The organism is Paenibacillus catalpae (assembly GCF_900112695.1).
GTDB lineage: Bacteria > Bacillota > Bacilli > Paenibacillales > Paenibacillaceae > Pristimantibacillus > Pristimantibacillus catalpae.
Map to the genome: position 1 here is coordinate 1,441,785 of NZ_FOMT01000001.1, position 57,133 is coordinate 1,498,917.

The 57,133-nt window shown below is 46.7% G+C and carries 61 protein-coding genes and 2 pseudogenes (2 of these 63 only partly in view); 10 read left to right on the top strand and 53 right to left on the bottom strand.

Annotated elements, in window-relative coordinates; translation table 11 throughout:
* The 5 genes from BM200_RS06100 to BM200_RS06120 all read right to left on the bottom strand — a co-directional run.
* A protein-coding gene (locus BM200_RS06100; RefSeq protein WP_091182611.1) for a hypothetical protein crosses the window boundary here: on the bottom strand, positions 1 to 472 show its 5' portion. The gene continues 149 nt to the left of window position 1, outside the view; only the first 472 of its 621 coding nucleotides appear in the window; it begins with the start codon at positions 470 to 472; its stop codon lies off the left edge, out of view.
* 65 nt (positions 473 to 537) lie between these two features.
* On the bottom strand, positions 538 to 1,827 hold the full coding sequence (murA, locus tag BM200_RS06105) for a UDP-N-acetylglucosamine 1-carboxyvinyltransferase (protein WP_091182613.1): 1,290 nt from the start codon (positions 1,825 to 1,827) through the stop codon (positions 538 to 540).
* A 21-nt stretch (positions 1,828 to 1,848) separates the two neighbouring features.
* Positions 1,849 to 2,547: an FHA domain-containing protein gene (locus BM200_RS06110; protein ID WP_091182614.1), complete on the bottom strand. Its 699-nt coding sequence runs from the start codon at positions 2,545 to 2,547 to the stop codon at positions 1,849 to 1,851.
* A 170-nt stretch (positions 2,548 to 2,717) separates the two neighbouring features.
* Positions 2,718 to 3,212: a hypothetical protein gene (locus tag BM200_RS06115; protein WP_091182616.1), complete on the bottom strand. Its 495-nt coding sequence runs from the start codon at positions 3,210 to 3,212 to the stop codon at positions 2,718 to 2,720.
* 1 nt (position 3,213) lies between these two features.
* Entirely contained in the window at positions 3,214 to 3,588 is a 375-nt protein-coding gene (locus BM200_RS06120) for a winged helix-turn-helix transcriptional regulator (RefSeq protein ID WP_091182617.1), read from the bottom strand.
* A 167-nt stretch (positions 3,589 to 3,755) separates the two neighbouring features.
* Between BM200_RS06120 and BM200_RS06125 the strand changes: the two genes are divergently transcribed.
* The gene (locus BM200_RS06125; protein WP_091182619.1) at positions 3,756 to 4,298 is read left to right on the top strand and encodes an NAD(P)H-dependent oxidoreductase; all 543 of its coding nucleotides are present in this window, start codon (positions 3,756 to 3,758) and stop codon (positions 4,296 to 4,298) included.
* A gap of 62 nt (positions 4,299 to 4,360) precedes the next feature.
* Here BM200_RS06125 and BM200_RS06130 read toward each other — a convergent pair whose 3' ends face one another.
* Positions 4,361 to 5,080: an RNA polymerase sigma factor gene (locus BM200_RS06130; RefSeq protein ID WP_091182620.1), complete on the bottom strand. Its 720-nt coding sequence runs from the start codon at positions 5,078 to 5,080 to the stop codon at positions 4,361 to 4,363.
* Between the two features lie 164 nt (positions 5,081 to 5,244).
* Between BM200_RS06130 and clpP the strand changes: the two genes are divergently transcribed.
* Complete coding sequence (gene clpP, locus BM200_RS06135) at positions 5,245 to 5,829, top strand: ATP-dependent Clp endopeptidase proteolytic subunit ClpP (protein ID WP_091182622.1); 585 nt, start codon at positions 5,245 to 5,247, stop codon at positions 5,827 to 5,829.
* A 56-nt stretch (positions 5,830 to 5,885) separates the two neighbouring features.
* On the opposite strand, the gene BM200_RS06140 is transcribed toward clpP, so the two are convergent.
* The 8 genes from BM200_RS06140 to BM200_RS06170 form a co-directional block, all read right to left on the bottom strand.
* Complete coding sequence (locus BM200_RS06140) at positions 5,886 to 6,254, bottom strand: YrdB family protein (RefSeq protein ID WP_245772909.1); 369 nt, start codon at positions 6,252 to 6,254, stop codon at positions 5,886 to 5,888.
* Between the two features lie 10 nt (positions 6,255 to 6,264).
* On the bottom strand, positions 6,265 to 6,831 hold the full coding sequence (locus tag BM200_RS06145; RefSeq protein WP_091182626.1) for an SMI1/KNR4 family protein: 567 nt from the start codon (positions 6,829 to 6,831) through the stop codon (positions 6,265 to 6,267).
* 32 nt (positions 6,832 to 6,863) lie between these two features.
* The gene (locus tag BM200_RS29900) at positions 6,864 to 7,037 is read right to left on the bottom strand and encodes a hypothetical protein (protein ID WP_175532681.1); all 174 of its coding nucleotides are present in this window, start codon (positions 7,035 to 7,037) and stop codon (positions 6,864 to 6,866) included.
* Positions 7,038 to 7,453: 416 nt separating this feature from the next.
* The gene (locus BM200_RS06150; protein ID WP_091182628.1) at positions 7,454 to 8,104 is read right to left on the bottom strand and encodes a response regulator transcription factor; all 651 of its coding nucleotides are present in this window, start codon (positions 8,102 to 8,104) and stop codon (positions 7,454 to 7,456) included.
* Positions 8,105 to 8,230: 126 nt separating this feature from the next.
* Positions 8,231 to 9,211, bottom strand: coding sequence for an aldo/keto reductase (locus BM200_RS06155; RefSeq protein WP_091182630.1), 981 nt, complete (start codon positions 9,209 to 9,211; stop codon positions 8,231 to 8,233).
* A 128-nt stretch (positions 9,212 to 9,339) separates the two neighbouring features.
* Entirely contained in the window at positions 9,340 to 10,377 is a 1,038-nt protein-coding gene (locus BM200_RS06160; RefSeq protein ID WP_091182632.1) for a hypothetical protein, read from the bottom strand.
* 42 nt (positions 10,378 to 10,419) lie between these two features.
* Complete coding sequence (locus BM200_RS06165; protein ID WP_175532752.1) at positions 10,420 to 11,781, bottom strand: sensor histidine kinase; 1,362 nt, start codon at positions 11,779 to 11,781, stop codon at positions 10,420 to 10,422.
* Complete coding sequence (locus BM200_RS06170; RefSeq protein ID WP_091182637.1) at positions 11,774 to 12,466, bottom strand: response regulator transcription factor; 693 nt, start codon at positions 12,464 to 12,466, stop codon at positions 11,774 to 11,776. The genes BM200_RS06165 and BM200_RS06170 overlap by 8 nt, the downstream gene beginning before the upstream one ends.
* Before the next feature lie 190 nt (positions 12,467 to 12,656).
* Between BM200_RS06170 and spoVB the strand changes: the two genes are divergently transcribed.
* The gene (spoVB, locus tag BM200_RS06175; RefSeq protein WP_091182640.1) at positions 12,657 to 14,204 is read left to right on the top strand and encodes a stage V sporulation protein B; all 1,548 of its coding nucleotides are present in this window, start codon (positions 12,657 to 12,659) and stop codon (positions 14,202 to 14,204) included.
* Between the two features lie 67 nt (positions 14,205 to 14,271).
* Here spoVB and BM200_RS06180 read toward each other — a convergent pair whose 3' ends face one another.
* The 14 genes from BM200_RS06180 to BM200_RS06245 all read right to left on the bottom strand — a co-directional run bounded on the left by BM200_RS06180 (position 14,272) and on the right by BM200_RS06245 (position 31,349).
* Positions 14,272 to 15,489, bottom strand: coding sequence for an MFS transporter (locus tag BM200_RS06180; protein WP_091183548.1), 1,218 nt, complete (start codon positions 15,487 to 15,489; stop codon positions 14,272 to 14,274).
* Positions 15,490 to 15,530: 41 nt separating this feature from the next.
* Positions 15,531 to 16,559, bottom strand: coding sequence for an ROK family protein (locus tag BM200_RS06185; RefSeq protein ID WP_091182643.1), 1,029 nt, complete (start codon positions 16,557 to 16,559; stop codon positions 15,531 to 15,533).
* 129 nt (positions 16,560 to 16,688) lie between these two features.
* Positions 16,689 to 17,666: an aromatic ring-hydroxylating dioxygenase subunit alpha gene (locus tag BM200_RS06190; protein ID WP_091182646.1), complete on the bottom strand. Its 978-nt coding sequence runs from the start codon at positions 17,664 to 17,666 to the stop codon at positions 16,689 to 16,691.
* A gap of 27 nt (positions 17,667 to 17,693) precedes the next feature.
* Complete coding sequence (locus BM200_RS06195) at positions 17,694 to 18,806, bottom strand: BMP family ABC transporter substrate-binding protein (protein ID WP_091182649.1); 1,113 nt, start codon at positions 18,804 to 18,806, stop codon at positions 17,694 to 17,696.
* 244 nt (positions 18,807 to 19,050) lie between these two features.
* Positions 19,051 to 19,512, bottom strand: a complete 462-nt coding sequence (locus BM200_RS06200; RefSeq protein ID WP_091182652.1) for a DinB family protein — start codon at positions 19,510 to 19,512, stop codon at positions 19,051 to 19,053.
* 146 nt (positions 19,513 to 19,658) lie between these two features.
* The gene (locus BM200_RS06205) at positions 19,659 to 20,882 is read right to left on the bottom strand and encodes a VWA domain-containing protein (protein ID WP_091182654.1); all 1,224 of its coding nucleotides are present in this window, start codon (positions 20,880 to 20,882) and stop codon (positions 19,659 to 19,661) included.
* Between the two features lie 3 nt (positions 20,883 to 20,885).
* Positions 20,886 to 23,219 carry a DUF5682 family protein gene (locus tag BM200_RS06210; protein WP_245772910.1) on the bottom strand — a complete coding sequence of 778 codons (2,334 nt, stop codon included), beginning with the start codon at positions 23,217 to 23,219 and terminating at the stop codon, positions 20,886 to 20,888.
* On the bottom strand, positions 23,177 to 24,268 hold the full coding sequence (locus tag BM200_RS06215; protein ID WP_091182660.1) for an ATP-binding protein: 1,092 nt from the start codon (positions 24,266 to 24,268) through the stop codon (positions 23,177 to 23,179). Before BM200_RS06215 ends, BM200_RS06210 begins: the two co-directional genes overlap by 43 nt.
* A complete protein-coding gene (locus BM200_RS06220) occupies positions 24,244 to 26,058 on the bottom strand; it encodes a HEAT repeat domain-containing protein (protein WP_091182662.1) in 1,815 nt (604 codons plus the stop codon). The genes BM200_RS06215 and BM200_RS06220 overlap by 25 nt, the downstream gene beginning before the upstream one ends.
* A 12-nt stretch (positions 26,059 to 26,070) precedes the next feature.
* The gene (locus BM200_RS06225) at positions 26,071 to 27,513 is read right to left on the bottom strand and encodes an SWIM zinc finger family protein (RefSeq protein ID WP_091182664.1); all 1,443 of its coding nucleotides are present in this window, start codon (positions 27,511 to 27,513) and stop codon (positions 26,071 to 26,073) included.
* A 176-nt stretch (positions 27,514 to 27,689) separates the two neighbouring features.
* A complete protein-coding gene (locus BM200_RS06230; RefSeq protein WP_091182666.1) occupies positions 27,690 to 28,733 on the bottom strand; it encodes a phosphodiester glycosidase family protein in 1,044 nt (347 codons plus the stop codon).
* A gap of 257 nt (positions 28,734 to 28,990) precedes the next feature.
* Positions 28,991 to 29,626 (bottom strand): hypothetical protein, encoded by a 636-nt coding sequence (locus BM200_RS06235; protein ID WP_091182668.1) that lies wholly within the window; start codon positions 29,624 to 29,626, stop codon positions 28,991 to 28,993.
* Between the two features lie 56 nt (positions 29,627 to 29,682).
* The gene (locus BM200_RS06240) at positions 29,683 to 30,408 is read right to left on the bottom strand and encodes a hypothetical protein (protein WP_091182671.1); all 726 of its coding nucleotides are present in this window, start codon (positions 30,406 to 30,408) and stop codon (positions 29,683 to 29,685) included.
* Positions 30,409 to 30,491: 83 nt separating this feature from the next.
* Entirely contained in the window at positions 30,492 to 31,349 is an 858-nt protein-coding gene (locus tag BM200_RS06245; protein WP_175532754.1) for a helix-turn-helix transcriptional regulator, read from the bottom strand.
* A 155-nt stretch (positions 31,350 to 31,504) separates the two neighbouring features.
* Here BM200_RS06245 and BM200_RS06250 point away from each other — a divergent pair, with 155 nt between their 5' ends.
* Positions 31,505 to 33,223: a glycoside hydrolase family 2 protein gene (locus tag BM200_RS06250; protein WP_091182676.1), complete on the top strand. Its 1,719-nt coding sequence runs from the start codon at positions 31,505 to 31,507 to the stop codon at positions 33,221 to 33,223.
* A 138-nt stretch (positions 33,224 to 33,361) separates the two neighbouring features.
* On the opposite strand, the gene BM200_RS06255 is transcribed toward BM200_RS06250, so the two are convergent.
* The 5 genes from BM200_RS06255 to BM200_RS06280 form a co-directional block, all read right to left on the bottom strand.
* Entirely contained in the window at positions 33,362 to 33,868 is a 507-nt protein-coding gene (locus BM200_RS06255; RefSeq protein ID WP_091182678.1) for an AAA family ATPase, read from the bottom strand.
* Between the two features lie 361 nt (positions 33,869 to 34,229).
* Positions 34,230 to 34,730 (bottom strand): SRPBCC family protein, encoded by a 501-nt coding sequence (locus tag BM200_RS06265; RefSeq protein ID WP_091182683.1) that lies wholly within the window; start codon positions 34,728 to 34,730, stop codon positions 34,230 to 34,232.
* 171 nt (positions 34,731 to 34,901) lie between these two features.
* Complete coding sequence (locus BM200_RS06270; protein ID WP_091182686.1) at positions 34,902 to 35,237, bottom strand: DUF1801 domain-containing protein; 336 nt, start codon at positions 35,235 to 35,237, stop codon at positions 34,902 to 34,904.
* 103 nt (positions 35,238 to 35,340) lie between these two features.
* Complete coding sequence (locus BM200_RS06275) at positions 35,341 to 36,201, bottom strand: GNAT family N-acetyltransferase (protein WP_245772911.1); 861 nt, start codon at positions 36,199 to 36,201, stop codon at positions 35,341 to 35,343.
* Positions 36,202 to 36,455: 254 nt separating this feature from the next.
* On the bottom strand, positions 36,456 to 37,565 hold the full coding sequence (locus BM200_RS06280; RefSeq protein WP_091182690.1) for an NADH:flavin oxidoreductase: 1,110 nt from the start codon (positions 37,563 to 37,565) through the stop codon (positions 36,456 to 36,458).
* A gap of 190 nt (positions 37,566 to 37,755) precedes the next feature.
* Between BM200_RS06280 and BM200_RS06285 the strand changes: the two genes are divergently transcribed.
* A complete protein-coding gene (locus BM200_RS06285; protein WP_091182693.1) occupies positions 37,756 to 38,646 on the top strand; it encodes a YihY/virulence factor BrkB family protein in 891 nt (296 codons plus the stop codon).
* 111 nt (positions 38,647 to 38,757) lie between these two features.
* Here BM200_RS06285 and BM200_RS06290 read toward each other — a convergent pair whose 3' ends face one another.
* The 4 genes from BM200_RS06290 to BM200_RS06305 all read right to left on the bottom strand — a co-directional run bounded on the left by BM200_RS06290 (position 38,758) and on the right by BM200_RS06305 (position 42,359).
* Positions 38,758 to 39,495, bottom strand: a complete 738-nt coding sequence (locus tag BM200_RS06290; RefSeq protein WP_245772912.1) for a DUF421 domain-containing protein — start codon at positions 39,493 to 39,495, stop codon at positions 38,758 to 38,760.
* 467 nt (positions 39,496 to 39,962) lie between these two features.
* Positions 39,963 to 40,442 carry an anthrone oxygenase family protein gene (locus tag BM200_RS06295; protein ID WP_091182697.1) on the bottom strand — a complete coding sequence of 160 codons (480 nt, stop codon included), beginning with the start codon at positions 40,440 to 40,442 and terminating at the stop codon, positions 39,963 to 39,965.
* Between the two features lie 256 nt (positions 40,443 to 40,698).
* Entirely contained in the window at positions 40,699 to 41,166 is a 468-nt protein-coding gene (locus BM200_RS06300; RefSeq protein ID WP_091182700.1) for a hypothetical protein, read from the bottom strand.
* 410 nt (positions 41,167 to 41,576) lie between these two features.
* On the bottom strand, positions 41,577 to 42,359 hold the full coding sequence (locus BM200_RS06305) for a GNAT family N-acetyltransferase (RefSeq protein WP_091182701.1): 783 nt from the start codon (positions 42,357 to 42,359) through the stop codon (positions 41,577 to 41,579).
* Positions 42,360 to 42,809: 450 nt separating this feature from the next.
* Between BM200_RS06305 and BM200_RS06310 the strand changes: the two genes are divergently transcribed.
* Positions 42,810 to 43,388: a TetR/AcrR family transcriptional regulator gene (locus BM200_RS06310; protein WP_091182704.1), complete on the top strand. Its 579-nt coding sequence runs from the start codon at positions 42,810 to 42,812 to the stop codon at positions 43,386 to 43,388.
* Positions 43,389 to 43,563: 175 nt separating this feature from the next.
* Here BM200_RS06310 and BM200_RS06315 read toward each other — a convergent pair whose 3' ends face one another.
* Complete coding sequence (locus tag BM200_RS06315; RefSeq protein ID WP_091182705.1) at positions 43,564 to 44,343, bottom strand: GNAT family N-acetyltransferase; 780 nt, start codon at positions 44,341 to 44,343, stop codon at positions 43,564 to 43,566.
* 273 nt (positions 44,344 to 44,616) lie between these two features.
* A complete protein-coding gene (locus tag BM200_RS06320; protein ID WP_091182707.1) occupies positions 44,617 to 45,156 on the bottom strand; it encodes an NADPH-dependent FMN reductase in 540 nt (179 codons plus the stop codon).
* Positions 45,157 to 45,243: 87 nt separating this feature from the next.
* Between BM200_RS06320 and BM200_RS06325 the strand changes: the two genes are divergently transcribed.
* Positions 45,244 to 45,414, top strand: a complete 171-nt coding sequence (locus BM200_RS06325) for a hypothetical protein (RefSeq protein ID WP_175532755.1) — start codon at positions 45,244 to 45,246, stop codon at positions 45,412 to 45,414.
* 337 nt (positions 45,415 to 45,751) lie between these two features.
* On the opposite strand, the gene BM200_RS30585 is transcribed toward BM200_RS06325, so the two are convergent.
* The 11 genes and pseudogenes from BM200_RS30585 to BM200_RS06385 form a co-directional block, all read right to left on the bottom strand.
* Positions 45,752 to 45,949: a small, acid-soluble spore protein, alpha/beta type gene (locus BM200_RS30585; RefSeq protein ID WP_281248343.1), complete on the bottom strand. Its 198-nt coding sequence runs from the start codon at positions 45,947 to 45,949 to the stop codon at positions 45,752 to 45,754.
* An 8-nt stretch (positions 45,950 to 45,957) separates the two neighbouring features.
* On the bottom strand, positions 45,958 to 46,491 hold the full coding sequence (locus tag BM200_RS06335; protein ID WP_091182713.1) for a hypothetical protein: 534 nt from the start codon (positions 46,489 to 46,491) through the stop codon (positions 45,958 to 45,960).
* Between the two features lie 30 nt (positions 46,492 to 46,521).
* Positions 46,522 to 46,809: a hypothetical protein gene (locus tag BM200_RS06340; protein ID WP_091182716.1), complete on the bottom strand. Its 288-nt coding sequence runs from the start codon at positions 46,807 to 46,809 to the stop codon at positions 46,522 to 46,524.
* A 158-nt stretch (positions 46,810 to 46,967) separates the two neighbouring features.
* Entirely contained in the window at positions 46,968 to 47,102 is a 135-nt protein-coding gene (locus tag BM200_RS30785) for a DUF5071 domain-containing protein (protein WP_091182718.1), read from the bottom strand.
* Positions 47,103 to 47,204: 102 nt separating this feature from the next.
* Positions 47,205 to 47,756, bottom strand: coding sequence for a hypothetical protein (locus BM200_RS06350; RefSeq protein ID WP_091182719.1), 552 nt, complete (start codon positions 47,754 to 47,756; stop codon positions 47,205 to 47,207).
* A gap of 542 nt (positions 47,757 to 48,298) precedes the next feature.
* Positions 48,299 to 48,844: a hypothetical protein gene (locus BM200_RS06355; RefSeq protein WP_091182722.1), complete on the bottom strand. Its 546-nt coding sequence runs from the start codon at positions 48,842 to 48,844 to the stop codon at positions 48,299 to 48,301.
* A gap of 231 nt (positions 48,845 to 49,075) precedes the next feature.
* The gene (locus tag BM200_RS06360; protein ID WP_091182724.1) at positions 49,076 to 49,396 is read right to left on the bottom strand and encodes a hypothetical protein; all 321 of its coding nucleotides are present in this window, start codon (positions 49,394 to 49,396) and stop codon (positions 49,076 to 49,078) included.
* A gap of 360 nt (positions 49,397 to 49,756) precedes the next feature.
* Positions 49,757 to 50,638: an RCC1 domain-containing protein gene (locus BM200_RS06370; protein WP_091182729.1), complete on the bottom strand. Its 882-nt coding sequence runs from the start codon at positions 50,636 to 50,638 to the stop codon at positions 49,757 to 49,759.
* Positions 50,639 to 50,815: 177 nt separating this feature from the next.
* Positions 50,816 to 51,112, bottom strand: a complete 297-nt coding sequence (locus BM200_RS06375) for an SgrR family transcriptional regulator (RefSeq protein ID WP_245772913.1) — start codon at positions 51,110 to 51,112, stop codon at positions 50,816 to 50,818.
* Positions 51,113 to 51,496: 384 nt separating this feature from the next.
* On the bottom strand, positions 51,497 to 51,922 hold the full coding sequence (locus BM200_RS06380) for an SRPBCC family protein (RefSeq protein WP_091182732.1): 426 nt from the start codon (positions 51,920 to 51,922) through the stop codon (positions 51,497 to 51,499).
* A gap of 66 nt (positions 51,923 to 51,988) precedes the next feature.
* Positions 51,989 to 52,948, bottom strand: a pseudogene (locus tag BM200_RS06385) (sigma-70 family RNA polymerase sigma factor); the annotation flags it as partial.
* Between the two features lie 547 nt (positions 52,949 to 53,495).
* Between BM200_RS06385 and BM200_RS06390 the strand changes: the two are divergent.
* Positions 53,496 to 54,416, top strand: a complete 921-nt coding sequence (locus BM200_RS06390; RefSeq protein WP_245772914.1) for a CapA family protein — start codon at positions 53,496 to 53,498, stop codon at positions 54,414 to 54,416.
* Positions 54,417 to 54,491: 75 nt separating this feature from the next.
* Positions 54,492 to 54,673: pseudogene (locus BM200_RS30790) on the top strand (IS110 family RNA-guided transposase); the annotation flags it as partial.
* 362 nt (positions 54,674 to 55,035) lie between these two features.
* Here the strand turns inward: BM200_RS30790 and BM200_RS06395 are convergent.
* Genes BM200_RS06395 through BM200_RS06405 form a run of 3 tightly spaced genes read right to left on the bottom strand, consistent with a single transcriptional unit; the run spans position 55,036 to position 56,421 of the window.
* Positions 55,036 to 55,470 (bottom strand): WD40/YVTN/BNR-like repeat-containing protein, encoded by a 435-nt coding sequence (locus tag BM200_RS06395; RefSeq protein WP_139230756.1) that lies wholly within the window; start codon positions 55,468 to 55,470, stop codon positions 55,036 to 55,038.
* Between the two features lie 31 nt (positions 55,471 to 55,501).
* Positions 55,502 to 55,909 carry a nuclear transport factor 2 family protein gene (locus BM200_RS06400; protein WP_091182741.1) on the bottom strand — a complete coding sequence of 136 codons (408 nt, stop codon included), beginning with the start codon at positions 55,907 to 55,909 and terminating at the stop codon, positions 55,502 to 55,504.
* A 44-nt stretch (positions 55,910 to 55,953) separates the two neighbouring features.
* A complete protein-coding gene (locus BM200_RS06405) occupies positions 55,954 to 56,421 on the bottom strand; it encodes a DinB family protein (RefSeq protein ID WP_091182743.1) in 468 nt (155 codons plus the stop codon).
* 219 nt (positions 56,422 to 56,640) lie between these two features.
* Between BM200_RS06405 and BM200_RS06410 the strand changes: the two genes are divergently transcribed.
* On the top strand, positions 56,641 to 57,133 hold the 5' portion of the coding sequence (locus tag BM200_RS06410; RefSeq protein WP_091182745.1) for a LysR family transcriptional regulator. The gene runs 410 nt beyond the window's last position; the window shows 493 of its 903 coding nt (coding positions 1–493); the start codon lies at positions 56,641 to 56,643; the stop codon falls past the right edge of the window.

Sequence of the window (57,133 nt, forward strand, 5' to 3'; positions counted from 1 at the left end):
TAGCAATGCCAGGCAAATATTCCGTGTATAACCCATCAATCTTTACGTTATCAATGGCCGGTATCTCCTCTAACGGAGATACCGGATAATAGGTTAACAGCTTTTTGTTTAACCTTCTAAAGTCACGATATCCTTTGTCTATAGCGTTTTGTTTTTCATTTTCAGGAAGCGACTTCACTAACTTCAGATACATCGTTTCGTACCATATTTGATCCGCAACAAGATGACTGAGATACCCGACATAAAAGGAATCTGTAAAATGCTCCTTGTACTTCTGTATAAAGAGTTCATAATCCGTCCGTTTCTTGCCTTGACTATTTACTTGCACAAAATGAGTAACTGATTTGGGGGCATATACGGGATGGGTTAAATCTGGAGCAAGGCCTCCCAGATGGATTCTGGTTTCTTTAGAAGAATAAATAAGTTTGTTAATCTCCGTCGTCATGCAGTAGTGCATCATTCGTGAACCCATCGATATCGCCTCCTAAAAAAGCCTCTAACTTCAATCAGTTAGAGGCTTCCTGCCTTGTAAGCTATTTAACTCAGGATCCTATCCTCAACCATCCCATTACTTGACCGTTCTTGGATAGAGACTTTAGCTCCAATCGCGCGGAAGCTGCCAATAACATCTTCATAGCCGCGCTCAATGTGCTCAACGCCCGTAATAAACGTGCTTCCTTCTGCCGCGAGTCCTGCGAGCAGCAGACAAGTGCCGGCCCGCACATCCGTTGCGTGAGCCCAGCCGCCTTGCAGCGGAAATCCCCCACGGATAAAGGCACTTTCCTTGCGCAGCTCGATCTCGGCTCCAAGCCGGCGCAGCTGCGGCACGTGAGCGAAGCGCATTGGGTAGACGCGTTCTGTTACGATGCTCTTGCCTTTGGCCTGGAGCAGAAGCGCCGTCATCGGCTGCTGCAGATCGGTAGCAAAGCCCGGATACATGCCCGTTCGTATCCGTGTTGCTCTTAATAAGCCCGAACTGTAAGCCGTAATATGATTCTCGCCGCATTCGACTTCTATCCCGACCTCCTCCAGCTTCGCTAGGCAAGACCCCAGATGCTCAGGAATCACATCCTCGACGGTAACTTGTCCCCCATTCATGCCAGCAGCCATCAGGAAAGCTCCTGCAATCAACCGGTCTGGTATGACCGTATGTGATCCTCCGTTCAAATACGAGACACCGTCAATACGGATTCGATCAGTGCCCGCCCCATATATCTTCGCGCCTAACTGGTTCAGAAAAGCTGCCGTATCCACGACCTCCGGATCGACCGCTGCGTTATGCAGAATGGTTCTCCCTTTGGCACGTGAAGCAGCAAGGATCGCATTAATGGTTGCACCGGATGTAATTGTATCGAAGTAAATGTCCGTGCCTTTAAGCTCGGTACCCTCTACCACATAATAATCCTTGAAGATTTGAACCTTGGCACCAAGCGCTTGAAACACTTTAATATGCTGGTCGATCGGCCTGGACACGAAATCATCGCCCCCCGGAAATCCAATCGTAACTCGTCCGAATTTGGCTAGCAAAGCTCCTGCAAAATAATACGATGCCCGGTAGCTCGAAGATTTCCCCGGATCGATCATAGCGCTATGAATCCAACGCGGATCAAGGGTAACCTGACCGCCATCCTGCTTCAATTCCATTCCGATATCCTGGCTTATTCCCGCAATCATCCGTATATCATCGATACGCGGGATACCCTCCAGAGTTACGATATCGTCCGCCAGACATGCAGCGGCAAGCAGCGCCAGGGTACTATTCTTTGCACCAGGTATATGTACTTTTCCGTTAAGTGGTCCTGAATACTCCGCTTGTATATATTTCATGAAGGGATTCTCCTACTTTCGTCAGGAAGATACAATTTCCGATTCGAGTACGTAGCCGCTGCCGCGCACCGCGCTAATCAGGAAGGTGTCTTTGCCGTATTTTTTACGCACCCGGTAGATCAAAGCGTTTAATTCATCGAGTGTAACATCCGGAATGCCTTCTTCCCCGGCCAATCGTTCAGGCCATACCGTAGTTTTGATGTCTTCAAGCGTTACAAGCCGGTTCGCATTCTCGTGAAGCAGACGAATCAGCAGATATTCTTTCTCCGACATCGGAATTCGCTGTCCCTCCACGACGCATTCCCTCTTCTCCCAATGAATCGTAAGAGGCAGTCCAGGGATCTCCAGCTGTCTGGTGATGCTGAGCGGTTCGAGCTCGAGCGTTTGATCAGCGAACATATATGAGAAGTGCAGGACACTCATTCCGTTAGCCAGTTTGATGATGTCAAAATTGCTCAGCGGATAAGGGCGGTGCGGCTTCACCCGTTCGCCGTTGAGCTCTGTTCCGTGGCGGCTTCCCTTATCGTACAGCACCGCTTTATCTTGCTCTTTGCGGATAACGACATGCTGCCGTGAAATAAACGGGTTGGTGAAGGCGATATCCGGAGTCAACTGATTGGATAACCGGCCGATCGCCGTCTCACCTTCATTCAAATTCACGATCGTCCCCCCTTTATAGGGCTCGCCGCGAATGATGTATAGGCATGCAAAGTTTTCCACTTAAGTTCCTCCGTGTTCGATGACAGGCTGCCATCGGTATAGACTCCATTAGATATCGTAACTCAAACCGGCCATGATTAAAACCTCCATGCACTGACGCCCCGCTTATTTTTCAGTAACGCCGAGCCAGTCAGTTAGCAAAAAAGAGCCGCAATATGCGACTCTAACCGTTACAACCATGTCATAAAATCCCGATTGACCATCTTTATCTTGTTTGCTGCCGCCCAACCTTTAATATCCGCAATCCCCTGATCTCCATTCTCTAAAAATCTGAAGCACAGCTTTACGGGTACTACCATCTTCCCTATAGGCTTGATACCGATAACGGGTCTGAAATACCCCATATTTATGATGACCTTGATTTCTTTGGCTAGAATGGTACGACCGTTTATCTGGATTTCATCTGGAAGAATAGATAATTCTGTTGGTTTATTTAAAGCTCTAATTATAGATATTATTAATATAATCAGATAAGTAAAGAACACAACGATGTTACCGGAGAGTATAATGATATCCCCCTTATCATGCCATGAAATATCACTCCATGCATGAATGACCATATAACACCAAAGTAAACTAAGGATAGATAAAGCTGCTATATTTTTTATCCTCGAAGGATGTTTCACGGAATGTATTATGCTTAATGCTGTTTCCTTCCGCTGCATATTAAGTTATCCCCTTCTTCTGCTCCACTATTCCTTGCGAATCCTTCATGAAAGCAAGATGTTTAAAGCCCCACCCGCACATGTCTGACAGAACGGAACCAAGAGTTTCGCCATGCTCAGATAACTGGTATTCCACTTTTGGCGGAATCTCCTGATAAACCTTACGGACGATAAGTCCATCCCTCTCCATCTCACGAAGCTGGCTCGTCAGCATCCCTTGCGTCACATTCGGAAGCATCCGTCTTAGCTCTCCGAACCGTTTGGTCCCTTCATATAGAAGAATAAACAATATTAGCGGCTTCCACTTTCCGCCAATGACTTGAAGGGTTGCGATTATTCCTTCTGTGGAAGCAGGCTTGCGGCTGTTCTGGTCCATGTGCTCCTCCATTTCCGCAAAGCGATAAGATGGTTTTTATTATAACAGAGCTTCAATTAACAGCAACATAGTACGGTAAACCGTACTTAGTACGGAAAAAGAGCGTACTTTTCAGATTCGGCTTGGTGCTCAATAATGGGGGTATCCCATTTGAAAGGATGATTCTCATGAAAATTCTGGTCATCACGGCACATCCCGAGTTAAACCGCTCCCGTGCAAATAAAACCTTCTTGCATAGCTTAAGTCAGTATGGAGAAGACATTCGAATTCATGATCTTTATCAATTGTATCCGAATTGGACGATTGATGCGGAGAAGGAACAGAAGCTGCTGCTTCAGCATGATCGGATTGTGCTGCAGTTCCCCTTCTACTGGTACAGCAGCCCGCCGCTTTTGAAAAAATGGCTCGATGAAGTGATGACGCCTGGTTGGGCTTATGGTCCCGGAGGTAATCATTTGATCGGAAAAGAATTTCTTGTCGCCACGACAACAGGCGGTACGGAGAACGCTTATCGCTCCGGAGGGGATGACCAGTTCACCATAAGTGAGTTCCTCCGACCATTCGAAAGGACCATTACCAAATGTAACGGCACTTACCTGCCTGCTTTTGTAAGTTATTCGGTTAAGACGGCGACAGATGAAGCGCTTGCGCAGGAAGCCGCTCGTTATGTGGAGCATATCCGAACTCCCCTGCCTGTGCTTGTTCATTAATAGAAGGTTATATGCAAAAGATAAAAAAGCCGCAGCTATGCGGCTTTTCTAACACCTTATTATTAAGCGGCGATCCCCATCGATGGAGTTGATTTGCCCCGGCGAATGGAAGTGCTGGCAGCGCGCAGCCTTCTGCTTTGAAGCACTGCGATTGCCGGCGCTGGTTCCAGTTCACCGTGCTGCACAAGCGTCAGCATCGCTTCAATGTCCCCGCTGTCATAGGCAATAGCCAGAGCACGTAAAACGTCTCGCAATCCTTCATCCTTGGGAGCCTTCAGTGATCCCTTTTCAATTGCTTGCCTCACGGACGGCAATGCCGCTCGTGCCCGATGCAAAGCCGCTTTGACAGCACCTGCCGTTAGACCAAGCCTTAATGCCGTTTCTTGAGCGGAGTAACCGGAAACGTCCCGCATCAGGAATACAGCCCGTTGAAGCGGTGACAAAAAGGTCAGGATAGCCTGCATGGCTATTTCCGTTCCAATCAGACTGTCATCCGGCATGGCATGATGCTTAGCAGACTGTCGAACGGCTTCCAACATCCGCATATGCGTCGACTGTCTCCTTACGCGGTCAATCCACGTATTGCGGGCTATTCTAAGCAGGTAGGCATCAGGATTCACATGTTCCAGAGGCTGCGAGGAATCCATCGCTTTAAGCCAGGCCTCCTGAGCTAAATCCTCCGCTTCCACCCGGGATTTCGTCAGACTAAGACAGTATCGGCTGACCACGCCTTGCAGCCGTTCCAATTCCTTATTTTCCTTTTCCATTGCTGCTTTCGCCATATCGGACACCTCCGCTCCTTCTTATTATACGCATCCTTAATCCTGTAAACGAATGAACCTGCGAAAAAGATATGCCCGAAACCCATTTTTTCTTCGCGTACCTTTTCCGATCCCTTATTCGTTTTCGAATTGCAAGGCACAAAACGAAGAAAAGAGGGATTACGATGAGCAGCTTCATTCCATATGTCGTTGAACAATCCAATCGAGGAGAACGTTCCTATGATATTTATTCCCGGTTATTGAAGGACCGGATTATCTTCCTAGGGTCGGCCATTGATGATCAGGTAGCGAACAGCATTGTCGCGCAATTACTGTTCCTTGCCGCCGAAGACCCCGACAAAGAGATAAGCCTCTACATCAACTCCCCGGGAGGATCAACCACAGCGGGCTTTGCCATCTATGATACGATGCAGTACATTAAGCCCGAGGTTCATACGATCTGCGTGGGCATGGCCGCATCATTTGCCGCCATCCTGCTGCTTTCCGGTACAAAAGGAAAACGGTTCGCACTGCCAAGCAGCGAGATCATGATCCATCAGCCGCATGGCGGTGCTCAAGGACAGGCAAGTGATATCGCGATCAGCGCAAAGCGTATCCTCGATACAAGAGCACGCCTGAACCAAATTGCGGCGGACCGGACAGGACAGCCTCTCGAGAAAATCGAGAAGGATATGGACCGTGACTACTTCCTCTCTGCCCAGGAAGCACTCGACTACGGCATTATCGACCGGGTAGTTCACACGGTTTAAAGCGCTTATAGCAAAGGCTGCCTACTTACAGGCAGCCTTTTACCAAATAAGCTTGTTTACTTGCCTACATTCACACGATGTAAATCCAGAATAAACACAGATCCGATAACTATAATAGATGCCGTTAGAAATACTATTCCCAGACCATGACGTCCTGTTGTGTACAGAGCAGCTGATGCTGCCAGAAAAACAATAAGTTTCAATGTTGTTCTGATGGGATCGGCGAAGATCGGAATAGATGCTTTTGGAGACAGAAACATCCCCCATAGAATAATAACGGCAAGCGGCAAAGCAATCATCAGTATGATCTTGAAGATGCCCCCGACATCTAATTGATACCCCCAAAACCCAAATGCAGCACATGCAGCGAGCTCTAGGAGAAAAAATGCTGTAAGCAAGATACCAACTGCTATTGATTTCATCATTCTCCACCTGTCACTTTTGAATTGCAGAAAATTCAATTTCACCGCTGTCAAATACATATTCCGAGTTATTCGTCTCCATAGCCTGAACTAAATACTCAAACCATTGCGTGAAGCTCTCCGCTAAAATAACTCTTTCTCCTGAGTCGTGCCACATCGTAATGATTTGCCCATGGTTACCGCCATTGGCCGGTGATAAATCTATGCAATGATGATTTCCTGAGCCATCATACGTGAGCGGCAGCCAAGCAGGCTGCCACCATACCTTTGCTACTCCTTCTTGAGCCTCAATCTCCCAATCCTCGAACGATTTGGTGTCATAAAGCCCCTTCCACACTTGCCACTCTTCTAAAATACGCTGCGTAGAAAGCAGTTCCCAGCCGGCGATCAGCCATTGGGCATCTCCTGATTGTCCATTATGAATATGTAAAGATTCCTTCAAATCGCTTGGAAGCTTGAATCCAATGGCTTCTTCCAAGTCCGAGATTTCAGTTTCGGCAGCACCTGGATTGAGATCCGTTAAGACATCAGGAGCATGCTCCCTCAGCCAATTCTCCATTCTATCCCACAATAATCTCATCAATAGTCTTCCAGCCCCTTAATTACAGATCGCTAAAACCTTCCGTTCCTCTTTTCATCCAAATAGATATCCAGCGCTGCTATACCCCGAATCATTAATTTAATAAAAAGATAAAGAGCGTACAATCCCATCAAGATAAATAACCCATAGATAATAATCATGATCATGGGTAATACCGAAAATACAGATACTGTGGTTTCTGTCACCTTATATACCTCCTATCGAAAGAACGATTATTGCCCATCCATAATACCATAAATTAGGATATATTACTTATCAGGTAACAATCGACTCAAATTTGAACCCGCCGGCGACCCAACCTATAATTAAGAAGGTTAGGATACTCAATTGATTTCTCCCTCTTCTTATATATTAATCTCTATTCTATGCTACTAACACTATTGAAAGGAAGATACTGGATTGAGAAATGAACAAGTCATGATGAATTTGTTTTTAGAGTTTGCCTGCAAGGACGAAAGAATTAGATTAGTAACTAAATATTTATAATAACCTAATCTAAAAAATGAAACAGCTGCTTTTAGTGAAGCGGCTGTTTCTCATTAGCTCCCTCCTGTGGCTCCCGCGTTCAAGTCATTCAGACTCGGCGGTCAGAGCTGCCAATCTACTCATCTGGATGGTCCTCCAGACAATAGCCTAATCCGCGGTATGTTTTAATCCGTGACTCTCCAATCTTCTCTCTCAGTCTGCGAATATGAGTATCGACCGTACGGTCATCTCCCATATAGTCGAACCCCCAGACCTGATCCTGCAGCATTTTCCGTGTCACAATCTGTCCTTTATTCTGAATCAAATATTTCATAAGCTGGAATTCCTTCGAGGTGGCCTGCAGATCCTCGCCGTTACGGAAAATTTTCTGGGCTTCCATATCCACCATGAGATCGCCTGCATGCAATTGAGAAGACCCACTCGTCAGCTTGCATGCACGGGCAATCAGTACTTTCGGATCAAATGGCTTGCGTACATATTCATCCGCACCTGCTTTTAAAGCATACCGTTCATCCTCCGGCTCGCCTTTGGCCGTCAGAAGCAGTACCTTGGTGCGGCTGACTTTCTTGATTTCCTTGCAGACCTCAACCCCGCTAATCTTCGGCATCCTCCAGTCCAGGACGGCTATATCGATCTGGTGTTCATAAAATAGCTCCAGAGCTTGTTCACCATCTCCGGCTGTCAGCACGCAATACCCTTCCTTACTAAAATAACGATTTAAATTTTGCAGCATCATCGGCTCATCAGCTGCCAACAGCAAGTTCATACGTCACCAACCTTCTGTATTTCAGTTTTGCCAAATCAACAGCTTAGTTTTCTACAGTATAAAAAAAAGGTGAAGCCAATGCGATAAAAAAAAAGCTGGCTCCGATAAGGAACCAGCTTTTTAAGCTTATAATGCGCCAACAACCCGATGAGGAACGTACAGCTCTTCCAGGTACTTGATCTCATCCGCTGTTAACGTCACTTCTAGTGAACCAATAGTCTCCTCAAGCTGAGCGATGCTCGTAACGCCAATAATGGGAGCAGTTACGGGAGCTTTTTGCAGCAGCCAAGCAAGGGCAACTTGTACGCGGGGAACGCCGCGTTTCTCCGCAATGACGGCTACACGGTCTGCGATTAAGCGATCCTGTTCCGCTGTTGCGTCATATTTCATCTTTTGTGCCTGGTCCGTTTCGGAGCGGCGTGTGACAACCGTCCAATCACGGACTAACCTGCCGGAAGCAAGCGGGCTGTAAGGAATGACGCCAATCTTCTCTTCCTTGCACAGCGGCATCATCTCCCTCTCTTCCTCCCGGTACATGAGGTTAAGATGATTCTGCATCGCTGCAAACCGTGTCCAGCCATTCTGCTCCGCGACATGCAGCGCTTTCTGGAATTGCCAGGCATACATGGCGGATGCCCCTATGTATCTTGCTTTCCCGGCTTTCACGACATCATGCAAGGCTTCCATCGTCTCTTCGATCGGGGTATTGTAATCCCAGCGGTGAATCTGATACAGATCCACATAATCGGTGCCAAGACGTTTGAGACTATTGTCAATCTCGCTCATGATGGCTTTGCGGGAGAGACCGGCACCGTTTGGTCCATCTTGCATGCGGAAAAACACTTTGGTGGCAATAACGATTTCATCCCGATTGGCGTAATCCTTTAATGCTCGTCCAACAATTTCTTCACTAGCTCCTGTAGAATATATATTCGCTGTATCGAAGAAATTGATACCCAAATCCAACGCCTTCTTAATAATAGGACGGCTATTCTCTTCATCAAGTATCCACGGATGATTCCACCGCTCGACTTCACCAAAGCTCATGCAGCCAAGACAGAGACGGGAAACATCCAGACCTGTATTTCCAAGCTTTACATATTCCATTTGATAGATCCCTACTTTCCGTTTGATAAGTTCTATTATCTCATCTGGAGTTAACTCCAGGTCAAGTGATTTTAGTGGCGCAAACAAAAAAAGCCGCGGTTTACGCGACTTTTTGTTTGATGACGATGCTACTTTTTCAGAACAACATCGATTTTATTATCGATAAATTTATCAATCTTCTTCAGCAATTCTTGTTTTTGCTTGTCTGCTTGTTCTTGTGTTAATTGTTTGCTGGCCACAAATTTAGTCGATTGAGCATCCAAATCTGCTCTTATGGCATCAATCAATTGTTGACGAGATATTCCTTCAGCAGCAGCGATTTCTGCAAACGACTTGCCCGCATTCATTTGTTCAACGAGTGCTTCCTTATCAAGGTTAAGCATTGTGATCACAACTTTAACATTCAAGTTTAGTCCCATGTTTTTCTGTTGCTGAGACAGCGGTGTTTTGAAAATACGTTCAGACTCCATGGCCACTTTCTTCTTTACGTTGCTCATTTCCTCTTCGGTCAACTGCTTGTTTTCGAACGAAGCAAGCATTTTCTCGGTTTGTTCGTCTATTAAAGGCTGAATTGGAATTCCTTTCTCCTTGGCGATGTCTGCGAGCGACTTGCCCTCTTTGACCGCTTGCTCATAAGCCGCGTCGTCCAAACCAAGCTTTGCCCCAAGAGCAGGGAAATTAAGCTTTATTTCAATGCCATTTGCTTGTTTCTTTTTCTCCATAGCTGCTTTTAATTCTTTCGAGATTAGTTGATCGGAAAGCGGCGTATCAAAGATGTGTTGAGCCTCCATCGCTACTTTTTTCTGAACGTCGCCCATTTCCTCTTCCGTAAACTGCTTATCATCGAACATCGCAAGCAGCTGCCGCGTCAGATCGTCAAGCAAAGACTGAGTAGCGATCCCTTTCTCTTTCGCAATGTCGGCAAAGGACTTGCCATCTTTTATCGCTTGTTGGAATGCGGCTTCATCCAAACCAAGTTTGGCAGCAAATGCCTGCAGATCAAGCTTGTCTTCCTTTCCAACTACATGTTTGGTTTCCTTGACCGGTAAAATCACCTCATTCTTCTCCGTGCCTTTGGATCCAATGCCGTCAGATGCAAAAGCGGATGCTGGTATAACGACAGCCAGCGCGAGTGCTGCTCCTGCCAGTTTCCATTTCTTGTCCATGTCTTCTACCTTCCTAACTAAGTAAATTCCGTCTGATGACGGTTACAGGTTCGACTTTACCGTGACATTCTGAAAAGAGTCTGAAACATTCGGAAGCGTGATTCGAAATGTTGTTCCAGCTCCCAGCTTGCTCGTAACCTGGATTTCTCCCTGGTGAGACTGAATGATTTGTTTCGCAATTGCAAGCCCTAACCCTGTGCCTTCCGATCGTCGTGAACGAGCCTGATCCATGCGGTAAAAACGCTCGAAGATATGAGGTAAATGCTGCTCCGATATACCGATACCCGTATCTGTAACGTTTATCGTTGCTACCTTCATATCGGAATAGACGGAGAACTCAACCCTCCCGCCCGACCGGTTGTATTGTATGGCGTTGTCCGCCAATAGGAATACGAGCTGCCGAATGCGCACTTCATCACCGTACATATCAACGTTAGATGAAATGCTATTGGTCTCCATGCGAAGCTCAACCTGTTTCGATTGTGCGAACGGTTCCAATTGTTCAATTACTTGCATAACCGTATGATTCAATGAAAATGGCGCTTTGATCAACTCGAGCCTACCATTATCGCTGCGTGCTAACGTTAGCAAATTATCAACCAGCCGCATCAATTGATGAATTTCTCTTTCCGTCTTCCCCAGTACCTTTCGGTAATATTCAGGCAATACTTCTTTTTGCTCGTTCAAGACCTCCACGGAAGATAATAATATGCTGAGCGGAGTCCTTAACTCATGAGATGCATCGGATGTGAATTGTTCCTGCCGCCTGTATGCTTCCGAGATTGGCACCATTGCCCTTCCTGCAAGCATATAGCCGGCCCCGCCTCCTGCAAGCAGCATGACACAGGCAAATCCGATAAACGCCCACCTTAACTTCATGATAAGTTCGATGTCATTCGTTACCTCTTGGCCCACGAAAATATGGTATTTCTCCTTAGTGACCGATTGGATCTCAATTCCACCGATACGAAACGTTCTTCCTCCCGCATTTACGTTATGATACTTCCCATTTGGCTCCTTCATCAAACTTGGATACAATGCGTTCATTGGAAATTGAGAGTAGAGAACTTCACCTTTTACTGCTGCTGGAGACTGTAGAATGATCTCTTTGCTGGCATTAAGTACCCACGACATTTGATTTAATTGCAGTCCTTGCGGAACAAAGGAAGTGTTTTTTTTATCGAATTCCATTGAAGGATCGAGCAGATAGACTACCTTTGGAGAGTCGATCAGAGCCTGAAGATCACTGGCGTATTGTCTGCGAAGTGAAGTTAATTGGTTATTCTCCGAAGTCTCCAGAATATATTGCACCATCCAAAGCGAAAAAATGGCTGAAGCGGCCAAAATCACCCCTACCGTTAATGAAAACTGCCAGGTTAACCGGCTTCGCGTTCGTTCAAACATCAGGTCCTCCGCCATTCGTCAGGAGTCGATAACCAGCGCCGTATACGCTCTGAATATATTTGCTCGAATAAGGTCCGTCTACTTTTTTACGCAGCAATTTCACAGTGGAATCAACTGTATTAAGCGTCACTTCAGCTCCAATGCCCCACACTTGGTCCAGCAACTGATCTCTGGTAAGAACTTGTCCAGCATGCCGCATAAGGCAAACGAGCAATTGAAATTCTCTTCTGTTGAGTGAGATAACGTCTTCTCCTCGTGATACTTCGTAACGGTACAAATGAACCTTTAAATCCCCTGCCTGTATGACATCGGACCGAATGCCTCTTTCTTGGCGTCTGAACAAGGCAATAAGCCTTGCTTCAAGCTCTTCGAAGGCAAACGGTTTAATCATATAATCATCGGCACCCGCACTTAAACCCGCGACCCGATCTTTGACAGCATCTCTAGCTGTTAGCAGCAAAACTGGAGTATGGTCATTCTGATTCCGTGCTTCCCGAGTCAACTCCATCCCCGAGGCTCCAGGGAGCATCCAGTCAAATATGTAAACATCATATCGCCCCGACTCCATCGCTTGTCTCGCTTCGTTCCCATTCTTTAGCCAATCTACGACATGAAATCGACGCACCAGTTGATGTTCTGTCAGTTCTCCTAACGTCTCGTCGTCTTCGACAAGCAAAATTCTCATATGTGAATTACCCTCCGTTATTAATAGAACCCGTTCATTTTATATTTTCAAAAAAAAGCACATTTTGCTTTGTTCATTATAATTCGCAAATATGAAATCACTATGAAACGAAGCATTCAATTAGCTTGTTCGCATGCTTTTCCAATCGATGAATACACTTAAGTATTCGAGCGATTTTCAGGAGGAAAGTATGTCACAACCTAAATCTTCATTCGTTAAAGGTACGTTGGTTCTGTCGGCTGCCGCTTTCATCAACCGGATTCTGGGTTTCATCAGCGGCATGTACATCGCCCGCGCTCTCGGAGCGGAAGGCATCGGACTGTTAATGATGGCTCATCCTCTAGTTCCGCTGGTCATTACCATCACGGAGCTGGGACTGCCTGTTGCTATCTCCAAGCTGGTCGCTGAAGCGAATGAACAAGGTGACCGGGCAAAAATCAGGCGGATATTGCATATATCTCTCGCCATTACATCCGTATTAAGCATCTCGCTCACCACGTTCTCGCTGCTTGGCTCCGAGTGGATCGCCTCCATCCTGCTAAGCGATCAGAGAGCCTATTATGCGATGCTGGCGATTACTCCAATTGCGCCAATTGTAGCCATCTCGGCCGTGCTCAAAGGCTATTTCCGGGGCATGCAGCAGATGAAGGCCATCGCAGCATCCGATGTGCTTGAACATACGGTACAGATTGCGTGCGTTTTGGCTCTCGTACATCTCCTACTCCCTTATGGCGTAGCCTATGCGGCTGCCGGCGCGATGGCCGCCTCCGTCGTAAGCGAAGTCATCAGCCTGCTCTTTCTCGCTGCCAGCTACAAGCTGTACGGAGAACGTAAAGAGGCGGGCGAAACGTGGAAAAGCCATCTGAAGCATGGAAGAAGCACGCTTACCGAACTTCTTAATCTCGGGCTGCCAACCGCTGGCCAAGGTGTCTTTCATTCGCTGTACAGCGCGTTCCAGCCACTGCTTATCACGTCCAGTCTGGCTCTCGCCGGCATCAGCACGGCTATGGCAACGAAGCAGTTCGGCTTACTGGCCGGGTATACCTTTCCGCTTCTGTTCATGCCAAGCTTTATTACGAATTCTCTGTCTACCGCACTTGTCCCTGCGATTAGTGAAGCGGCAGTCAGCAAGAATAGTCTGCTTATCCATGAACGCATGAATCAGGCGATGATGGTTGGACTCTTAATCGGCGCACCTGCTACCATCATCTTATTTCAATGGGCTACGCCGCTCACTTCGGTCATCTATGACGCTCCCGATGCCGGGATGCTGCTTCAAATATTAGCTCCCATGTTCTTCTTTCATTACTTTGATGCTCCGCTGCACGCCATCCTTCTTGGACTTGGCCGGACCAATGCAGCATTGTGGAACTTTGTCATCTCCACTGCCTTCAAAGCTGTCTCGATCTTTGTATTTGGCAGTCAGTTTGGTATCGTTGGCGTGGCCTTTGGCATCGGAATCGGGATGGTCCTTCAGATGCTGCTTAACTTTTTCTCCATTTCAAGCTCGATCGGTTTTTACTGGCGGGTTGAGCCTTATATCAAGGTTGGATTATGCATGGTTCTGATGGCATTATGCGGACGATGGACCATGCATTATTTCACCAGTCTGGAATGGCCGATGGCTTGGAGTATGGTTGCTTCGATAACCGTATCGCTGCTGTTTTACATCTGTACATTGATGTTAACGAACACGGTAAATTGGAGGAGCTTTCGGCGTACGATTCCAACATCATAGTACAAAAATAACAAACGCCAATCCCCGACCTCGGTGTCAGGAATTGGCGTTTGGTTTGTATTAAGTATTAAATAATTTCTTTCCGTTTGGACAAAAGAATATAAAGAATAAGTCCGGTAATGGAACATAACGCCGCGCATAAACCGATAAATCCGTAACCGGCCTGAAGCCCGCGCAGCAAGCCTGTTTGTGTATCTTCCCCAACGATATGTTTTACGAGTTCAATGACGCCGCCAATCAAATAGTTGCCGATAACGCTGCCTAATCCCATCAAGGTAACCGTAAAGGTAATCGCCGTATCGCTCCCCTTCGGGTAACGCTTGGCGATAAACGCCATAACGGTCGGATAGATCATGGCGATGCCAATGCCGGATGCCGCAAACAGGAACGCAACCTGCTCTCCTCCGGCGATTGCAGCAAATGTACAAATCGCAGAGAAGCCCGAGAACAGGATCAGTGATAGGACAAAGCCTATTTTATCCGTGAGTGGTCCAAGTAAAAGCCGTGCCAGAGCAAAGCATAAGAAGAAAATGGACAACATTCCGGAAGCCTTTACCGTATCCCAGTCATAGGCTTTCTCCAGGAAGTTAACGAGCCACCCTCCTACCGCCAATTCGGATACAACGCCAAATGTAAGTACACAGATCATTAACCACAATACTTTGTCCTTCAGCAATGTTTTGAAGGGAACTCGGTCTTCATGTGAGATGTCATCTCCCGGGAAAGAACTAAACATCGCGATGACGATTGGAATGACGGATAATAACAGCATCGCAAGATACATCCCACGCCAATCGAGCGTATGTCCGCCAATCGTCACTTTCATCAACCCGGTTGCGATAAGCGGTGCAATGGTTGAACTCAAGCCATAAAAGCCATGAGTCATATTCATCATCGTTCCGGTATTTCGAACAAAGATCCGTGCGCTTAGAATGGCTAAGCCAATCTCCAGCATCCCGTTGCCAATATACATGAGGAAATAGGAGGCCGAGAACATGGCGTAATAATGGGAGTAGAAGATGATAATTCCCGATCCCGCCATGGATGCGAAGGCGGCGACCGTCACCCACTTGATCCCCCATATTCTGGTCAAATACGCCGTGAACGAACAAGCAATCAAGTATCCCAATGCATTCAAGGATAACAAGGTCCCAAGTTGTGATTCATTCAGCATAAAATCGAATTGGATGCGCGGAATCGCCGGACCTTTAATATTTTCCGAGAACCCAAAAATGATAAAGCCTATAAAGATGGTTGCCAACTGCATGGCGTAAATCTTGTTCATCTTGCCTTTACTATTCTCCACTTCTGTCTGCTCCCAACTCTCTATCTTTTCTCAATGACCTGCAGCCGGTAAGTCAAGCTTTCCAGGGTTGCCGTCACCATGCCTTTCATGTACTCCCGTAAGATGTCATTCTGAACCATCAGCTCAGGCATATGCTCTTCGGGTATATCCTTCAAGCATCCTTTATACAGTTGTTGCAGCTGAGATTCGTGTGGCAGCTCACCTGTAATGGCAATAGCAACCGGATTAATAATGGCAATAATGGAGGCTAATGTTTGAACCGCAAGCTTAACAAAGCCTTCTTCCGTATGCAGCTGCCGCAGCTGCTCCTCGCGGGTTATGCCAAAAGGCAGGAAGGAAACCTCGCCTCCAAACGTCGTATTGCCGGTCAATATACGTCCGTCCACAATAAATCCCGCACCCGGAAAATGATTTTTGGGAAAGGTTACAACGGCAAAGGTCTTATCTTCTTCAAAGTTCTGAAGATGATAAAAGCCGTAGACCGTCATATTCATATCGTTCTCAATCGTAACCGGTATCTCATACTTCTCTTCCATAAGAGGTCCAAGCGCCTGCCCGGCCAGATCCGGAACATCACAAACCCCGATTATGCCCTGATGCACAACGCCGGGTATCCCGATTCCAATGGCTTGCACATTTTCGTTCCGGCTTATCAAGCCATCTATGAGTTGGTCGACGGCATCCACATCAATAAACGGCAGCTCAATCGAGGCTTCATGGATCGTATTGCCGATCAGATTCACGATGCTGTAGGTAATCGAATGAATGCCGCCTTCTGTTCGGACAAGCAAACAGATCGCGCAGCCGAAGTTTTCATTATACTTATATTGCTTCGCCGGCCGTCCTCCGCTGGTCTTATCGGGTTCAAGCTCAATAATTTCGCCATTTACAAGAAGTTCATTCAGAATCGTGCCGCATGTAGCAACGCTAAGCTTGGTCAGATTCGCAATCGATGCTTTGGTGCAGATGCTCTGTGCTTTTAACGTGTTCTTAACAAGCTCAACATTCATTTTCTTGACGTGAACGGTGTTATGAGTGTGGGACGACATACTTCGCTCCTTTATTATGACACTTATTAAAACTATTTTAATAAGTCAGAGTATACGGCTCTCTAATCGAATAGTCAACATGAAAAAAGCCACGTGTCCGTGGCTTTTCTTCCTACATCAGCAAGATTGTTATTCTGTTCCGATTGTAACGCCCAGCTCCCTCAATCTGCGGCGGTAAGCGATACTGACGCGATCGCATTTGAGATGCAGCTCCGCCTGCAGATCCAGGGGCAGCAGCTCCGGCTTCTGCTCTTCTACGATCCGTTTGTCCTGCTCCAATAAAGTGTTCTGGAAATCGATAAACACCTGATCCGGAACATCCGGCGCATAATTGCGAAGCTGCAGCATAAACGCGGTACAGGTCGTTTCCGTCTCGGGAAGGACTATCAGGAAGAGATGAAATTCCTCATCCGAGCCCTCGCTACGTTTAACAAGCTTGACGCAGCATGGCGTATAAATCTCATAAATATACCGGTTGTCTACGCCTACGCCGCGGCCGTCCGGATCTGGCTGGTACACCACGATTTCATCCGTAACTAGCGCGCCATCCACCTGGTGAACGTTATAGTCGTTAATTTCGGCAAAAGCACTGTCTCCAAGCAGCCCTTCATGCACGAACATCAGATGGGAGACATCCAGAAAATTTTCTATGACACGCGGCGCAGAAGCTTGAACCGGGTAAGGACCCATCCAGATCGGGAGCAGATCTTCATCGACCTTCCCTGCAAGCGGCGGGAATTCCTCCCTTGGCTCTCCAAGGCAAACCCAGACGAAGCCGTGCTGCTCATGGCAGTGATAGGTTTGAGTCCTCGCCTTTAACGGAATCGCCTGTGATTGAGGCAGTGAAGGTATGCGGACACATCGCCCATCGCCGTCATAACACCAGCCGTGGTACGCGCAGACGATCTGATCATTCTCGACCCGCCCAAGCGAAAGAGGAACTCCGCGGTGGATACAAAGGTCCTTCATCGCCCGAACCCCTTGCTTCGTGCGGAACAGGACGACCTTCTCTCCCAGAATGATAACCTGCTTGGGCGTGTCCCTGACATCGGCGGCAAGAGCTGCCGGATGCCATTCATGCGGCAATACGGGATCTTTTCTAATCATGTCAGCCACTTCCCCATTCTTGTTGGATTATTGAGGAATTGTGCCTTCAATTCCTTTGACGAACCAGTTCATGTTCAAGATGTCATCCACCGTCATTGCTTTGCCTTGAGGAACTTTCTCCGTTCCGGTCTGATCGGCGATTGGTCCGTTAAATACATCAAAGGTACCTTCCAAAATCTCTTTTTTCTTCGCTTCCACCAAATCCTTCACGTCTTGTGGAACGTTCTTGCCAAATGGCGCGATATCCGTAATGCCATCCTTCATCGACCCAAAATAGCTCTCCGTCTTCCATGTACCGTCCATAATGGCTTTCACGGTCTGTACATAATAAGGACCCCAGTTCCACTTCGGATTGGAAATATAATAGTCCGGCGCATATTTGCTCATATCCGAGTCATTCCCGATTCCCCATACGCCGCGTTCGGCAGCTGCCTGAATGCTTGCTGGAGAATCCTGATAAGCGGCCAGTACGTCTACGCCTTTATCTAACAGGCTTGTTGCAGCCTGACGTTCAGCCGTTGGATCAAACCATGTGTTGCTCCATACCACGTCGACCTTCGCTTCCGGATTCACGCTTTGTACACCGAGTGTAAATGCATTAATCGTGTAGATCACTTCCGGAATCGGATAAGCTCCGACGTAGCCGAGGTGATTGTTTTTCGTCATTTTTCCTGCTGCCATCCCGACCAGATAAGCACTTTGGTACTCCTTGCCGAGATAAGTGCCGAGATTATCGGAGGTCTTGTAGCCGCTCGCGTGAAGGAATTTCACATTCGGGTGCTTCTGGGCTACGGCAACCATTGCGTCCATATAGCCAAAGCTTGTGCCAAAAATAATATCATTCTTCTCGGCAAGCTCTTCGAATACTCGCTCCGCATCCGCGCCTTCTGGTACGTTCTCGACGGTTGTGGCTGTAATGCCAAGCTCCTCTTCCATCATCTTGCGGCCTTGATCATGCTCATAGGTCCAGCCGCCGTCGCCCGGAACACCAAGGTAGACAAAAGCAACGCGAGGCTTTGTTTGTTCTCCTCCCGCGTTTGCCCCCGATTCTGTTTTGTTCGTATTCGTATTTGATTCCTTCGAGCATGCAGCAGTGAAGACAAGCAGAGCTGCTGTAACAACCATAATTAGCTTCTTCATCCCCAGACCCTCCCCCAAATTGCGTAACGATATTTCGGAAAGCTTAGAGAAAATATAGGGCATTGTGATTTATGAGTCAATATTTCTGACATCAAGTATAGAAGAGGCGCTAAAAAGAATCGTATTCGTTGTGCATGATGCACATTCACGGGAATTATCATGTTATCATAAGTAACATCACTCCTAGAGAAAACATAAATAAAGCTGCCGCAATAAGCGGCAGCCTGGATTAATTCATCTATTTTTACTCGACCAGCTCGGCATAAATCTGATTCAAATGATGCTTCATATGCTCTACATAATCCGTTATTAACCATTCTACCGATTGCTGCTCTCCACTTGGAAGAATAATCGCTCTAGATGCAGGCAGATCTGCAGGCAAGCTAGTGAGAACCCGGACCAGAGAATGATTCAGGCTAACCCATAGACTTATCACTTCTTCCACAGTTACATCGGAGTAGCGTTGTGCCGCAACCCATTTATCCTGATCATAGGGAATGATGTGCATGGGTTCCGGAGCGTACTGAACTTGAATGAACCGCGTCAGATTATTAATTGCGGAATCACAGAGATGGCCAAGAATTTGAAGATTAGACCATTTGCCAACCGCACGGGGATGAACCATACTTTCCTCGGGAAAAGCCTTCAATTTATTTGGTATAACCCTTATCCATTGTTCAAGCTGCGCAACCGGATGGTTAGTCATTGCTCATCACTCCTTTTCGTTTAAGCATAACACTAATGAAGGCATTCCATTATGGAAAGAAATCTATGGCAGCCTTCAATCATTCTGATAATTGAAAAAGGAACATAACTAAGAAGCCCTCGTTGCGGAGGACTTCTACCTGATGCTTAACTTTTGACTTGTTTCAAACGGTCAGCCAGCTGCTGGAGGTCCATCCCCTTCAAAGCGCCTTCGATTAACTCCGGCAGCTTATCCGGCGAGCAGCCGAAGCATGGAATGCCGTATTGCGAGAGCTTTCGCGCTACATCTTCGTCATACGACGGAACTCCGTCATCCGAAAGGGCCAGCAGGCAGATCGAGCGGACGCCGGATTCATGCATATCTCTTAATCTGCGAATCATTTCCGTACGGTTTCCACCCTCATACAGATCCGATACGAGCAGGAAAATCGTCTTCTTCGGTTCTGCAACAAACTGCTCGCAATAAGCAATAGACTTGTTAATGTCGGTACCGCCTCCTAGTTGAATGCCAAAGAGCAAATCCACCGGATCGTTCTCGCATGCCTCGCTTAAGTCCACTACTTCTGTATCAAAAGCCACAACATGAGTATCCAATGAAGGCATGCTCGCGAAGATGGAGCCTACTATCGAGGCGTATATAACCGAATTAGCCATCGAACCGCTCTGGTCGATATCCAGAATGACCGTCCATTCCTTGCTTTTTCGTACCCGGTCGAAGAAATAGACTCTTTCCGGAATAAGCAGCTTGCGCTCCGTGTCATAGTTTTTCAAATTGCTGCGAATCGTCTTATTCCAATCCATCCCTGACAAGGAAGGCAGCGGTGAATGCTTCCTTTTGTTCAGTGCGCCTGTAACAGCTCGGGTAAGATCGCTGGCCAGCCGCCGGACAATCTCATCCACTACTTCCCGAACCAGTGTACGAGCCGTCTCTTTGGTCCGTTCCGGAATTTGCCCGCGAAGCGACATCAGCGTTGCTACCATTCCGATATCCGGCTTCACCTGGGAGAGCAGCTCCGGTTCGAATAACAGCTTTGTTAATCCTTTGCGCTGAACGGCATCCGCTTGGATAACCGATACAATATCCGAAGGGAAAAATGAACGCACGTCTCCCAGCCATTTCGCCAGCTTCGGAGAGGAAGCACCAAGTCCGGCAGATCTTGGACCCGCGCCAGCTCCCGGCGCTCCTGCTCCCCCTCCTATGCCTGATGTACCGTCATAGATCGCGGCCAACGCTTCGTCCATCAGCAAGTTCTCCTGATCAAGCATTCCTGTTTTTCCAGGTGATCCGCTTGCGGCTTGCAGCTTTTCTTCCGCAGCAGCTCCCAGGATCAGGCGCCACCTCTTTACCAGTTCCGGATCCATCGTTGTCATAAGCTATATATCTCCAAAATCAAAGTCATTAAGTTCATCCAGCATCTCCTTCTCTTCCTCATTGAGCGAACGCTGCAGCTCCTCGCCAGTTGCATCCGCTCCAGTCCCCCACAGATCTCCCAATAGTTCGGCGATTGACGCTTTCTCCCGGGGCTCGAAATTCGCGAATGATCTGCGCAGGAAAACAAGCGATCGCTTGAATTGCTCAAGCTCCAATGTTTGAATATAAGAATCCAGATGCCGCCACAAATAATTCCTGGATAAAAGCGCATATCGATTGCGCAAGGATAGTCCTTCAAACCATCCTGCTCCTAAGTCGGCCGGTATTCCGGGTGACAGCCGCCGCGCGACCTCCCGCGCGCAGTCCTCTTCACCAGCCTCGTTGCGTTCCAGCACAATCGAGAAGGCATAACCGGACAGCTTGGCATTCCGGTCGTCACGGGCAGCAAGCTCCTTCAGCTTGGTTACCCAGAGCTGCTCATCTACTTCGTTGTAATGCTCTTGCGCAACGGCATTCATAGCATGGATGGCGGTAACGATCTCGGCAGCCGCATCATCATTGCAGCCTGAAGCATCAACCAGCATCAGACAGCCGCGAAGGAAAAGCTGCTTCATAATGGGCAGCAAAGCCTCTGTATCCATCCGGCGAACAGAGCCGTACTGCAGCAAAACGGATAATTCACGGACGGTATCCGCAATCTGTGCCATACTCCCGGTATCAACAGCCAGACGCTGGAGGGCGGTGACAGCTTGGCCGGCCACTTGAGGAAGTCCGCAGTTGCCCGCACGGCGAATCATTTTCGCAGCCTCCGATATATCCGTACAAGCAAGCAGCTCTTCATGAATGACATAAGCAGCGGCAAGCTCGATCGTCTCCCCTTTGAGCGTTGATTCCACAATCTCGATCTCCGCTTCCGGCGACCACTGGAGTACCCAATGCTCCGCCCAGGTTGCATCTGCCTGACGCGCATGCTGCTTGCGGGCGAACCGGACGCCAAGTGCGGAAAGCCGATGAAGCAAGACGGATCTGTTCAGGTCGAGGAATGCGGCTTCCTCCGATTTGACACGCCGGTTCTCCCTTAGATCCAGTTCCAGGTCAGCTGCAACAAGCGTTTTATATTTCTCAAGCTTCAGCCTCTTGAGCTCCCTGTTCAGATCATCCTGCACGGGTGTCTGGCTGACGCCTTCAGGCAAATGGCCGATAGCCGTACCGATATCCGTCTTCGCAAGAGCCTCCGCTACAACCGCGTACTCCCCATGCCCAAACAGAATGGTAGCCGAATCTCGCAGATCCTTCCAGGTTGGCCGCAAGCCATCATGCATGGAAGCTAAGGCTTCAGCAAGCCTTACTGCTTCAATTACAGATGCGGTGGAACGCCAGGTTCCCTGCTCGCGCATCCGTGCCGCAACCGTGGATAAATATAAGGATGCAAGCCGTTCAGGCTCTCCATGCCTCATGCACTGCCAGAGCAGTTCGAAATAAGCAGGAGCCTCATTCCCCGCCCCATAACCGGAATGGGAGGACAGCTTGTAATACGAATACGGCATTAACGTCATTCTTGTCCGTACCCGCGGCAATAGCGCCAGTTCTTTATCCGACATAACAGGCAGCTCGCCCGATAAAGCAGAAGTATGATGCGCACCTGTAATAACCACGATGTTCTCGGGCAAATGCCCCGCAGCGATAGTGTCACGGATCTTGCGTCGCATATAGGCTTCGCGAATTTCATTGTAAGCCGACTGATGCGGAGCTAACCGAAGTTCCTCATCCTCGGTCAGTGCCCGCATTTCCGAGGAATATCGGGCAATCGCACCGCGATAAGTTCCCGGCTCCAAGGAGTGCTCGAAATATCGTTCCCAGTACGCCTCGTAATCCGGCTCTCCGGAAAGCTCCGCAATACGGGAGTACAAATCAGGCAGTTTCTCTTCGGAATTATCAGAAGCTGATGCTATTCTTCTCGGCTCAATCAGGGCAAGCGTGATCTCCGTTGGCAGATCAATCAGATCGACATGCCTGTCGTTTTGGCCCGCCCATCGAAGCGCCTGATATTCCGGAGAATAATCGGCGAACGGATACAAAACGGTTCTAACCGGCAGCTGCTCCGTATAAGCAAGCAGCGCGACCGGTGGTATAATGCCAGGCGATACGAGCTGATTCGCAAGCTCCACGGCATCACTTGGACCTTCAATCAACACGGCAGTAGGCTTAATTTCATCCAATAGTGCGAGCAAATGATAGGCGCCGGCCGGCGACAAATGCCTAATGCCAAAAAAATGCGGTTCCCGTGCCCCGTTCACCCATTGATCTCCGCGCATGCGCCGTACAGACTTCGCCATGAGGCCCCCCGTTTTTTCATTACGTTCTCCAAATATTCCTTCCATGCCGCCCGGTCTTTTTCCTCATCCTTGACGATTGCTCCCTGCAAGCCAGCCGCGACATCCTCATCGCTGACCCTTCCGTCGCCGAAGCTTCCAGCCAGTGCCATACTTCCGGTTAACAGCGAGATAGCTTCAGCCGTAGAGATTACGCCGGTAGGCGCCTTCACTTTTTCCTTGCCGTCCAGCGTCAGCCCGCTTCTGAGCTCCCGGAAGATCGTTACAACCTTCCTCACGGTTTCTTCATCCGGTAGAGTTGCCCGCAGCTGATAGCTGGAGGATATCTCTTCCACGCGCCGGCGGACAATGTCAATCTCCGTATCGATGCTGGACGGTGCCGGGAGAACAATGATATTGAACCGGCGCTTCAGCGCTGCGGACATCTCGTTAACGCCGCGGTCACGCGTATTCGCCGTTGCGATGATGGAGAATCCGCGCTCAGCCGCCGCCTCCCGGTTCAACTCAGGGATCGCAATCGTCTTCTCCGACAAAATGGAGATAAGAGCATCCTGTACCTCCGAAGCACAGCGGGAAATCTCCTCGAAACGTGCAATGCCGCCGCTTTCCATTGCCCGGAAGATCGGACTTCGAATAAGTGCCTGCTCCGTTGGCCCTTGAGCAAGAAGCATTGCATAGTTCCAGGAATAACGAACATGCTCTTCACTAGTGCCTGCGGTTCCTTGAATGACTTTGGAGGAATCGCCATGTATGGCAGCGGTCAAATTTTCCGACAGCCAGGATTTGGCCGTGCCCGGTTCACCAATCAGAAGCAAAGCCCGATCTGTCAGCAAGGTTGCAATCGCCATTTCAACAAGCCTTCTGTTACCGATATATTTGGGGGTAATAACCGTATTTCCGGCCTGCCCTCCCGTTATGAAGGTCAGAATCGCCTTAGGCGATAATTGCCAGCCTGCAGGTCTTTGATCCTTATCAGCTTCCTTCAACGCCTCGAGCTCGCTCGCATATAGCTTCTCGGCTGGCATTCTCAAGACATCTTGTTTTTTATCCATTTCAAAATGCTCCTTCCGCTCTCTTCGTTCAACTCATCCGGCTTCTCTTCCAATGCATCAATAATGGCAAGAATCTGATTGCGAACGGATTCGTAAGTCACTTTTTCCGCAAAGGCACGGAGACGTTCTGTATAGGCTTTTGGCATAAAAGCAAGCAAATGGGTATGCTGCCAGCTCAAATAATACATGCTGCGAACGGAGCTTTTCTCCAGAAGCTCCATGTACAATTCTGGAGCATTCTTGTAACGGATCCGGAACAAAGTCAGCAGAATCTCAAGCGCATTCCAGTCGTTCAACCGGGCTGCTTGTAATTTGGCGGATAAATAACCGGTAATTTCGCGTTTGGCTCGCTGCGCAAAAAGACATACCAGCTCTGTCTGTTCCAATCGGATAAACTGCCCAATCCATCTTGTATCCCATAGCTCTTCCGGAACGGCACCATAGCCGTCATGCTCTCCATCCGCGCGGGATTGTTCTGCTGCCAGTTCCAGGACAGCGGACAGCAGCTGCTTCGCCGCTCTGGATTTTCCGTTGCCGAGAACATCCGAGAACCGGATATACACTTCCTCAGGCGACATGAGCTTGGATGCCGCGCGGAATCCGTATCGAATGAATGTTCCCTTGTTGTTGTCACTCAGCTCAACCGCGAATTGATCTGCCTCCGGCAAATCCAGCTCAAGCAGCAGCGCAGCTGCGGATTCCTGAACGTTCTCCGTTTCTTGCACGAGGAAGGATTTGGTCGTTAAGAGCTTTCTTAAGAAAGAGCAGGCTTCTTCTGCCATTTGTCTGCCCGATCCCTCCAGACAGCGAATAACTGTCGCGATCTGTTCAACGGATTCCGTTCTCGCCTTTCCTTCCTGAACGGAATAACGCTCCAATGCTTCGCTGCCAAACTGGATCAGACGGCTAAATAACGCCGAAGATGCACCCTTCTGAACCGGCTCAACCGCAATCTCGCGGTCCTTCGATGTAGCCGCTTCATACAGCCTCTGCATTGCAGCGCTTGTTCCAAGTTTGGCGAGGGAGAAGAAAGCGGCTAAACGGACCTCCTTGCGTTTTTCCAAACTAAGCTCCTGCAATAAGGATTCCTGCTCGGGATATTCGCCCAAAATGGTGATTGCTGCGATCTTAACCTCCGGAGACCCGCTGTTGGCAGCTTTCTTAACGAATTCAATAATTGAGCTGCCGAGCTGTTGATGAAGGAGAAGCAGCCTCCGTCCGTCTCCCTTGCCGCCTTGCAGATTAAGCTGCTTCTGTAAGACGGGTACCGCATCCCTTCCAAAAGCGGGAATCAGCTTGGTCTGAACAAAGTCCGGGATCTCCGAGTAGCTGTCATCAAGCGCCGAGCAGACAGCAGGAAGAGCACGCAGGTCCAGAAAGCTTCCGTCTTCAAACGAGGCTCGAATCTGCTCCAGGCGACCTTGGCCTTTGGTCGTTAACGCTTCAATAAACGGATGCAGCTTTCGGTATGTACTTTCCGTCCGGAGTTCAACTCCACTGCCTTGAATGGGAATGGACTCCCCGGCTGTCTCTGTTTTGCCCTGGGTATAGAGAATGGCGCCAAGAAGAGTGGAAAGCTCCAGCAGCTTCACGGCGCTCTCCTCGCGATCTGCATGGAGCAGTTCTTCAACGGCTCCAGACAGACGCTTGAACACTGGTGAAGATTCGCCTAACTTCTGGATAGAAGGCAGCAGCTTCGTCATCCGCAGATCGCCTGCAGCCATCGCGCTCCCTGCAATAAACAGGCGCCGCGTTTCCTCCTGCAGATTAAATAAGATATCTACGCTCATATCGCTTCTCCTCTAATACAGCAGCCGAATGATTCGGCTGCCCGTAACTATACTCATTAATTGTGCGCTTAGATGGTTGTCGTCCAGATGATGACGGAACATGACTAGTGCGGCTTGATTCTTCAGCTCTTCCTCCCTAAGCAGAGAAAGAAGGGTTGTCGTCTGCCTTCCGTTCTCTTCAAAATCCTCGAGCTGCAGCTGTTTGCCTGATGCGTCCCGAAGGATAACCTTTTCGTCGAATTGCTCTATCGATTGGAAGGCAACAAGCATAACGGGATTTTTGTCTGCCAAAGGATTCTTGATCACGTTCTTTACCTGTTTAATCACATCGGGAAAAGATGCTGCGGCCAGTAATTTAATTGCTGCGTAATCAGTTGCTCCAGGCTCCCGGAATGTCGCATTCTCCCAACGCACTCTTTGATTAAGGTCTCCGGGATAGATAAACAGCTCCTCGGTCTTAACGACAGCTTGGAACGTATCTTCCTCCCGCATCGCTCGTGCCGCGCGGAACGGCCTCAGATGGCGGGTCACTCGAATATGGCCGCTATTCAGATCAATCCACCAGCCCGTATCCGCAAATTCACCGCGGGCCTCATCCGTGTAGGACATGAAAGCCAGCTGAAGCAGCTTCGCATCCTTCTGAACGCGCCCATGCTCCCGCAGCTCCGCCAGCTGCCAAGCATGGCCTAGCAGCTCTTCCAGGTTTGTGTCTATGTCCATCGGCGAATCCGGATCCGCTGCACGCTGTTCCAGATAGGCTTTGCCTTTCTTGGTTAAAGCTTTCAAAGCAAGAAGCTGCTCCATCGCTGCCGAGTAAACCGTCTCTCTGTCTTTCTCCGGCTGCATGATTATGACGAACGCCCTGAGGCCAGCTTGAGCCCCGGGTATGTAGTGGTTGCCCAGTTGCTTATCCTGCTCCTCGAGCATCTGCAGCGTCTTTTTGTCCACGCTCCCAAGACCGGATTGCGTCAGCTGCAGCACAAGCTTCTCGAGGATGCCAAGACCGTCAAGCTGCACAGCGATTTTCTTGACAAGTGCGGATTTATTCACCTTGCGTTTCGGCTTTGCCGAATCATCAGGCTCCGCTGCGGCATCCTTCTTCTTCTCTTCACGCTTCTCTGCTTTATCCCGCTTATCCGCAATTTCCTGCGGGATCGCAGCTGTTGTAAAAGCTTTACCTAATGCGCGTGCATACAGGAGCCCTAGCGTATGTTTGCAGGGAAATTGCCTGCTGGGACAAGAGCATCGGAATACCGGATTACCTTCTGTTGCAAAATCCACCGAGCATCGGTAAGGATCCTTGCCGCTTCCCTTGCATTCCCCGAATAATAGAGTTCCATCATCGGTTTCATGGAGCAGCGGAAAGCTATTTTTCTTCACCAATTCCCGGCCATTCTTAATGGCACCGGCATTTGGGGCCAAACTATCGACATAAGCTTCTGTAATGGTTGCCATGGTCTACCTCGCATTTCATAAGAAATTCTATTAAACTCCACGACAGATTGATATTTCCTGCTCCATTAGCCATCCTTCTATCTGTATTTCGGAAGAGAGTGAATATGACATAACAAAAAGACCTCCTAATGAATGTTTGTTAACATTTCATCAGGAGGTCAACTAATTATTTTATATTAAAGGCCATCAAACGAGGTTACTTCTTTTCCGTTCACATCAACATGAAGGACATCACCGGCTTCAGGAATCAAAGCCCAAATATTCGGCAAGTAACGAGGGATATTATTGCGGGAAGAAGGAGTCGTAATGTTCTCGCCGTTAAAATACATCGAAGAAGACGAGCCGCCATCCATGCACATGGCATTAATGGCTCCGCGTTCATATAGTAAATCCTGCACTTCTTTAATGCTTGCTCCTACGGAACGGGTTTGCCGGCCGTCAATAACAACGAATATAATGCTGCCGTCTGCCTTCTGGCCAATTGCCGTACGCGGACCCCATCCCCATCCGCCGTCACCTTCGACCATCTTTTGACCGTTTACGATGAGTTGAGGTTTAAACCCTGCTGCATATTGTACCCCGAGATTAACTAACTCATTCGCGCTGTACTTACCGGTAATCATCACGCCTTCTTTAGTAATGCCGGCAACAAACTCTTTGGTGTTCTTATTCTTGCTTTTAATCGTTCCGTCTTCAATAACCACGCCCGTAGAAGCTCCACCATTGCCATGGCCGTTCAAGTCGACAAAGCCGCTCGCGTTAATTGCGGCAAGAGCTTTTGCACGCTTTGCTATCACGAAGATTTGTTCCCCGTGATCACTCAGCTGTGAACTGACAAGCTTCACCCGTTTCGGGTTGGAAATCGTAATGATTTTCCCTTTATAATAGCGCGTCGGATTCGAATTACTCTCAATCGACTCCACATGCACATATAAATCCTTATCCGTTTTCACGTTCACCAGATCGTCTAGATCATCTTTGCCTGACGCACTATTCTCATAATTCGGATTATTTATATTTTCTAACATGGCATCCAATTCTTTTTGTGGCAAGAACGTATACTTCGCCCACTGGCGATGCTGTGACGATAAAATGCTCTCTGCTGCCATTGCTCGAAGCTGATGCCCGGGATCTGTATAAAACATAAAAACACCTGAAATAATAGTCCAAATGATAATAAAGAAGCCTAAAATACCAAAAAACTTTTTCACAATTTCCATCCTTTCTATGCGGACTTCATCCCCATACGATGAAAGCCCATTATAAATCTAGCAACCATACAAATGCTATAAGCAAATATTTTCAGTGCATAAAAAATTCCTGCTTGGAAATACGGATTCAAATCGTCCCTTCTCCTTAATAGACGTAACAAAAGGAGAAAAAATTGCAGTTTCCCGTAATTTTTTTCTCGACAAATATTTACAATAAAAAAACGGCCGTTATAATAGGGCCGCTTTCTTAAATTTGACGTATAACTTTAATCCTCGAACCGCAAAGTAAATACAAGCGCATACTCCGTTTTGCTTAATGACTCATTGGTAAGATCCGCGGTAGACATCTGATTCACGCTTGCAGCCTGTACGGCAAAGACATGAACAGGTTCACTCGCCGTGAAGGTCTGAGCTTCGCTATTCTGAATGAGTCCTTGCATCGACAGCTTTGGATCCCAAGGAATCGTCAATGTAGATAGACTTGTTCCGGAATCATGCACCAGATTCACTTTTATCAACCGGCTGCTCTCTTTCTCTTCGGCAGATATAGATTCAACAGAGATCATTATTTCGACCTCGCCGCTAGACTTCTCTTCTCCCGAACTAAAAAATAGATCTCCTACCGACCCCGTCGAATCCTTAACTTTCTTGCCTTCCTTCCAAATATCAATATCCAGCCAGGCATTTGGCCGGCTGCCCTTATAGGATAATTTAAAAGCACCGGACATTGCACCTAGAAAAGGTTTGAATTTCGCTGCTTCTCCTTCAAACATATCCACTGGCGTCAATGTTAACTCAGCAGCTTCAGACTTCTTGTTGTTGTCAGGAAAAGTCTGATCTGAGTTAGTAGAACATCCGGTTAAGATCAAAACTACAAGAATCAAAATAGATAATATGCGCATCTCGAGCACCTCCGTCGTCCCGTTACCGATTTTAATAGAAAGTCATGGATTACCATTCATTGCAGGATGTCCCCTGACGGATCAACGGTTTGTTTCATGAGGTCTTCCCGCGTCACATTATCCGTCTTTTGCAGAACAAATGCTTGCTGCCCGGCATCATAATTGAAATGATACACATGGATAAACTCCTGCCCGGCACCTTCTCCCCCCGTGATGACCAATTCATTGTCAACGACCTGGAGCGGGTAATGCGGATGCTGTACAAAGCCGGTAAAACGCTTCCCATCCTCTAGTTCAAGCGAGATCGGGAAGGCCTCTCCGCTCTTCACTCCGAAGAAATAAATATCTAATGCATGACAATCGGTATACCGTGGATAGTAGGTGTAAAAATCAGTATCCCCGATGGTCATCATCTGCAGATTAACCACCGCATCCGTTGGCTGAATGATCTCCAGATCGCTTGGGAATGTCATGACCTTACTGGTGGACCTGTCGGATGCCGGCTTCCAGATCGCTTCATAATCACCTGTCCAGCTGATATCCGATTCAAGACCATAACAGCTTGGAGCACCAAGCGTTGCAACACTCGCATGATTCTTAGGTTGAATAATCAGTTGACCGTCTTGATGTGCTGCCATCGCTCTGACTGAATGATCTTCCTTATTAATTTCTGCTGTCTCTGTATCAACATTTATATTCGTTTGTTCCACATTGTCTTGATTCATACATGCGGTGAGGAGCACTGTTAAGGTTATCATTAGCATCATCATTTTAAATCTCATCGTTTAGCTCCTCTATTGGAAAAATATCTCAGACACAAATTAGACGCTTACATATATCTAAATGTTGCTTTGCAAGAGGACTGCTAATCCGTTACACTGATGCTCTCCGCCCTCTTTTTCTCCCTATAGCTGCTAGGAGACAGGCCATTCTGCTGTTTGAACATTTTGCTGAAATGATATTCCTCGTAATAGCCGCATAGTTTGGCAATTTGATTAATTGGATAATCCGTAAACACGAGATAACCGCAAGCTTGCTGGTTGCGGATATGGTTCAAATATTCTTTTGGTCCCATCCCCGTATACTTGAGAAACATCTTTCGCAGATAAGATGGAGAAATGGTATATTCCTGCGCTAAACGTTCAATCCGCAAATTCTCTATATAACGGCTCTCCAGCGTTTGCTTGATCTTCTCAAAGGACGCAAATGCTCCCGATTCTTCCACATTCCAATCCGGTATCTCTAAGTGATGCAACCGGTTAAGCAGAAGCTGCAATTGCGATTCCGGGACGCTGGGACCCGCTGCCATTCTTGCGATCCAACTCTCGTAAATCCCCTTGAACAAGACATCAAGCTCCTCCGCCTGCTCCTGACCATATTGACTTAAGAAAGGAAAGTTCAGTTTGCTGACCGGGGAAACATCCTTCCATACGGCATCATAAGCAAGCTCTGCGCAATCAAAAAGCACCATCGTCATCCGAAGCGGCGCATGCGGCTCCGAACGCATGGACATCTCCAGTCCCGGCCTTAAATAGGCCAGCATCCCTGATTGCACTTTATGCTCGGTATTCGTCAGGAATGTCCCTTCCCCCTCATGAATCCAATAGAAGCTATGAACATTAACCAGATTGCGGATATCCTTCCAGCCGGGATACGTTAATTTATCTATGATGAAATGAATGTGGAGAACAAGATGTTTGGTTGCATGGCTTATGTCTTCCAAGGCCGTAATCCTCCTAAGGTCTGCTAGTCTAAACAGGCTCGAATTATACATGTGTTTATCGGATTCTTCCATTCAGATGCTCTAATCATCATGCTATATTATCCATATATTATCAGACGATTACCAAACGGGCTATGAACCTAAGGAGGATCTACATGATCAGGACTTTTCAGGAGCATCAGATTCGTAAAACAACGCTGTTGGACGGACCATGGGACTTTGTGAGGGATCCGGAAAATACGGGCCTGCGGAATAAGTGGTTTGAGCGATTTCCACATGCTGAGAAATCTCTCTACGTTCCTTCCTGCTGGAATAATGAGCTTCATTTATTCGATTACGAAGGTGTCGCATGGTACAAGAAAACGATGCGGACAGAAGATACGCAGCATGCCCGGATTATTTTTCACGCCATATTAGGTCATGCTGATGTTTATCTCGACGGTCAACATCTAGGTTATCATTACGGCGGTTATACTCCGTTTGCAATTATTATTCCGTCCTTATCGAAAGGAGATCATGAGCTGGTTGTCCGGACAGACAGCAAGCTGGACCGTTTGACTATCCCGACTGAGCATGTCGACTGGTTCCATTACGGAGGAATTATCCGCTCGGTTGAGCTTCAGTTTTTGCCTGATTTATATATAGACAAGTTTACAATTGGCTATGAACTAGCCGGAGCAGATGTGGACATGAAGGTACAAGTGCGGATTAGTTCCCTTTCGCAAACGGATTTAACCACCGCCTTCACTTTGACAGATGAAGATCAAGAGATTTATTCCGGGCAAATTCAGGTTGGGGCAGGTCAATCGACGAATTATGAAGTGAACCTTCATAGAAAGAATGTCCGGCTGTGGGATGTTGGTAAGCCTGAGTTATATTCGTTCAGGGCCTGTATTGAACAAGATGACAAGATAGAGCGGATCGGATTCCGCAAGATTGAAACAGGCCATCATCGCATCCATATCAATGGTTCACCGGTCTATCTGAGAGGAATTAACCGTCATGAGGAGCATCCGGAATGGGGCTTTGCCTTCCCTCCCAAGCTCATGCAGAAGGATCTGGATATTATTCTTGAGATGGGCTGTAACACCGTTCGAGGCTCCCACTATCCTCAAAGTCCCTATTGGCTGGACCTGCTTGATGAGAACGGGATCATCTTCTGGAGCGAGATTCCGATTTGGGGAGCTATGCTGCCAAATGAGACCGTGTGCGAACCTCTTTTCCAGGAGCGTGCGCTTACGATGATGGAAGAGATGGTTGTCATGCATCAGCATCACCCTTCCGTTGTATTCTGGTCCGTTCATAATGAGATAGACTCGAGAACGCAAGATGCTTATGAGATGACCAAAAGAATGGTTGAGCTGGTTAAGTCACTCGATACAAGCAGATTGATCACCTACGCCACTATGCATCCGCTCGAGGATGTGCTGCTGCCGTTGTTTGATGTCATCGGCATCAATAAGTATTATGGCTGGTACGAAGGACAGGTTGATGGATTTAAGAACATGCTGCAGCAATTCCACGCAAGGGCGGAATTATTGGGGGCTGGGGACAAGCCGGTACTCATGACCGAGTTCGGCGGTGCAGGGATATTCGGAGATGTCGGCTGGGAGCCCCGGTTGTTCAGCGAAGACTATCAGGCGCATATCGTCACCGAAGCACTTGGCATATTCCGAGACGATCCGAAAATCGGCGGTACCTATATCTGGCAGTTTGCCGATATTCGCGGCGATCTGAAGAGCAACGGCAGGCATTTCCGCGACCGTGCGCGCAGCTTCAACAACAAAGGGCTGGTCAACGAATACCGCAAGCCGAAGCAGTCGTTCCGTGAGGTGCGCCGCATCTACCGGAGTTGGAGTGAGCAAGATAGTTAAGGTGCAGGACAGCTGGATGTTCCGGCTTGCTCGGCAAATAAACACTGAATTTTTTGGTATTAACAAAGAAATGGCGTGCCGATTGGCACGCCATTTCGCTTTCATTCAAAGTTTTCTATCAGCGCCGTATGTTCGCTACTATCGTTGGCGTTTATTTCCTTCGCATTGACGGACGATCTCGTCAACGACGTACGCGATCGGTGCGGTAGCGTCGATAATCATTCCGTTTTTCGGAATGTCTTCTTTCGTCTTGTGCAAGCGCTTAATGAGTTCCCGTTCCGTTTTCTTGCCGCCCCACTCATCTTCCGGCCGCTTGTCAAGCCGCCGGTTTAATGTGTCAAGGTCGACCTCGAGGACAAACACGCCGTCAAATAGGTCTATGAATTTCGAAAAGTTCCTAGAACCACCGCAGAAAAAGGTTACCGGCTCATCCTGGCTGGCGACCAAAGCTTTTACTTTATCTATATGCCATATGTGGTGCTCATGCGTGACGCCATCCGTCCGTGTACCCGTTTCTGGATCGCCTTGATAAGCCAATTCACGATCACCATTAATGGCATGGTAGCCGCGCCGCTGTAATTCTTTGCAGACCGTAGTTTTGCCAGTACCTGAAATGCCTTCGATTAGATAATTCCTAATTCCCATGGCTAGGCCCTCTTTCAAACCGTTAGTTCTTCAATTTATCATAGTAGAACACATAGAGTTCGTTTGGATTTTTTGTCCGTAACACTATTTCTTTGTTTTCAAACACCAAAATTTGAGGAAAGTCTTTCAATTCAAATACTTTTTCATAATTATATTTATGTTTCTCTCTAACATCAATAAAGGAGATATCTTTAATCGGAGTTTTCGGTCTTAGTTGATTATTAATTTTATTTATGTTCCAAACTAGCTGATCGCCGTCCTGTCGATGTAAAAAGTAAGCCTTCCAGCAATATGATAGCAGCAAATGAAAATGCCTCGGAGTAATTCCCCCGAGGCTTCCGTCTCACCGATTTGTTTCTGCTTACTGTTGACTAGCCAGGTAATTGGCAAGTTGCTCGAACGTGCCTTCGAACCCTTGTGCAACCATCGGTGCCATCGCGTCGAATGCTTCCTGTTCCTCAGTAGAGGCATTGAGTGGTCCGCCTTCTAGAGTCAAAACCGTCGTTCCTTCGTTCTCTTCAAGCGTTAGAATATTCAGAATCTCAAGCGGCCAGTTCGGATTAAACGGTGCGCGTACGGTGTTCCCTTCTTCATCGGAAAAGGATTGAACCCATACCAGTTTCTCCGGCGGCTGCACTTCCTGGTAAACGAACTTGCCCCACATGGCGTGCTGCCCATCTGGAGACTTCTGGCAGCCAAGGAACATACCGCCTGGACGGACGTCCATCTTTCTCACTTCAAGCGAGAAACCCTTTGGTCCCCACCAATTGCCAAAATGCGTCGGATCGGTCCACACCTTAAATACCAGTTCACGAGGTGCGTTAAACTCACGTTTCAATAAAAGTCCTTGTGGGTTGCTCATTAGATTACCTCCTTGGGATTTAGGGACAAACTTGTATTTTTAAGCGAATGAGATAATCGGAACGGTTAAAACGTTTTATCCACATGCCTCGAAACGATCCGAGCCATTTATCCATTCCGTTAAGGGTTCCGCGAAGTTGTCGTATTCATTGGCTCACCTCGGTGATTACTGTTACAGAGTGCTGGAGGTTTGCTTCAGAAGACCAGACAACAGGGTAAGATCCGGAGTGTCCCCTTCCCGCAATTTGATCCACTTACGCTCGGCTGGTCCTTCGAATCCCTTCGGAAAATCGATGCCGTTTGCATTCATGATCATGAACGCAATGGCATCCTTTGAAGGCGAAATAACCGCTGCATAATGTCCATTTTTCAGAAAATGCGGTTTCTTGTACTGGATTTTTTCTTCGGCTTCTGGAATCGTCTCAAGAATCATGTCCCGCAGGGTCGAACTAATATCACCCTGCCAATTTGGCAGATTTTCAATGTAGGCCGTAACTTCCTGATTCACTTTGTTTTCCCTCCTATTGGATCGTTCATTGGTTATGGAGAAAATATACCACTAATGGAATATTCCCGTCAAGGAATATATAAATGCATTTGGGAGGTCAGGGTCAATTCAGCTCATAATAATCCATCGTCGAGGTCTCCACAAAACCGCAAGATTGATAAAGCATGAGTGCATTGGCGTTCTCAACGGCCACTTGCAGCATAATGTCTCCTGCGTTCGCTTCCTTTAACTTCTCTATCGCTTTCAAGATTATCGCTCTTCCATATCCCTTACCACGATACTCGGGCAAAACGCCTAGACCATAGATGCCCCCGATGCCGGGGGACAGTTGGATATGGACTTTCCCGATAACCTGATTGTCAACTTCTGCAAGATAGATGGTCATACCCCTCTTTTCTTCCTCCTCGGGCAGGATCATCCCTTCCATAAGATCACTTGTCGTCTCTTCCCCCGGTTTGCCACCAAAATATATCGCATTCTGCCGGTGAATCTCCCACGCGTCGGCATTTGTCGCCTTCCGAAATACAATGCCCTCTAAGTCATTATGTATCTCCGATCGATTCTTCTGAAGATACATCTCATGCTCCGAATGATGGTACCTTGCTCCGGTTCCTTGAATGAATGTTTGCCCGATTACTGACTTCCGATCGTTTAAGAGAAGCATACTTTTGGGAGATCTGCGCCTCCACTCTGCCATAACCAGCCTGCTTAATGTCCCAAAAACTCCTTGGCGCCTGTATTCTGGATGCACCATGCCGTTCACTTCAAGCGGTGTATCTGCGCCGCCGAATTCACAAATACCGATATAGCCAATCAACTCATGTCCATCAAAGTACATGAATTCATTGATTTGGCGGATCCCCGCGCAGTCTGTTCCTGAATATGCGCCAAGCTTGTAGTCCAACTCAAGCTTCAGCGTCGTCTGATCTTCGCGGATGCACCGTTCTTGGAGTCTGTTAATCAAGTCATAGTCTTCTTGGTGAATTCCCTCTCTGAGTTTCAACCAAGGATTAAGGATAGCCTTCATATGACACCTCTTTTGATCCGATTGTCGTATTCCTTTACTGCAAGCCTATCATAGCATGACATTAGCAGTGAAAAGTGATTTCAAAATTGTTTCTAATAAGTAAAGAGGCGTCCCCTTTGTATACATAAAAAAAGTCGCGGTTTACGCGACTTTGGTTGTAGATATGTTCTTGTCGTCCGACAAATCCAGGTTCAGCTCAGCGTAGCAAGTGCCTCCCGCGTGAACGGCTGCAACTCATCCGTGCGCTCATCGCGGATCTTGGCCGCCCAGGCCGGGTCAGTCAGCAATGCACGACCGACGGCAACGAGGTCGAATTCTCCGCGCTCCAAACGCTCTAATAGGTTATCGATGCCGGCAGATTGCCCGCCCTTGCCCTCCTCGAACAGACTAGTGAAGACAGAGTCAAGGCCGACGGAACCGACGGTAATAGTCGGCTTCCCGGTCAGTTTGCGTGTCCAGCCGGCCAGGTTAAGGTCTGATCCCTCGAACTCAGGCTCCCAGAAGCGGCGCGTGGAAGCATGGAAGATATCGACGCCTGCGGCAGACAGCGGTGCGAGGAATTGCTCCAGCTCCTCGGGATTCGCTGCGAGTTTGGCGTTGTAATTAACCGGTTTCCATTGAGAGAAGCGGAAGATAATTGGGAAGTCGGGGCCAACCGCTGCTCGCACCGCCTCGATAACCTCCACCGCGAATCTGGTACGGCCAACTAAGTCGCCGCCATACTTATCCGTGCGCTTGTTGGTGACGTCCCAGAAAAACTGGTCAATGAGGTAGCCGTGTGCACCGTGGATCTCTACCGCATCAAACCCGATACGCTTCGCGTTTGCTGCGGCCTCGGCATAAGCCTGTACAAGATCGCTAATCTCCTCGACAGTCAACGGCTCAGATACCTTCTCGCCGGTTAAGCTCAGACCCGACGGCCCGATCGGATCGACATTAGAATCCGGGAATTTTTTCCGCTCGCGGGCTGTACCGGTATGCCAGATCTGCGGAGCAATTTTGCCACCGGCTTGATGCACTTCCTGGACGACACGCGACCATCCTTGCAGGGCTTCCTCCCCATAAAAATGAGGTATGCCGTGGTCAGCAGCAGCAGCCGGATGATTAATGACGGTTCCTTCAGTGATGATAAGGCCGACGGCATTTTCCGCCCTCCGGCGGTAATATCCTGCCACTTCTGGACCTGGTACGCCATTCGGCGAGAAGGCGCGGGTCATAGGGGCCATGACAATACGATTTTCCAGCTTCAGTTGACCTTCTGTAAAAGGCTTGAACAAAGCCGCTGTTGTTTTGGATGTCATCTTATTCTCTTCTCCTGTAAACAAAGTTTATTTATCTATAAATACAATATATGGATGGACAGATGAAAAAGCAAGCGCTTGGAGAAACCTTGACTACTTCCCCATGTGAATTGAGCCAAGTTTTTGATGCCAGTTCCTGTTTAAAGGTAGGCTTCTCCTGTTTACCTTCTAAATAAGAGGAGTGAGGGCAATGAACCGAGTTTCAAAGATTCTTCCATTTTCCAAAAATCTGTACAGCCGTTTTCGTGATGATGATGTTCCTGCTCTAGGGGCGCAGCTTACGTATTATTTTATTTTGTCGTTTTTTCCGTTTCTTATTTTTGTGGTGAGCTTGATGAGTTTTGTCCGGTTGTCAGGAGACAGTGTCGTCGCTGAGCTTATTCGTCTCCTGCCGGAGCAAACGGGTGAAGCGGTTCAAAATATTCTGCAGGAGGTAACGAACAACAGCAGGGGTACGCTGCTATCGATCGGTATGATCGCTACACTCTGGTCAGCGTCAAATGGTGTCAATGCGGTCATTAAGGGCGTTAATAAAGCCTATGATGTCGAAGAAAACCGCCCGTTCTGGAAAGTGAGAGCGATCTCGCTTGCGGCGACCGTTGTGTTAGCCCTTGCCATTTTGCTGGCGATAGTATTGCTTATTTTTGGAGAGGTGATCGGTGAATTTCTATTTGATTGGTTTGATTCCCCGGTAGGCTTCGGACTTATCTGGGGCACATTGAAATACGTCTTTCCCATTTCGTTCATGATTGTTGTTTTTTCGCTGCTCTACTGGATTGTACCCAACTGCAAAATTCGTTTCAAAGCAGCCGTTCCGGGAGCCCTGTTTGCGACCTTTGGCTGGATTGCATCCTCGTTGCTGTTTCAGTTCTATATTAACAACTTTGGCAACTATTCCAAAACGTACGGAAGCATTGGCGGCATTATCATCCTGCTGATCTGGCTGTACATCAGCTCCAATATTGTCATTCTGGGCGGAGAGGTCAACGCTACACTTGCAGGTGGGCAAGCGAAGCCCTCTGTTGATAACGCTCTGCCGCACGGCAGCGGCAAGCAAAAACCACGCCCGATTAAGCTGTAGTCCCGATACTAGCAAGCGCGGTCAACATTGCGACTAGATAAGACCCGCCTGCGCAGACTCTCTGCTCTGGCGGGTCTTGGAGTCGCTCAAAGACAAAAAAACGAGCTCTCCTCAACTAGGAGGCAGCTCGTTTTGTCCGTTCGTATCCGATTCGGTATATATGCGCAGTTGTTGCTGATCGTCGATGGTCGCCAGTACAACATCCTTGATATCCAGATTTGCTTGTTGAATCTGCATCGCCAGCCATGCTTCATTTTTCCCCTGCTCCATTAACATTGCGCTGTTCGTGGTTCCTTCCACGACAATGGGCTTGACCAACGAGAATGGGGAGATCGGGATCTTCAAGTCTTTCGGCGTGACGGTTTGATACTGAGTCTCAAGGAAGAAGGAGATCGTTCCTCCCGGCTCCCAGAGGGCAAGCGCAACTTTCTGGATATCTTCAATTTGCTGCTTGCGCAGCTCCGAGAAAAGGTGATCGACCGAAATGCGGGCTTTGCCTAAATTTTTCATGATAATCTTGCCGTGCTGAATCAGCTTCATCGGGGCTGGGTCGAGATAATGCTTCAGGAAGTTCCATTTTAAACCGAGCCATGAAGTGATCATGTATAGGATTACAAGAACAATCGTGGTGATCATGGAGCCTGTGAGCGACAATCCTTCGTCGGAAAGAGGGTGGGCAATAATGTTGCCAAGTATGAGCGCAATAATGAAGTCCAGAAATCTCAGCTGGGAGATGGAACGCTGCCCGAGCAACTTGGTTACGATGAGCAGAAAGAAATAGCCTACGACGGCACGCATAGCCCATTCAACGGCTGTTAAGGTCTCATGTTTGTGAAAAAAGTCGAACAAGGAAGGTCACACTCCATAGGCTTAAAATCGTAAAGCCCCACTATTTTTCCCTTATTTTCTGGAATTTAACCCGAGTCCCTGTTCGCTCCATGTCCAGAAACTTATTTCTACAGTAGCCACTTGTCTTGACTCAGATCCGACGATCAGCTGGCATTCATTCCTCCACGAACAGCAAGCCGCTTTTATAGTCCACCTATCGTTGGAAAGGCCATACGTTTAAAGTTATTTCGTCTAAGGATACCGGAGCCGCTCGGGCATAAGTAAAACCGCCAGGGCACAATGCCCTGGCGGTTTATTTATCGTTGATCTAATGTATATTCTTTGTCAGCACCTTCAAACGGTCCGACTTTCACAGTTTAGTCATGAATATCAGTTAAACACAATCGATAGTTATTTTTATAGTCTAACCATTATAAAAATTTATAAACATCTACCTTCTATTTATTTAACTATCGCTTCCTGTTCGTTTATTTGCTCATCGCGAGGACAAAGCAAGCCATGGACGCCAGAGAAGCAATCGTCCGTACGTGATTCCAGACCGTCCAGCGGGACAAATAATTCTGCCAGACCCTCGCACCTTCGGAGCTTTCGGGATTTACGGCTGCCAGCGCGTCGTTGAGCGGAACATTGAAGAAGATCGTCACCAGGAAGGAGCCGATAAAATAGAGCAGGCTGCCTGTCAGAACGTAGAAAGTACCAGGCGCGCCAAGCTTTAAGAACGAGCCAATACCAAGCAGCACCGTGAACAGGGCTGTCCCCATAAATACAAAGCTGAACAGCGTCCTCAAAATCGTGGCATTAATTGATTGCATCGCGGTGATGCCCTTCTCCGATGGGATGCGGGCCAGCGAGACCATAACGAAGGCCGAAAAGGCGAAGAAAATGCCCGCGATCAAACCGGACCCGAGCGCCGAAACGAAGTTCAAGCCGAGCATCCATTTACTCATGTACATCCTCCTTCGATGCGCCCACTACGGTCGCAGCCTCGGCGAAGGCCACAAACTCCCGCGGCTCCAGTCCCAGTCTTAGATTCATGATGTGCCTCCCCTATTCTATCGTAATTTCCATCCTACTATTTTACCACATATTGTAACTATTTTGCCGTTTAGTTTTAATAACTCGAGCAGTTTATGGGCACGGCTTTTTCGATTACATAAAAAAAAGCGGCAGCCGTCAGCTGCCGTTTTGATTTTCATTAAGTTATTAGGTTGTCTCTGACGTATCCATTCCGTCCGGACCATCGACTATATCGATTACACCGACAGCAATGATGGATACAGCAGCTGCTTTACCAAGTTTCTTGGCGCCATCTTTAATCAGTTGCTTATCGTTCTCCTTAAGGCCCGTCACAACATCTTTTCCGCTTTCGACTACGTATTCGATTCCTTGGCCAGCACCTCTAACCGTAGTCGTGACCGCATCTCCAAGATCATCAAATCCGTTCTTCGCCTGCCGTTTATCCGCCGATATTAAACCGGCGCCAACATCCCATACACCACTCGCTGCTTGACCTGCTAGTTCACCTGTCTTTGCCGTTACTCTTTCCACATCATTACCGATCTCTTTAATGTAATCACTATGAACGAGTTCCCCGGCAACACGCACCGTACCTCCAAGTACTCTGCCTGTGAAATCGCCCGCCAGCTTTCCAATGCCTTTCAGCAAATCCATCAGAACACCTCCGTATCTTCATTTATTCTGTATAACGATTTATTGACATGCTTCGTTTCAGGGGATGAGTTATTGAAATTGATAACTGCCTCATTTGGAGACGTCCCATTGTCGTTCATATAGTAGTACGTCTAGTTTATATGCCTTGGAGTAAGCTGTATAGTTTTTTTCAAAACCATCAAATTCTATAATGTAATAAGGCAAAAAAACCGCACCACAATTGTTAGTCGTGTCTAACAATTGTGGTGCAGTTCAATTTCAATCTCCAGCTACTGTCGTGATGTTTTGAACTATTGTTCTTGGTTAGTGCAATAAGTTGGTATCAAATAAATGTACTAATTAATTGAGTTCTTTGGCTCAATCAATCTCTCTTCTACTTGAGTGAATGTCCGGTTGAGCGCCGAAATATGTTACCCCAAGTAGACACCAATCACAATATTGTCGCTAAATCCGATCGACTGATACACGCCTTTCCCCATGTTGCTCGACTGCAGAACGGCAAGCTGTCCGCCGGCAGCCTGTCCTTCGAGCACAGCATGCGCCGTCAATGCGCTGCCGAGGCCTCTACGCCGATAGGCTTCCAACGTGGCCACGTTGTAGATGCCGATCGTCTCCCCGTCGTGGAACGCAGTCACCGCAGCAGCGGGCTCGCCGTCCATAAAGCCGACATAATGCCGGAATAGTGCGTTCTCGCAGAAAGCCGCAGCTTCGCAGACCTGCACGAAGACATCGCCTGCCACTTCCTTCAAATCAAACACAGGCAGTACGATATCCTTAAACCAGTTCATTTCCGACGGAGTTCGGATCGGTTCAATAACGAGGCCCGGTATCGCGGGTGCATCGTATGTCCAATCGGTCAGGGACATCGACATGCCGGACATATCGTCGACCTTTTTCAGCCCGATCGCCTCCAGCGCCTGCGTCAAATCGGCGACATTGTCGTCCTGAGACCAGGTCAGCCAGGTGAATGGGACCGAACGTGCACGGTAATAATCCGCCACCCTCCCAATATCGTCCAAGGCGTTTCCTGACAGCATTCCTTCATAAGCAATGACGCGGTTGTACAGAGGATGAGAGATATCCGATTCGTTCCGGATTACCTGCTGTGTCCGTTCCAGATCGATACGGGGGCTGTTATTTGACATTTGTCCCATAATATTAATCATGTTTTGCTTGATCTTCTCAGCAGTCATTGTTTATCCCTCACTTATAAATATGATTACCCGATAATGATTCTGGGGTTCCTCACTCCTGCCAAGATGGAATTAATGTAGGTAAGGAAAACGACGTATTATTATTGTCAGACTTCAGGCGCATCACACCTGCTTAGCTTTGTTACCCATTATTACTCCCGGTCTTCTCTTTGTTGTCCATTTTTCACCTGCGCAGTAATGAGATCAATCATTCTCATAGTAAGAACTCCTTCAACGTTTTGTCAACGTATCTAATGCAAACTTAATATTTCATAATTTCTTCCGGTTAGTCATTCTAAGTTTACAAAATTTTAAAATTTTCACTTTCTTAAACCTTGATTCGTTTGGCTTGAAAGGATTAATCAGAAATAAATTGCATGAAATTTGTTCATGATTTATCTTTTACCGATTATTCTCGTATGATAAAATCATTCTAAAGAGGTGAAAACGATGACAAGAAGTAAAGAATTTGATGAAAGAGAAGTCCTTCTAAAGGCAATGCATTTATTCTGGGAAAAGGGTTATGAAAAAACCTCTCTTCAGGACCTTGTTACGCATATGGGTATACATCGCAGAAGCCTGTATGATACTTTTGGCGATAAGCATAGCCTCTTTGTAAAGACGATGGAACAGTACGATATACAAACTAACGCAACGATTAAGGCAGAAGTAAGTCGCGGTCGTACGGCGAAACAAGCCATACGCTTCATCTTTGATTATTTGATTGAAGTGAACGACGATCGTCCGTTAGGCTGCTTATTTGTGAATTCTGCGACCGAACTGGGTCTGAGGGATCCGGAGGTTCGTGAAATGACAAACGAAGGTTTTAATAACGAGGAGAAAATTCTGGTAAGTCTCATTCAAAAAGGTCAGCAGTCTGGTGAGATTCAGAGTGATAAGGATACAAAAATACTTGCAGCTAGTTTGCAGACTACAATGATTGGATTAAGAGTATTAGCTCGAACATTCACGGATAAAAAGAGGCTGCATCAAGTAGCAGATGCTTCCATAGCGATACTTGATGTATAAAGAATGTTCGAAAATGATCGTTGACACGGATTCACACACGGAATCACAGCTGTAATAAAAACCATCACCGTAGTAAGATGATGGTTTTTATTATTACCCTCCAAAAAACAGGAACTCTTCTCTTTAGGGAAATTCTCAAGCTTCAATGCTTTAGAGTTGCAATCCTTCATGTTCCTCATACGAATAAATTTATGGTCAGCTCTTCCTCAAATCCATGTTTGCGGTAAATGGTCTGTCCCATGGAACTAGCCTGTAAAATGGCTAACGTTGCTCCCGCGACTTGCATGTCGTGCAAAGCATGACCTACAAGCGCGCCGCCGACACCTCTTGTACGGAATTCCTTTAATGTTGCAACCGTATATATGCCTGTCACTTCGCCTGTGCTGAACGTCATGGCCGTTCCTACCGGTACGTCATTCAAATAAGCCAGAAAATACTTCATTTGTCCTTCCGGATCATATGCAAATACTTCGGTAAATGCATTGGCCAATTCGTCCGGCAGACCATATTCTGCCACAAACACTCGTTTGAACATCTCAAGCTCTTCATCCGTATGAACGGTTACGATTCTCAATCCTGGCACATTAGATTGGTTAATCACTTTTACTTCAAGGTGAACCGCCATACCGGACATGGTACCGCCCAGTATGAATCCGTTAGATTTCAGTGTTTCGGTAACGATTTCGTCCTGCGTATGGGAATATGTATGCCAGACGCATTTTACACCACGTTCTCGATACGAATCGATAATGGATTTCACCTGCCCGGTCGCATCGATCTTATCGTTATTAGGTGCTTTATAATCGAATACGCGATTGAAAATCGTTAAGGGCAACTCCGTTTCGATTCTTGCGCAGTTTTCATTACGAGAAAAACTCACCAAAGGACTGTTACTGCTCAAACGTTCAAACGTTTGGATCATGTTCTCTAAGATGGCTTCCTTTTTATTTATCATTTTCACTTTTCCTCCTTAAACTTTCCAATCGCTCACGACACATTATGATTAAATTATTTAAGCTTTGATCCGCATTTGCTTAGTTCATGGAGTCATCGGTCAGTATCGCTGTTTCGTCGATTGGCGCATCAGATCTCCCTGTTGTGATTCAACTAAATCTTGATTGGCAAACGACATGCACGTAATGAAGTCTCCTATATAGCTTTATCATGACCTAGTCGAAAAAAACGCCTCAACCCCGCAGTTACGGGAAAGAGGCGTTTGTTCGTTTAATTAGCGAATCGTCTTAAGCGCGCCGCTCCAGGCAATCACCTGATCGAGCATAGCGTTCAAGTTCGTTAGATGCAGATCCGCCGGCTTGAAGACCGACATGTTTTCGAAATCGGTGAAGAGGGATAAAGCAACCTGAACGCGAACGTCCGCTACCGATACTTCTCCCAAAATGCCGCGAAGATGCTCGGCGGCACGAGCACCGCCTACGGAACCGTAGCTTACAATCCCGGCCGCTTTGTTATTCCATGCCTCCCGTGCGTAATCGATAGCATTCTTTAGGGCTCCGGTGATGCTGTGATTGTACTCCTGTGCAATAAATACGAAGCCGTCAAGGGCGAATAGCTTCTCGTTCCACGCCTTTGCTTGCTCGGTTGCGTCGGCTTCACCAAAAAAAGGAAGCTTATAATCAACGATATCCACGATTTCATAGTTCGCATCGTTACGACCATCGGCGACTTTTTTTACCCATTCTCCGACCTGCGGGCTTAAGCGGCCTTGGCGCGTGCTACCTAAAATGATTCCGATATTCAACTTCGACATCGTTTAGCCTCCTCATCGTTCATGATTATGTTTAAATACCTGCGCAGGTTATTAGATCAATCGTTCTCATAATAAGGATTCATTCTAATGTTGTCAAGTTATCTAGTAAACTATTTTCACCAGCTTAAGACCGAAATTGGCGGCCAATACGTCGAAATCGACGCTGCGGAAGGCAGCAAGACTAGCGTAATGCTGGCTTCGCTGCCCGCGGACGGGCCAACCGGCCAATTCTTCTTCATGAACAATCAACTGCCATGACTTCTAAAAAATAAAACAGCAGCAGCCATGGACGAAAGAAAAAAGTCTGACCGGCTGCTGCTTAAGTTCATGAGTTATCAACATACTAATTAACCCAATAGATCTATTGATTCTACCATGAAGCTTATATCTATCAGTATGACCCCTATTATGGTTCTCATGTACACTCTTTAAACAGTGATTCCCATCTCCCCCAGCCGAGTCAACTGTGCCCATGTGTTATTCGTTTTTGTAACGCAAGTTGTATCCAATTAGCCCAATAAATAAAAAAAGTCCACCCATTTTAAATGGGGAACCTTTTGCTTTGTCTGCAGAGTCTAAGTTATCTCCCAGAGCTTTAGATAGTACCATGTCCGTTACGAAGATTGATAGTACGTCCAGTAAATTGTCGTTCTACAATTGCGACTAAGCGGCGTGTAATTGTCCCTGTAATTTCACCTGCATTATAGGCGGTAATATCGCATTTATAACCTTCGCGCAATAGTTGAATAGCCAATTGTGGGATATTGATTAATAATTTCAAATTCCATCCCACACTACCGTTTAACCGAATTTACTTACTCTATAACCAGTTTCACCATCATGACTAAATGTCTTTATACAACTACTCCAATCAAAAATGTATGAACGAACGGACTCAATTTCGCTTTCTCTGAAGGCAAACATCATAAAATGTTTAAGTAGAAAATTATATATTAACGTAACAAAAGCCTCGACTTCCGGTTCCGTTGCCTTCTTTCCTCGCTCAAGCTCAATATCGTATAGTTCTACTACCCCGAATGGTGGGATCTGATCCCAATAGTCAAAATCATTATCTTCTATGTCCACTACAACGCTTTGCTCCATAGACGCAAGCATAGACGATTTTTCCTGCTTCAGATCACTTATATTAAACTTTAAGGCGAGATCTATACTGCCACCGCACTGAACTTCTATACTGGCGTGGTTCATATTGCGACCTGAACTAACGGTTATTCGGTGGTTTTCAACACAACGCTTGAATTCTGATCTTGCACCCTCCCATGCCTCTAACTTGAAATCATTCTCCTCTAAAAATAGATAAACCCTAGTTGCCATGACTGTCTCCTTCTGTGGTGTCGTTTCCCGCTAGTTCAGTGGTTTTGATGCATTGAGCAACTCATTTTCACTCTCTAAAAACCTTAATGTTCGCTCAATATCGCTTTCATCATAACTCCGTACAATTATCATATGTTTGATGAACAAACCTGGAGGGTCTATATTCATTCGGGAAAGACTATTTTTTAGCCTGTCAGGGGTATACAAAATACTCCACCGTTTGCTTCCATTTTCAAAAGTCATGGTTATCTCCACCCAATTCCATTCATCTAATGGACCCCGGGGGTCATCATCGAAACACCAGTGCATTAATTTCATGAGATCCTCCAATGATAAACTATCGTTTACCGTTAGCTTAGCTTCTCAATTTAATTCTTATATATTTCTCTAACCGCTAAATCAATTTCACATAGTTTTTCATTCTTAGTAGGACTCATAAATACTCTTAATAAGTCTGGTCCGATTTCCTTTTTAACTTAGTTACAATCTTGAATCCATTCGAACAGTTTTTCCATTATGGGCTGAAGATCACCAAGAGCAATAATTCTTAACTTATTTATTGTTTCCATGTCAAATTTATCTTTTGGAACTAAATCCTCTATGTGGAACATTTAAACCCTCTTCTATCGACTTCTGTTATTGCTGCTTGAGTAACCGCATGATCCGTTCAACTAATGTTCACCGTTAGTTAAAGAAATTGTTACGTAGCTATCTTATTTATTTTCCTTTATTACTTGCTGAGCAATGCTTAGGCTATTATCATCGTCCAAGTTGTTGAAATTCATCGTGATTGAACCTTTGGCTGTGTTAAAAACTAAAAATGTATGTTCACCAACTTTTGCTCTTTTAACTAGTTCTTCGGCTACTACAATTGTTCCGCTATTGTCTAAATCATTTTGTAAATTACTATGTGTTATTTCGATGATTGTATCTCCTTGATAAGGTCCATATAAAACTTCTGTTTCAGGGGACACTTTCTGTTCATTCTGTTCATTTGAAGTCTTCTCCATTTTGCCTTTGTTCTTGGTGTACGTGACTATAACGTCTTGTTTATCCCCAATAAAAATGCCTTGTTTGTCCTTCGGAGGGAAGATATGTCGTATTGAACTAACTTCATATCCATCCAAAGTAGGGATCTTAAATGAAGAAGCTATTACATTAACGTTATTCTGAGCTTTAACTAATTCGTCGTTAGAATCATTCTTTTGGCATCCTGATATTAATAATAGAATCGCAATAAAAAATATGAATCCATATTTATTCATAAAAGCACCCCTAAATTATACGAATTTATCTTAATGGAACAGATTTAATGTTCTCAAATTTTCTTCTGAAATTTCTCACCATCTCCATTGATATCCCTAAATATGGAATCACTTTTTATACGTTGTAACAGTACATTTGTTGCGCTAAACAGTCCAACAGCTTACTGACAAAAAGAGCAGACTGCCGTGGTGGCGAGCTGCTCCTGAATGGGCTCTGAACTAACGTTCCCCGTTAAAATAGCGACTCTGAGTTTGAATGAAGTTCAAGAATCTCAATTACCTCAGCTGTTGCAACCTTTCCTGAGCCCTCCATAAAGTACCCTGACTCCGTTCCTTAGCTTATTAATATGAACACTTCTCCACATTTCAGGAAAAATAATCCACATCATTTTTCCTCCTGCAAAGGATAATTTCATTTTGATTATACAGGACGATTGGTAAAACAGCTGCGGCGGCAAACTACTCCCTGTATTTCATAAATTTTTCTAGCTCGACCATAATCAATTGAACAGGGTTTGGCTGAATAGATTTTCATATAAGTCTCAGTTTTCTGCTTCAAAATGATTTTGAATAGGCGGACCCGTTTCCCACTCAAGGATACGTATATTATACTTCTCTGTCAGTTCACCTGATGTGAACAAACTCGTGTTAGTCATGCCGCCTTCTTTTTTTGATATCAAGGCACCGCTCGGGTAGTTCTGTGTGTAGTTCCGATCCTTATCAGGATCTCCCATAAGATATTCAGCGTGGCCTAAGCTAAAAAAGATCTCAATTTCCACGTCTCCTTCTTTCGATTTGACAATGGTCAATTGATCTTCTCCGCTGCTTTTAAGACTTAGCTTCCACTTGCGGAATTTCCCATTCCCTTCGTTCCAACCTGTCCCGCCATACTCACCAATTATTGTGTCCCTCAATTCGTGGCGCTGACCGTTCAATATGTATACCGCATGTAAGGGAAATTCAGCATACTTCACAGTCGATTTTGGCGGTTCCGGGTAAACTGAATCCAGGAGGCGAAAGAACAGAACGATCAGCAGTGCGGGTACAGCAAGAATCAGGAGGGGAATCAGCCAATATCGCTTTTTCATTTACAACCTCCAATTAATCTAGTTTTGGGACCATTACCATTAGCTCCTCAGCACCTACTATTTTTGTTTCGCTTAGTTATAGTGATTTTCCCTCTACTTGCTATCAGTCTACTATACTACCATATTTTGGAACTATTCTGCCCTTTACTTCAACAAAAGCTGCAGCGGATCTCTGATCTACTGCAGCTTTTTGATTAAACTATAGTTACTCATTAGTTTAAAGAATTAATACTAATCATGGCTTACCTCATGACTTTCAAGTTCACCATTCTTATTAAAATTAAGTCTCATCAAACTATCATCTACTCCTAATCCTGCTCTCCCTAAGTAATAAACAAACTGTCGAGAAGGTTCCTCTCGTTTTTCTGCGGGTTCTCCAAGTAAGTCAATAATTTCGGTTTCAGTCATTCCTTTAAGTTCGTACATTTTTATCAAGCTATGCACCATGTCATTTCTCTTATCTGGTTCTTCTAACCATGTTTCTTTATTAAACTGACTGCTACATGAACAAAGAATTACTAGTAATAGAAAAGAGAGAACTATCTTCTTCATTAAACCAATCCTTTTATATCAGTTATTGGCTGCTATGAAATAAACTACAATAAGAAGCGTAATAAAAATAATGCTCACCAACGTAGCTATCTTGGTATAACGTATTGCTTTTCCTGATAGTTCTGGTTCTTCATCATACATCCATCTTCTCCCCCACATAAGACTTTCCCTGGGTTCAAAATAGCTCCAAATTAGGACGACATAGATTGGTAACATAAAAATAATCATCAACTATCCTATATACCTCCTCTAAACCATAATACGGAAGCTATTATCACAATGTTGCATTTAACCATTAGCAGCCGGTCATAATGACCGGCTGCGCACTGTCTTTACTAAGCTATCGTCTCCCGTTTAGTTTTAGCTGAATGAATTATCTCTCCCATCAAAGGGCAGTTGGATGCCACTCCAACCGTTTATATTGCATTGGCCATATGCATTGTCACCGACAGCAACCATTGTGCCATCCGATTTAAGGCCGAGAGTATGCGCGCTTCCCGCCGCTACTGCCACAATATCACGCCAGCTGCATACATTGCATTGGCCATGCTCATTCGAACCCGCCGCCGTCACCGTACCGTCCGATTTTAGACCAATGGTATGATAACTACCCGCCGCAATTGCCGTTATACCTCGCCAGTTACTTACATCGCATTGCTGATGCTTATTCCATCCCGCCGCCGTCAACGTACCGTCCGATTTTAGACCGCCGGTATGCAGGTAGCCCGCTGCTATAGCCACTATGTCGTACCAGTCGCTCACATTACATTGGCCATACCGATTATTAACAACACTTGTCACCGTGCCATCTGATTGAAGCCCGACGGTGTGCCAGTCACCCGCCGTTATCGCCACAATGTCATGCCAACGGCCCACATCACATTGCCCTTCATGAGTTCTACCTGCAGCCACCACAGTGCCATCCGATCTCAGTCCGACGGAACGGCGCCAACCGGCCGTTATCGCTACAATACCGCGCCAATCGTTTACATCGCATTGGTTATGCTTATTCCAACCTACTGCTGATACCATGCCGTCAGACGCAAGTCCGATCGTATGCGAGTTCCCTGTATTCGTCGCCCTATGAACATTGCCAGCCGCTACCGATTTCATATCTCGCCAGCCGCTTACATTGCATTGGCCAAATTTATTATCCCCCACAGCTATTACCGTACCGTCCGAAAGGAGAGCAACGGAATGCCGATGCCCCGCCGCTATGGTATTCTTGGGCCACCGTTTCATTTTAGCGCCGTTTTATCCGGCGAAGTATGATACATAGTTCACTTCACTCCTCCAAACAATGACCTATCAATAATAGGTGTCATACTCCTTGCAACATGGGCGATACCGGGCAATATTCTGCCCGTATTCTCCTCCAGCACGACAAGTCTATCACAGATCTGCTGAATCATATGCGCATCAAATGAAAAGATACATTCTGCCAAATCCAGGGTCATCATATTGACGCGAAAGATTCAGAAGCAGCTTCTCCCGGTCCTCCCGGAAGGTAATCTGTGAGCGGTTGCCCCTGCCTCTTCCTGCCTTCCACTCGATGTAGCCTTCCTCTGACAGTTTGCGGAGAACAAGCTTTGCATTTCGTTCCGTACAATACAACACCTCAGCTATTTGTTTCAGTGATGCCTCCGCTGCTGCCCCAGCTCCAACCTCACTCGCTAACCGTCCGTACAGCGTCACATATCGCTCAATCGTTAACATCTTTATTCCTCACCTTGCTTAACAGAGGAAATCTACACTTTTATACCTGAAAATAAAAGATAACAACCAATATTAAACAGATTATTTGGATCTTGAAGTACATGCTGTTATGGATAACGATGATAGAGTTATACAGGCAACCGATCGCACGACCGGTTGCCGTCTTGTCGTGATACTATCGTTTGACGATAGAGCACAATAACAACAATGGATTGAGAACGGAACAAATGGAGATCGATTGCACTTTCATCCAAAGCGAAAAGCGCTCTGCCGTCTTTTGGTGGCAAAGCGCGTTTCGTTTTGTGAAATATAGTGAAGTAGGACCTAGTCATATACTATCCTGTATGTTGAAAAAGGCGTACTAATGAGCGCCTCGATTTATTCTTATGATGCTTCAGTATATCGTTTGAAACTATCCATAATCGCTTGCCAACCCGCCTGTTGGAATTCAACGGGGTGAGTGCTCTCGGCGTCGAAGATTTCAATGACCTTAGTAGCCTCGCCTTGATCAACGAACGCAATGTCCACTTTCCTTCCGTCTCCCAATGTGTAGGAGATCTTCTCATGCGGCTTCACTTCGTCGTAAATTCCGCTAAAATCAAAACCCATGCTGCCATCCTTCGCTTCCATCCTTGTCAGGAATTCGCCGCCGGCCCGCAAGTCGTTCTCCGCTCTTGGCGCATGCCATTCCTCGGAAGGTTGATTCCACTTCGTAATGTGTTCCGGCTCGGTCCAATAGCTCCATACTTTTTCTACAGGGGCTTGAACGATGGTCTCTACGGTTACTTTCGTTGGATTACTTGTTTCCATTGTGAAGGACACCTCTTTACGGGAATTTTGTTTCTCGCTAATATAGACGAATGCCAATCTCCGAATTCATCGGTCTATTTGTTCCGGAAGCCCTAATCGGGAAAATAATTTTGCATTTATGAAATTTTGAACATGGAATATCCGATTATCTTTTACTTCAATCACGTGAATGCCCCAAGGCACCAGGACGGATGCCTCCTTACCCGGCACATACTGCGCAAGAGCGGGATAACCGCCATTTACTGTAGTTGGCAAAAATTTAGACCCCTCGCAATGCCAGCGTGTAAGCGCAAAAAACGCGGACAAATCTTCTTGCCCGCTTATCCACATGGCGAAAGGCGGCATGGACATACAACCTTCCTCATGAAACAACGACACAAGCGCTTGGATATCGAATTGCTCAAACGCTTCCACATACCGCGAGAGAAGATTCTGGTCGGGATTGACATCCATCCTGCTAAATTCGTCGGAACGAAGCCTCGTTCGATCCATCGTCTCCCTGGCTCGTTGCAGTGCGCTGTTCGCAGCTGCCGGGGACATTCCCAACGTTTCCGCAATTTGTTTCGAAGACCATTCAAAGACATCCTTCAGAATAAGAACCGCGCGTTGACGAGGCGGCAAGCTTTGCAAGAGTGCGATAAAGCAAAGCTGAAGGGTATCCTTGCGAACGAATGCATCTTCCGGATTTCCTCCAAATTCGGGTGAAGGCCAAATCCAGGACGAGTCTGGCAGCGTTTCGTTCGGTTCGACAATCTTGACCGCCGGGTCGGACAGGTCAACGGGGAGCGTACGGCGCTTCGCTTGCCTCAGCTTGTCCAGGCATAAGTTCGATGCTATGCGGTAGATCCATGTTTTAATAGATGAGTCCTGTCTGAATCGATCCCAGCTCTGCCATGCCCGGATATAGGTTTCCTGTACAGCATCGTCCGCATCATCAATGGATCCCAACATTCGATAACAATACGAGGTTAACCCGGGCTTGTAGCTCTCAAATAACTTCATATCAAAAGCGGCTTCCTTCATCTTTGCCTCCTTAGTTCGATCTACTTAAAACGTCCTCCTTCCATCATATTCGAATCATCAGGCAGCCACAAGAACCGGCTAAGCCGTCCTTTGGCTGCGGGTGCGTCTCGTACCAAGAAGTATAGTCTTGCTTCCGCAATAGGAAGAGGCGACGCTCCTCCCTCCCGACAGTTTAAGAGAAATTTAAATTCTAACCTACCTTTTATTTTATAAGTACTCTCTATTCTAATGTAACAAACAAGGAGGAAACGCATGCCATTCGCCATGGAAGTGAATAGCAAGAAGAATTGTTCGTATTTCATATCGACAAAAAGAATTTGACTACACTTCGAACGTTTATCGTTTGATGCAAAAAAGTCGCGAAAGGTCGTGAGTCATGAAAAAAAGAATTTGGATAGCCTTATTACTTTCGGTTGTGGTTGGTTCAGGTTTGTTACTTCGTGCCAAACTATTCGGTGATATCTGGGCAAGCCGCATTAATTCTGAAAGTTATGCCCTAGATACGGAGAATACATATCATTCGAGTGGAGATAAGAAGGATATTAGCATCGTGTTCGCCGGGGATGTAATGATGGATGATTCCGTTAAGGAAGCCATGCGCGAACGGGGAGTGGACGATCCGTTCCTGCAAGTCAAGGAACAGGTCCAGGCTGCCGACTGGGCGGTCGTTAATCTTGAGACGGCCGTAACGAGTGCAACTGTTAAAGATACTAGTCAGACTTATAATTTCAATGCCGATCCTGCTTCGCTCGGTGGTCTTCGGAATGCCGGTTTCGATATGGTGTCGCTGGCCAATAACCACGTGCTAGATTACCTTCCGGAAGGACTCATGGATACGATCAGGAACTTAGAAGATGTCGGCCTGACTCATACGGGGGCGGGGAAGAACGAAGAAGAAGCCTTTCAGGCGAAGACAGTCATTTTAGATGGAAATAGGGTAAAGATCGCGGCCTTCACTAGGTTCATACCGTTGGTTTCATGGAATGCCGCCAAAGACCGGCCAGGCGTGGCCGGAGCTTACAATCAGAAGAAAGTCCTGAAGGCCATCCGCGAGCAATCTGCCGATAGCGACTATTTTATCGTCTATATGCATTGGGGGGTCGAGCAGAACAATCGTCCGGAGAAATGGCAGAGGGATTTCGCTAAGAAGATGATTGATGCAGGAGCCGACGCCATCATCGGCAGTCATCCGCACGTTCTTCAGGGCTTCGAATATTACAAAGGGAAACCAATCGCTTATTCCATCGGCAACTTCCTGTTCCCCGACCACGTGGCAGGTCCCAATGCGGACACAGGATTATTGAAGTTATCGCTGCATGACGGGCGGATTGATATGGGCTTCTATCCCTATTACATTGAAGATGACCGGATTTTGAAGAACGACTCCAACTATGAAGAGGAGCAACTGAAGTATATCGAGAGTTTGTCTTACGGCGTTTACTTGGATGGTAATGCCGTGAAACAGAATTAGTGAATTGCCTCAAAAGCCCATCAGGAGGTCGCTCTACTATGAAGTTTAAAAACACAAGATAAGCAAAATCAACTCATTGAAAACATTACTTTTAATCATTTAGTTATAGGCGTAGACATCTCCAGGAAGCTCATGTAGTCCACGCTGTCAGCTTTCGCGGGATTGCTCTGAGAACTCCACGGTAATCATCGTGAGGGTTCGATCTGTTTGTACGTTTGATCCCAGATCTGCTCAAAACCTACAAACTTAGCAGCGTCCGAGCGTATCATCGTTACCATGTTGAGGAAAAGAAACCCGTAGCTTAATAAGTTAGTTTAAATAAACAATCGGTCACGGATCCATTGAATTTGGAGTATCCACCATATTATATAACCACCAAAATAAAAGTAAGAGAATGCAACAAGTTATTATTATTAAAATAACAATAACTCTACTTTTAAATTGATTCTTCATTTATTACCTCCTCCGCAAAAGCATTGTCCTTTTCTATACGAGTAATTAGAAGGTTTTGTTGCGTTAAACTCCCCTTTACTTGAACGGACAACGGCAGCCGATCGCGTTGCCGGCTGCCGTCATGTCATGATGCTATCGTTCTCCGTTAGTATGGCTGTAAATGGGACTATTCTCCCTTCCGACCGATAACTAACAAAGCGCTGCGATGTCTCCTTTGAGGTGCAAGTTGTAAATGTTTCTTGTTCCAATCGATTAGCAATGCAGACCAAGTTTTTCCTCTATCCGCAGATCGATAAAGCCCTCGATTATTCAATGCGTAGAATATATTCAAATCTTGTGGATCTTCTGCTAAATTAGAAATCATTGTTCCTTTCGCCACGGGCAAGCCCTGTTCAACTCTTTCCCATAGCTGATCTTCTTCTTTACGATAAATATAAGATTCAGCAACGGAAGAGTCATAAGCATTTCTCGCACCGGCAGAAGCAGAAACGAGCATCATGTCCGGGTCATCTCTACTGACCACCATACTAAACATATAACGATGTTCTAATCCATCGCTAAAAGGTACCCATGTATCACCGCCATCGCGGCTCAGTAACACACTCTTGCCTGGTTGATCCGGCTGCCGTTTTTTATTGTGGGGATTCGTAACTTTTTAATGGCATACCTACATATTCACGGAACGAGCGGATCCCCTCTGCCTCGTACTCAAAGACAACCGCAAGCTCATTGCGATAAGGTTGCCCACTGAGCGAGCCTTCCGCGCGAAATATTACCATCCCGTTGTCCCCATTCTCAAGCATGATGAGCGGAGTAAGCTGTACCTGCAATACGGAACGCTCGAACCGAATTAATTCCTCGAATCGCTCTTTGCCTTGCTGCTCGTGATTCCACCCCTCTATCGGGAGCGGAATGAAGAAATGAAAACCCTCCACAACTTTCTTCAGAAAATCGAATGTTTGCCCCGTTTCGAAAGCTCGTTTGAAAGCATCAAACACTTCGATAGTTCGGGATGGGACTGCTCCTAAAGATTTTTCCATACAGAATCCTCCTTATTATAGTTTATTTGAACCTCCACAAAGGTTTAGCGTGACAGAACCTTTAATTGGCTCGATATCGTTCCAAGATGTATGGCCTCGTGAATGAGTGCGAAATTGAACAACTCGGCGGCTGTACTGAATTGGAACGGTCCAAAAATAAACGGAGCAAGAAGCTTCTTATCCAGCCATTCAGATGTCAATTCAGATAGGCGGGACAGTTGAGCCGTTAACTTTTCAACCAGCTCCTCCTTCGATGGAGGGGAAACCGTCCAGTCCAGCGGCCTTGTTCCGGAATTAAACAACGCTTCATAGGAGTCCGGAATAGCCGTTGGGGAGCCGAAGCTTAAGGTAGAATACTTATCCATCCAATAAATGATGTGGCCGACATTCCAACGAATGGTATTATTGAAGCCTTCCGGCTGCCTGTCGAATACATCCTCTGTAATGGCCTGAAGCTGACCAATCACAACCTGATGCAGCATTTTACCAGTATTAATAATCGATTGTGTCATTATTAAACGCCTCCTGAATTGGTTTGTGTCCTGCAGCTCGCTTTCGTTAACCAAGTTTACCTCCTCATTGTAGGTATCATGGGACTTTCCATCAATGCAGTGGACATTACCGAAACGTTAAGTATAAGTTAACGATTATTCATTGACAGAAAAAGAAGATGGGATGACACTAGTTACTAAACATACATTCATCGATACATTTGAAAGGCAGTGTGAATGATGGAGTTAAAACAACTACAGTATTTCATGGCAATCTGTCAGGAGCTTCACTTCACGAGAGCAGCCGAAAAATTAGGAGTTAGCGCGCCAAACATCAGCCAGCAGATAAGGAAATTGGAAGAAGAATTAGGGGTTCTGTTATTCGATCGTATAGGAAAAACGATTGTACTCACAGACGCTGGAGCGATTCTTCATGAACATGGTGCTGCCGTGCTCGGGCATCTGCAGCAGGCGAGCGACGCCATAGCTGATCTGAAGCAGATGAAAGGCGGATCGTTATCCATAGGCGTTTTGCCCGGTGACGCGGACCTCATGTTTAATGCCTTGCTGCTCAACTTCCATCAGACCTATCCCACTATCTCGCTATCTCTTTTGGAAACCATGAAAGTAACGGAACAAGTCCTGGATCGAAGCATCGATATTGGCGTAACCATTGGGCCGGTTAATGACGAACGTCTCACTTCAATCCCCCTGTTTCACGAGGAGTTCTCGC

Coding starts and splice junctions, on each gene's coding strand:
- BM200_RS06185 (WP_091182643.1), bottom strand. CDS start 16,559: ATGTCGTCCCACACTCATAACACCGTTCACGTCAAGAAAATGAATGTT.
- BM200_RS06375 (WP_245772913.1), bottom strand. CDS start 51,112: ATGTTAACGATTGAGCGATATGTGACGCTGTACGGACGGTTAGCGAGT.
- BM200_RS06295 (WP_091182697.1), bottom strand. CDS start 40,442: ATGAGTAAATGGATGCTCGGCTTGAACTTCGTTTCGGCGCTCGGGTCC.
- BM200_RS06165 (WP_175532752.1), bottom strand. CDS start 11,781: ATGTTTGAACGAACGCGAAGCCGGTTAACCTGGCAGTTTTCATTAACG.
- BM200_RS06160 (WP_091182632.1), bottom strand. CDS start 10,377: ATGGACAAGAAATGGAAACTGGCAGGAGCAGCACTCGCGCTGGCTGTC.
- BM200_RS06125 (WP_091182619.1), top strand. CDS start 3,756: ATGAAAATTCTGGTCATCACGGCACATCCCGAGTTAAACCGCTCCCGT.
- BM200_RS06210 (WP_245772910.1), bottom strand. CDS start 23,219: ATGGCGAAGTCTGTACGGCGCATGCGCGGAGATCAATGGGTGAACGGG.
- BM200_RS06350 (WP_091182719.1), bottom strand. CDS start 47,756: ATGAATAAATATGGATTCATATTTTTTATTGCGATTCTATTATTAATA.
- BM200_RS06120 (WP_091182617.1), bottom strand. CDS start 3,588: ATGGACCAGAACAGCCGCAAGCCTGCTTCCACAGAAGGAATAATCGCA.
- BM200_RS06305 (WP_091182701.1), bottom strand. CDS start 42,359: ATGACTGCTGAGAAGATCAAGCAAAACATGATTAATATTATGGGACAA.
- BM200_RS06130 (WP_091182620.1), bottom strand. CDS start 5,080: ATGGCGAAAGCAGCAATGGAAAAGGAAAATAAGGAATTGGAACGGCTG.
- BM200_RS06155 (WP_091182630.1), bottom strand. CDS start 9,211: ATGGAATATGTAAAGCTTGGAAATACAGGTCTGGATGTTTCCCGTCTC.
- BM200_RS06400 (WP_091182741.1), bottom strand. CDS start 55,909: ATGGAAAAATCTTTAGGAGCAGTCCCATCCCGAACTATCGAAGTGTTT.
- BM200_RS06250 (WP_091182676.1), top strand. CDS start 31,505: ATGATCAGGACTTTTCAGGAGCATCAGATTCGTAAAACAACGCTGTTG.
- BM200_RS06300 (WP_091182700.1), bottom strand. CDS start 41,166: ATGGATTTGCTGAAAGGCATTGGAAAGCTGGCGGGCGATTTCACAGGC.
- BM200_RS06230 (WP_091182666.1), bottom strand. CDS start 28,733: ATGGAAATTGTGAAAAAGTTTTTTGGTATTTTAGGCTTCTTTATTATC.
- BM200_RS06220 (WP_091182662.1), bottom strand. CDS start 26,058: ATGAGCGTAGATATCTTATTTAATCTGCAGGAGGAAACGCGGCGCCTG.
- BM200_RS06335 (WP_091182713.1), bottom strand. CDS start 46,491: ATGGCAACTAGGGTTTATCTATTTTTAGAGGAGAATGATTTCAAGTTA.
- BM200_RS06325 (WP_175532755.1), top strand. CDS start 45,244: ATGTTGTCAAGTTATCTAGTAAACTATTTTCACCAGCTTAAGACCGAA.
- BM200_RS06140 (WP_245772909.1), bottom strand. CDS start 6,254: ATGATGAAATCAATAGCAGTTGGTATCTTGCTTACAGCATTTTTTCTC.
- BM200_RS06215 (WP_091182660.1), bottom strand. CDS start 24,268: ATGGATAAAAAACAAGATGTCTTGAGAATGCCAGCCGAGAAGCTATAT.
- BM200_RS06320 (WP_091182707.1), bottom strand. CDS start 45,156: ATGTCGAAGTTGAATATCGGAATCATTTTAGGTAGCACGCGCCAAGGC.
- clpP (WP_091182622.1), top strand. CDS start 5,245: ATGAGCAGCTTCATTCCATATGTCGTTGAACAATCCAATCGAGGAGAA.
- BM200_RS30785 (WP_091182718.1), bottom strand. CDS start 47,102: ATGTTCCACATAGAGGATTTAGTTCCAAAAGATAAATTTGACATGGAA.
- BM200_RS06280 (WP_091182690.1), bottom strand. CDS start 37,565: ATGACATCCAAAACAACAGCGGCTTTGTTCAAGCCTTTTACAGAAGGT.
- BM200_RS06310 (WP_091182704.1), top strand. CDS start 42,810: ATGACAAGAAGTAAAGAATTTGATGAAAGAGAAGTCCTTCTAAAGGCA.
- murA (WP_091182613.1), bottom strand. CDS start 1,827: ATGAAATATATACAAGCGGAGTATTCAGGACCACTTAACGGAAAAGTA.
- BM200_RS06170 (WP_091182637.1), bottom strand. CDS start 12,466: ATGAGAATTTTGCTTGTCGAAGACGACGAGACGTTAGGAGAACTGACA.
- BM200_RS06405 (WP_091182743.1), bottom strand. CDS start 56,421: ATGACACAATCGATTATTAATACTGGTAAAATGCTGCATCAGGTTGTG.
- BM200_RS06150 (WP_091182628.1), bottom strand. CDS start 8,104: ATGAACTTGCTGTTGGCAGCTGATGAGCCGATGATGCTGCAAAATTTA.
- BM200_RS06370 (WP_091182729.1), bottom strand. CDS start 50,638: ATGAAACGGTGGCCCAAGAATACCATAGCGGCGGGGCATCGGCATTCC.
- BM200_RS06380 (WP_091182732.1), bottom strand. CDS start 51,922: ATGGAAACAAGTAATCCAACGAAAGTAACCGTAGAGACCATCGTTCAA.
- BM200_RS06180 (WP_091183548.1), bottom strand. CDS start 15,489: ATGAACAAGATTTACGCCATGCAGTTGGCAACCATCTTTATAGGCTTT.
- BM200_RS06240 (WP_091182671.1), bottom strand. CDS start 30,408: ATGAGATTTAAAATGATGATGCTAATGATAACCTTAACAGTGCTCCTC.
- BM200_RS06145 (WP_091182626.1), bottom strand. CDS start 6,831: ATGAGATTATTGTGGGATAGAATGGAGAATTGGCTGAGGGAGCATGCT.
- BM200_RS06355 (WP_091182722.1), bottom strand. CDS start 48,844: ATGAAAAAGCGATATTGGCTGATTCCCCTCCTGATTCTTGCTGTACCC.
- BM200_RS06235 (WP_091182668.1), bottom strand. CDS start 29,626: ATGCGCATATTATCTATTTTGATTCTTGTAGTTTTGATCTTAACCGGA.
- BM200_RS06315 (WP_091182705.1), bottom strand. CDS start 44,343: ATGATAAATAAAAAGGAAGCCATCTTAGAGAACATGATCCAAACGTTT.
- BM200_RS06265 (WP_091182683.1), bottom strand. CDS start 34,730: ATGAGCAACCCACAAGGACTTTTATTGAAACGTGAGTTTAACGCACCT.
- BM200_RS06200 (WP_091182652.1), bottom strand. CDS start 19,512: ATGACTAACCATCCGGTTGCGCAGCTTGAACAATGGATAAGGGTTATA.
- BM200_RS06190 (WP_091182646.1), bottom strand. CDS start 17,666: ATGATTAGAAAAGATCCCGTATTGCCGCATGAATGGCATCCGGCAGCT.
- BM200_RS06205 (WP_091182654.1), bottom strand. CDS start 20,882: ATGACAACGATGGATCCGGAACTGGTAAAGAGGTGGCGCCTGATCCTG.
- spoVB (WP_091182640.1), top strand. CDS start 12,657: ATGTCACAACCTAAATCTTCATTCGTTAAAGGTACGTTGGTTCTGTCG.
- BM200_RS06285 (WP_091182693.1), top strand. CDS start 37,756: ATGAACCGAGTTTCAAAGATTCTTCCATTTTCCAAAAATCTGTACAGC.
- BM200_RS06360 (WP_091182724.1), bottom strand. CDS start 49,396: ATGAAGAAGATAGTTCTCTCTTTTCTATTACTAGTAATTCTTTGTTCA.
- BM200_RS06225 (WP_091182664.1), bottom strand. CDS start 27,513: ATGGCAACCATTACAGAAGCTTATGTCGATAGTTTGGCCCCAAATGCC.
- BM200_RS06340 (WP_091182716.1), bottom strand. CDS start 46,809: ATGAAATTAATGCACTGGTGTTTCGATGATGACCCCCGGGGTCCATTA.
- BM200_RS06115 (WP_091182616.1), bottom strand. CDS start 3,212: ATGCAGCGGAAGGAAACAGCATTAAGCATAATACATTCCGTGAAACAT.
- BM200_RS06195 (WP_091182649.1), bottom strand. CDS start 18,806: ATGAAGAAGCTAATTATGGTTGTTACAGCAGCTCTGCTTGTCTTCACT.
- BM200_RS06255 (WP_091182678.1), bottom strand. CDS start 33,868: ATGGGAATTAGGAATTATCTAATCGAAGGCATTTCAGGTACTGGCAAA.